Genomic DNA, 57,671 nt, shown 5'->3' with positions numbered 1-57,671 from the left:
CGATCCCGAACGCCGTCGGGGAGGCCCGACCGGCGTCGCGGTGCCCGGACGCGCGGGCGAACCAGCGGCCGACGACGAGGCTGCCGACCGCCCATGCCGTGGTGAACAGGGCCGCGAACGACGCGGGCGCGTCGGGGTGGGTCAGACTCGCGTACACAGGTAGCCCCACGTTGTGCGACGCGGAGCCGAAGGCGTCGGCGGCCCGGACCGCGATCATCGCCAGCACCACCGGGGCGAGCCCGGACAGCGCCCGCGAGAGGCGCGGGCCGGGCTGGTGGCCGGCCTGTCGCGCCCGCGCCGGCGCGGCCGCCGGGCGCCAGCTCCCCACCCTGGTCAGCAGGAGCGCGGACACAGCGAAGGAAGCCGCGTCGACAAGGAACGCGGCGTGGTAGCCGAGCAGGGTGACCAGAAGGCCCGAGGTCCCGAAACCGAGCAGCATGGCCGTCGAACGGCCCGTGACGAGGTGCGCGTTGGCGCGGGCCAGCCCTTCGGGCCCGACCAGGTCGGGCAGCCCGCTGCGCAGCGCGACACCCCACTGGGCCTGGCCGGCGCCGAGCACGACGGCGAGCCCGTAGAGCACCGCCAGTTTCGCTCCCACCGGGACCACGACCAGCAGCACGAGCATGGCGGCCGACACCACGTCCGCGGTGACCATCAGGCCGGTCCGGGTGTACCGGCCGACGAGAACTCCGGCGACCGGCGCCATGACGACCCCGGCAGCCAGACGCACGGCCATGAACAGCCCGGTCTGCACTGTGGATCCCGTGAGGTCCAGAGTGAACAGCCCCAGCGCCACCATGTTGAGGAAACTGCCGTAGGTGGACGAGGCCTGTGCGGCTATGACGAGGCGAAGGGGCCGCGCCGTGCGGACCCCCATCGTTGGCAGGCGCAACCTGATCCGCCCTCACGCCCGTCGCGGCGAACCCACCGCCGCCATTAACACGCGATTCTCGCATTCCGTCGAAATGACCGAAAGAGCGCGGATCCCGCGATGCACAATGGGCCTGGTCGGAGCAATTTCCGCCACGCCACGACGACAATAATAATAGATGGCGCTCATTAACTATCAGCTCCCCCCGCAGAACGAACGTAACGTTTTGCAAGGTGCACGTCAAGGTCCACGCCATCGACGACCGCCACGCTCGGCGTTCGTCATTCGTCGCATGACCGCTTCAGATCCCGCAGATGACGCAGGCCGTGCAGGACCGTCGAGTCGGGCAGACCGAAGTCGATGAGGCACGCGACCTCGTCCACACCTGCCGCACGTAGCTCCTCGATGCGCTGCCGCCCGTCCCTGACCGTCCCGAACAGGGCGCCGTGCGCGAAGTAGCGTTCGAAGGCCCGCTCGAGCACCTCGTCCATCAGCTCTTCGAGCAGGGCGGGATCGAGGTCCTCGTCCACCAGCGACGTACGCGACATGAGGTCCAACGAGCTGCGCAGGTACTCCTTCATCGGCGCCCGCACCAGCGAGCGCACCTCCGCGCGGGAGGTGCCCAGCAGGGTGTGCAGCATGACCACCACGTTCGGCTCGGTGGACGACTCCTTTGCCGCCCGACGGTAGAGGGCGATCTTCTCCGCCAGCTCGTCGATGTCCTGGTCGAACAGGTGGGTCAGGAGACCCGTACCGAGCCGTCCGGCGGACTCGAAGGTCTGTCGACTGCCACCGGACGTGAGCCAGATCGGCAGTTCCTTCTGCACCGGCCGCGGATGCAGCAGCACCTGACGGGTCTGCCCCTTGCCGTCCACCACCGCGGCGGGTTCGCCGGCCCAGAACGACCGCACCTGCTCGACTGTCTCCGCCACCACCCGGGCCCGGGTGTCGTACGCCTGGGGGCTGAAGGCGAAGTCGACAGGATTCCATCCGGGGGCGAAGGCGATCCCCACCCGCCCGCCGGACAGGTTGTCGACCATCGACCACTCCTCCGCTATCCGCAGCGGATGGTGCAGTGGCGCCACCACGCTGCCGGCGCGGATCCGCACCCGGGTGGTGACCGCGGCGATGGCGGCGCCGGTCACCGACGGGTTCGCGTAGGGCCCTCCGAAGGCGTGGAAGTGCCGCTCCGGCGTCCAGACCGCCTCGAACCCGTTCTCGTCGGCGAAACGCGCACCGTCGATGAGCAGCCGGTAGAGACCCTCGTCGCGCGCCTCGGCTCCATCGGCGAAATAAAAGATGCTGAATTTCATGCCCATGGTCACTCCCGACCCAAAGCAGTCAACTGCGTGAGTGCGCGCCGGTCGACTTTTCCATGCGCAGACAGGAAGATGCCGGAACCGGTTGGCGTCGGTCCATGATGGCGCGGGAATTGCGGGGGCGCTTGCTCATGGTTGCTGCCCACACCAGCGCCAGACCGAGAGGCACGACGACGCGGGAGCACGGAATTCGCCCCCTGCGGCAATTGGCGAGAAGCCACGCATTCCCGGGAGTCAGCACCATTCGAGGGCGGCGGAATGCCGACCGGACCTCACCCTGGCGACGACACCGCGCGTCCTCGTACCCGCTTTCAACGGACGGAGCACTACCGATGGCGGACCGCCCGCATGGATCGCCTGGCGGCGTGTCACTCGACGATCTCTGGTGGGAGGCGGCCGGGCCACCGGAGAGCGAGGAGGACGAGGCCGAGGGCTTCCTCACGCTGGGTGGGCAGTCCCTCGCCGCCCTCCGGTTCGTGGCGGCGGCCCGGGAACGGCTGGGCCTGGAGGTCCCGCTGGCGCTGCTGATGCGCGACAACGCCTCCCTCACCGACATTCGCGCACGGGCGCAGTCCGTGCCGGCGGCCCCGCCCGTACCGGCGCCGTCCACCGCGCCGCGGCAGGAAACCCCCTACCGCTCGCCGCTGGCCCCCAGCCAGCGCCGGCTGTGGGTGCTCAGCCGGCTGCATCCCGAGTCCGCCGCCTACAACGTGGTGACGGCGCTCCGCCTGGGCGGCAGCGTGCGGGTCGCCGCGCTGCGCGCCGCCCTGTGCGACGTGGTGCGGCGTCACGACGCGCTGCGCGCGTGGGTGACCGACGAGCCGGATCTGCGGTACGACGAGGACGCCCGGCCGGAGCTGACGGTCGAGGACGCCGACGGTCCGCTGACCCCCTCGACGATCGAGGAGTTCGTCAGGCGGGTGTCGGCTGTCACGATCCCGATGGACCGGGCGCCCATGCTGCGCGCGGGGCTGCTGCGCGCGGCCGACGCCGACGACGCGTGCCTGGTGCTCTCGATGCACCACATCATCTCCGACCAGGCCACAGTGGACATCGTCGTGGCCGATCTCGCCACCGCGTACGCCGCCCGTTCGGCGGGTGCGGCCCCCGACTTCGTCCCCGCCCCAAGCTTCGCCGAGTACGCCGAGGCCGAGACCCGACTGGTGGGCGGCACCGCCTGGCAGGCCGACCTGCGGTACTGGCGGGACCTGCTCGCCGAGGTGCGGGAGAGCCCGAAGCTGCCGGTCGCCCAGTCGATGGTCCCCTCACTGCGTGGCGCGCACCAGGAGGCGGCGCTGGGCGCCGAGCGTACGGGCCGGGTGGACCGGTTCCTGCGTACCCACGGATTCACCCCGGCGGTGCTCCTGCTGGGTTGCCTGGCCGTCGTCCTGACTCGCTGGAGCGGCACCGGACAGGTGGTGGTCGGCATGCCGGCCAGCCGCCGCCGCTCCGCGGGCGAGCACGAGCTGGTCGGCTTCCTGATCGAGACCGTCCCGGTGCTGCTGGACATCGGCCGCCGCGCCGACCTGCTCGATGTGCTGCACCATGTCCGGGACCGTCACGTCGGCGCCATCACCCATGCGACACCGACCTTCGACGCCGTGCTCGCCGAGCTGGACCTGCCCGCGCGTCCGCTCGGCAATCCGTTGTTCCAGGTCTGGTTCAACGACCTCACGCAGAGCGCCGCGCCGCCCCGCTTCCCGGAGCTGGAGGTGCGGGCGCAGCCGGTGGCGGGCGACGGCGCGCTGTTCGACCTCAACCTGTACCTGCACCGCGACGGCGTCGACGGGTTCCGCGTCGAGCTGATCCACGCCGCGGACCGGGTCCGGCCCGCTCTTGCCCGGGAGATTCTCGACCAGTGCCTGCTCGTCCTCGACCAGATGCTGACCGACGCCCACGTGTCTCCACGGGCGGTCTCCCTGGTCACCGCCGCGCGGCGGGAGCGGTCGCCGCTGGCGGACCCGCCGACTGTCGACGCCGGGTCCGACGCCTGGTCCCCCGCGCGTGCCCTGGGTGGCGGGGCTGATGACACCGCGCTGCACACGGTCGAGGGTCCCCTGGCGTACGGCGTGCTCGACGCCGCGGTCGAGGACCTTCGTGCCCGGTTGACCGCCGCCGGCGTGACGCCGGGGCAGGTGGTGGAGATCCGTGGCCGGCGAAGCGCCGCCCTGGTGACGGCGCTGCTCGCCGGCTGGCGCGCGGGAGCGGTGATCGCTCTGGTCGACGCGGCGCTGCCCGAGGCGCGCCTGGCCCAGCAGCACGGACAGCTCCAGCCGGCGGCCGTGATCGACGTACCCTCGCAAGCGCTCGCGCCGCCGACGCTGCGCGGCGGCGTCGCGCGACCCCGGACGCTGCCCGGCGCGAGTCATGTCCTGTTCACGTCGGGCAGCGGCGGAATCCCCGCCGGAGTGGTGGTCGGTCCGCGGCCGCTGAGCGCGGCCCTCGCCTGGTACGAGGCCACGGTCCGGCCGACCGCCGCCGACCGGTTCGCGCTGGTCGGCGGAATCGGTCACGACCCGGTGCTCCGCGATCTGCTCGTCGCGCTGCACGTCGGGGCGAGCGTGGCGGTGCCTCCCGAGGCGGTGCTCACCGACCCGGCCGCGCTGCTGCGCTTCCTCGCCGACCAGCGGGTAACCGTGCTGCACGCCACCCCCGGCCTGCTGGAGCTGCTCGTCGCCGCGCACCACTCGACGCCCGGGATCCGGTTGGACTCGCTGCGGTTCGTGCTCAGCGGCGGCGCCCCCCTCACCGCCGGACTGGTCCGTCGCCTGCGCAAGCTCACCCCCGCCGCCGTGGTCAACGGCTACGGCACCACCGAGACCCCGCAGCTCGCCGCCTGTCACCAGGTCCTCGGGCACGGCGTGTCCGCCGATGAGGCGCTGTCCGGGTGGGCCGACGACGAGGTGCTGCCGCACGGGCGGGGCGTCGCGGGCACCGAACTGCTCGTCCTGACCGACGACGACCGGGACGCCGGTGCGGGCGAGCCGGGCGAGATCGTGGTGACCGGTCCCCTGCTCGCCGAGGGCTACCTGGACGACAGTGGACCGGCGGAGCGCTTCGGCACCGGCCCCGACGGTCGGCCGACCTTCCGGACCGGTGACATCGGTCGTGTCGACCCGGACGGCGGGGTCCAGTTCGTCGGCCGGCGCGACCGTCAGATCGACGTCGACGGTCACCGCCTGGACCTGGCCGAGGTGGAGGCCGCCGCCCGCCGCGCCGGCCCGGTGGCGCAGGCCGTCGCCGGGACCGTCACCACCGCCGCCGGCCCCGTCCTGGCCCTCCAGGTCGTCCCCCGGCCCGACACCACTGTCGACCCACTCGCGCTGCGGTCGCACCTGCTGTCACAGCTGCCGGGGTACGCCGTGCCGGCCCGGATCGACGTCCGCAACCGCCTCGCCACCAGCGCCAACCACAAGGTGGTGTTCCACCCCGCCGACCTCGCACCCACGGACACCGACGAGTCGGCGGCCCGGCGCGACGCCCCGGCCACCGACACCCAGCGTTGGCTGGTCGACCTGATCGCCGGGGTCGTCGGCCGGCGGATCGGTCTCGACGAGCACTTCTTCGAAGCCGGGCTCACCTCGATGCGCCTGCTTCAGGTGCACGCGCTGCTGGCCGACGCCATGCCCGACCCACCTCCGGCGACGGCGTTCTTCGCCCATCCGACAGTTCGCCAGATCACCGCGCTGCTCGCCGGAGTGTCCGCGACCACCGGGCCGGCGGCGCCCCTGCGGCGCGAGACGGGACCGCAGGATGCCGGCGACCGACGCCGGGCCGTCCGGACCCAGTTGAACCAGGAGCGGAAGGGACAGTCGGGCCATGGACGATGAACTCGAGCCCATCGCGGTGATCGGCATGGCCGGGCGGTTCCCGGGCGCCGACGACGTGGAGCAGTTCTGGCGCAACATCAGCGCGGGTCGGGAGTCGGTCCGGTTCCTGTCCGAGGACGAACTGCTGGCCGCCGGAGTTCCCCGCTCCACCCTCGACGACCCCACGTACGTGCGGGCGGTCGCCGAAGCCGCGCACCTGGACATGTTCGACGCGGCGCTGTTCGGGATGTCCGCTCGGGAGGCGCGCACCAGCGACCCGCAGTTGCGGCTGTTCCTGGAGACGGCGCACGCCGCGGTGGAGAACGCGGGCTACGACCCGGACTCGGTGACCGACGTCGGGGTCTTCGGCGCCGCTGGCACCAACCGGTACGTCGACCTGTATCTGCGCCCGGACCCGACGGCGGCCACCGGCATCACCGGCCTCGCGGTCGGCACCTGGAACAACCTCGGCTCACTGGCCACCATGGTGTCGTACAAGTTGGACTTCACCGGGCCGGCCATGAGTGTCCAGACCGCCTGCTCCAGCTCACTTGTCGCCATCCACCAGGCGGTGTCCGCCATCCGCAACGGGGAGTGCGAACTCGCCCTGGCCGGCGGCGTCGAGGTCGAGCTGCCGCTGACCCACGGGCACCGGTGGGCGATGGACGGACCGTTCAGCCGGGACGGGCACTGCCGGCCCTTCGACGCGGCGGCCAGCGGCACGATCTTCGGCAGCGGCGTGGGTGTCGTGGTGCTCAAGAAGCTCTCCCGGGCACTCGCCGACGGTGACGCGGTGCGGGCAGTCGTCCGGGCCACAGCCGTCAACAACGACGGCGCCCGGAAGGTCGGCTTCACCGCCCCCGGTGTCACCGGCCAGACCAACGTGGTGCTGGAGGCCATGATGATGGCCGAGGCGGACGTACGCCACGTCGGGCTGGTCGAGGCGCACGCCACCGGGACGATGCTGGGCGACCCGATCGAGGTGGCCGCCCTGCTGGCCGCGTACCGCCGGTTGGGGCACCCGGGCGACGGCACGGTGGCCCTCAGCTCCGTCAAGGCCAACGTCGGTCACCTGGGCCACGCGGCAGGTGTCACCTCCTTCATCCGTGCCGTGCTCAGTCTGGAGCGGGAGAAGATCGCGCCCACCATCAACGTGAGCGCCGTCAACTCCAAGCTGGAGCTGGACGGCTCGCCCTTCCACCTGCCCGCCGAACCCACAGCCTGGCCACGCCGTCCCGACCAGCCCCGGCTGGCCGCGGTCAGCTCCCTCGGCATCGGCGGCACCAACGCCCACGCGGTGCTGCAGGAAGCGCCCCTGCGGGTGGCCGAGCCGGCCGTCACCCGACCCCGCCTGCTGGTCTGGTCGGCGGCGACGACCGCCGCCCGGGACACCTACCAGGAGCGGATCAGGACCCATCTGGCCGATCACGGCGAGCAGACGTTCGCGGGGACCGTCTCGACCCTGCAGCACGGCCGCCGTGCCTACCCGCACCGGGCGGCCCTGGTCGCCGAGAGCGCCGCCGAGGCGGTCACCGGGCTCAGCCCGGACGCCCCGAACGCGATCATCCGGGGCGCCGGAGAGCGGCGGGAACTGGCCTTCCTCTTCCCCGGCCAGGGCGCGCAGCACGCCGGTATGGTGCGGGACCTGTACCAGCAGGAGCCACGCTTCGCCGAGGCCCTCGACGAGACGCTGCACCTCTTCTCGGCCGCCGGCGCGGACGTCGCACAGGCCTGGCGTACGGGTGACGACACCCGCCTGGCGAGCACCTCCGTCGCGCAGCCACTGCTGTTCGCTGTGGAGTACGCGCTGGCGCGGCTGTGGCGCTCGTGGGGAGTCGTACCGCACCGCCTCCTGGGCCACAGTGTCGGCGAGCTCACCGCTGCCGCCGTCGCCGAGGTGGTCAGCCTCTCCGACGCCGTCACGCTGGTCGCGGCCCGCGCCCGGGCCATGGAGCGGATGCCGGCCGGTGGGATGCTCGCCGTCGCCGCGCCCGCGGACGAGCTGGCCGGCCTGCTGTCGGCGCGGGTCGGGATCGCGGCGGTGAACGGGCCCCGGCAGACCGTGCTTGCCGGCCCGCACGACGCGCTGGCCGAGCTGGCCGCCCCGCTGCGGGAACGCGGCCTGCGCAGTCGCCCGATCCGCACCGCGCACGCCTTCCACACCGAGGCCATGCGCGCGGCGGCCGACGAGTTCCGCGCCGCCTTCGCCGACATCACGCTGCGCCCGCCGCGAATCCCGATCGTCTCGGCCGCCACCGGCGCGACGATGACCGCGCGGCAGGCGACGGACCCGACGTTCTGGGCCGACCAGCTCGTCGAACCTGTGCTCTTCGGACCCGCGCTGGAACATCTGCTCGACCAGGGGCCGCAGTTGCTGATCGAGGTGGGGCCGGGCCAGACCCTCACCTCGTTGAGCCGGTCGCACCGCGCCCTGGCCGAGGGCGGGCACACGGCCGTGGCGTCGCTGCCGGCCCGGCGTCCGAACCCCGGCGAGGACCAGATCGCGCTCCTGCGCTCCCTCGCCGCCGTCTGGACCGACGGACACGACGTGGACTGGCACGCGGTCGGGCAGGGGCGGCAGGTCATCCGGACGCCGCTGCCGGCCTACCCGTACCAGCGGGAGCGGTTCTGGGCGGACCCGCCCGCCGCCACCGCCGCACCGATCTCGCCCACGCCCGAGGCGCCCCCTACCGAACGCGCCGAAGCGGCACCACCGACAGTCGACCCGACGGAGGAGCAGTTGACCGCCGACACCCCAGTGGACGAGTCCCCGTTCTCGGTGCCCTGCTGGGTGCAGGCGCCCCGCCGGGCGGACCGTGGCCACGACGCGGCGCCGCACGCGCTGCTGCTGGCCGAGGAGGACCGGGCCCGCGAGCTGACCGTCGCCCTGCAACGGGCCGGGATCAGGGTGGTGCCGGTTCCGGCCGATCGCGGATCCGGCTCCGCCGAGCGCTCCTTCCACCTGCCCGTACGACGTCGGGGCGAACTGGCGGACCTGCTGCGGGACGTCGCGGCGGCGGGCCGGCAGCCGCTCATGCTGGTGCACGCGTGGGGTCTGTCGGACGAGGTGGTCGACCGCGCCGACCCGGCCGCGCTGCAACGTCCCTTCCGGGAGCTACACGAGGTGGCGCGGCTGGTGTCCCGGGCGCCCGGGGTGGCGGACGGCGCCCGGATCGTCGTGCTGACCCGCGAGGCCGTCGACATCAGCGGCGCCGAGGGGGTACGCCCGGAGCACGCCCTGTTGCCGCCGCTGGTCAGGACGATCGCCGACGAGGACAGCAGGCTGACCGTACGCCTGATCGACCTCGGTGGGCGGGTGACCGACGACGACCTCGCCGGGGAGTTGGCGGACCAGGACGGCTCGCCTGTCGTCGCGCTGCGCGGCGACCTGCGGTGGGTGCCCGCCGAACGGCGGCTGGAGGTGGTCTCCGGGTCGTCGCCCACCATCCGCCGCAACGGGGTGTACCTGATCACCGGCGGCGGTGGAGGACTCGGCATCGAGGTGGCCCGCGGCCTCGCGAGAACCGGCCAGCAGCCGACGCTTGTCCTGGTGGGTCGGACCGGGTCGGTGCCGGACGACGTGGTCGACGAACTCGGCGCGCTCGGTGCGACGGTGCAGGTCCACGGCTGCGACATCGCCGACACCCAAGCACTGGGCCGCGTCGTCGACGAGGTGACCCGGCGGTGGGGTCCGGTCAACGGGGTCCTGCACCTGGCCGGCCGGATCGGCTCCGGCACGGTCCAGTTCACCGACGCGGCGGACAGCGAGGCGACCTTCGCACCCAAGATGGCAGGTGCGCTGAGCATCGAGAAGGTCTTCCACGGCCGCCCACGGCTGGACTTCCTCGTCTGCTTCTCCAGCCGCGCCGCGCTGGAGGGCCAGCCGGGCGGCGCGGACTACGCCGCGGCCAACGCCTACCTGGACACCTTCGTCCGCGACACGCCCCTCGCCGCCGACCGCCTGCTGAGCATCGACTGGCCTGCCTGGCACGGCGTGGGCATGGCGGCGGGCGGGATGCTCCGCTCCGCCGGCCGGGCGCCGGCCCGCAGCTGGCAGACGGTGCTGAGCGCGGAGAACGACCCGGTGACCGACGAGCATCGGCTGGGCACCGTGCCTGTGGTGCCGGGCACCCGACACCTCGACCTGGTGGTCGAGGCGTTCCGGGCCGAGATCCTGGACGGGGCCGAGGAGCCGGTCCAGCTGACCGACGTCGTGTTCCAGCGGATGCTGGAGCTGACCTCGCCGCGCCGGGTGGAGGTGGCCTTCAACCCCGAGGGTGAGAGCTGGGCGTTCTCGGTCTCCTCGGCGCCGCCGACCACCTCCTCCCCCACCGACGTGCAGACTCACGTACGGGGACGGATCGCCGCGTGGCGTCCCGACCCGGACGCCCCGGCGCCGCGCCGGGTGGACCTGGCCGCGCTGCGCGCCACCCTGACCGAGCACCGCCCACTCCCACCGTTCGGCAGCGACCGGCAGGCGTTCACGCTGGGCCCCCGCTGGCGCACCTACCACCAGGTCCAGACCGACCCGGCCGGTGACAACCAACTGCTCGTGCTGGCGTTGCCCGAGGACTACCAGGACGAGGCCCGCCAGCACGCCGTGCACCCGACGCTCATGGACGCCGCCACCACCTCGGTTCGTGACCTGGACCGGGACGACATCCACGTCCCCTTCATGTACCGCTCGGCGGTGGTGCACGGCCGGCTGCCGGGTCGCATCTTCAGTCACATCCGCCGCCGGCCGGACGCCCCGGCCAACAGCATCGTGGCGGACCTCGACGTCCTCGACGAGGACGGCACCGTCCTGGTCGAGGTGCGGGGCTTCACGATGCGCCGCGCCGCCGACCCGGCCGCCCTGGTGTCACCGCGCGGGTCGGACGAGGCCGCCGCCGGGAGCGTCGGCATCCCACCCGAGGTCGGTGTGGACCTGCTGACGGCCCTGCTGGCGGCGCGTACCCCCCGGCAGGTGGCGGTCCGCCGGTTCCGCGGCGGTCGTCCCGAGCCGTCGTCACCCGACGCGGACGCGACGCAGGTACGGCAGGTGGTGCCAGCGCCGCGGCCGGTGCCGGCGCCCCGGCCGCCGGTGTCGGCGAACGGCCGGCACGAACCGTCGACGCTGGCGGCGCCCGCCGTCCCGGCGCCCCCACAGATGCCCGCCGCCGAGCCGACGCCGGCACCGGCCACCACGGAGCCGACACCGCCGGCCGGCGAGCTGGCCGATGAGGTACGTGAACTGTGGACGGCGGCGACCGGCGTCGTCGACCTCAGCGACGACCAGGACTTCTTCGCCCTGGGTGGTGACTCGCTGATCGCCGTGGAGCTGATGTCGCAGGTCCGGGACCGCTTCGGCGTGGACCTGAGCATCGGCGCCATCTTCGACTACTCCACTCTCGGCAGCTTCACCGAGGAGCTGCGCCGGTTGGGGGCGGGACGATGACCGCCGAACACCTGCTCCGCCTCGGCGGCAGCGACTGGTCGATCTGGAGACAGTCGGTGCTCCGCAGCGCCGGCTTCCCCGCAGCCGAGGTCGGCCGCCTCAGCAGTGTCGAGCTGGCGGCGGCGGCCGACCGGTTCGCGTCGGGCGAGGGCAGCCGGGACGACTACCAGGCCGCGTACGACCTCGCGACGACCGACCTGTCGGAGCAGATCCGGCGGATCGCCCGTGACCCGGCGTTCCGCGAGGCGGTGGCCTGGCAGAACAGGGCACTCATCGCCGACTGTGTCGACAAGGCCGCCGCCGGGGAGCCGCGCAACGTCCGGGGCCGCAACCACGAGTCGGCGATCGCCAGTTACTGGCAGCGCTACTGCGTCAAGAACGACACCATCGGCTTCTTCGGTCCGGTGGGGTGGGCGCACTGGTCCACCGACGACGTCGTGACGCGAGTCCGGCCCGGCCGCGACCTGCTCGCCCGGCGTACGACGTACTTCGAGGTGTGGGCTGTGGACGCGGTGGCCCGGGCGTTGGAGCAGGACCCGAAGCTGCTGCCGTGGCTGCCGCCCCGCCGGGTCAACTCGTTCGACCTGGTCGGCCGGACCCTGCACCGCAGCAGCCGACCGCCGGTCCTGCTGACCGAGACGGAGGCCGAACTCGTCGGCCTCAGCGACGGCACCAGGACCGCCCGGGAGGTGGCCGAGGAGGTCCTCTGGTCGGGTCACCCGGACCTCGACACCGAGCAGGACGTCCTCGACCAGCTCGTGGCGCTGCGGGAGCGAGGGCTCCTGCACCTCGGCCTGGAGGTCGCGATCTCCGCCCGCCCCGAACGGGAGTTGATCGAACGACTCGAACGGGTGGGCGACCCGGTGGTCCGCGAGGAGGTGCTGTCCCGCGTGGGTCGTCTCCTGCACGCCCGGGACGCGGTCGCCGCCGCGGCCGGGGACGAGGCGAAGCTCGTGGTCGCGCTGGAGCAGGCCGCCGCGGTGTTCGAGGAGTCCGCAGGCGTGCAGGCGGCCCGACGGCCGGGGCAGACCTACGCCGGACGCACCATCCTCTACGAGGACACCATGCGCGACGTGGACGTCCACTTCGGCACCCAGGTGATGGACGCCCTGGCCCCGCCGCTGGCGCTGCTGTTGCAGAGCGCCCGCTGGTTCGTCGCCGAGGCGACACGCGAGTACCGGGCGGTGTTCGACCAGGCGTACGAGCTGGCACGCGCGCGCTCCGGCGACGCCCCACCGTCCCTGGCGGCGGTGGTGGCGGCGGCCACCCCGCAGCTGTTCTTCTCCCTGCGTGAGCTGCCGCCACCGGTGGCGAGGGCCGTCAGTGGACTGCAGCGGCGGTGGCAGGAGATCCTGGCGCCCTCCCCGCAGACGCGTTCGCACCAGGTGCGTGCCGAGGACATCGCGGAGCGGGTCGCCGAACTCTTCGCCGCGCCGGAGCCCGCCTGGGCGGCAGCCGTGCACCACGCCCCGGACCTGATGATCGCCGCCGACGGCCCCGAGGCGATCGCCCGCGGCGAGTTCCTGCTCGTCCTCGGCGAGCTGCACCTGGCGTCGAACACCGTCGAGAGCCGCCTCTTCGTCGAGCAGCACGAGGACCCGTCCTGGCTGTTCCGGGCGGACGAGGCGGACCACCGCGACCGCAGGGTGTACCTGTCCTCACCCAAGCACTGGCAGGCGGTGAACTCCCGCACGTACCCGCCGTCGGCGTTGCTGTCGCCCCGCTACACGTACTGGTCGCTGCACCCCGACGCCGGCGGCACCCCGGCGGAGCCGCTGCCGGCGGCGCGCCTCGTGGTGCGGCGGGCCACCGACGGCCGGCTCGAGGTGCGGACCCGTGACGGCGCCCGGCAATTCGACCTGCTCGAGGTGGTGGGCGAACTCCTCTCCGCCGCCATCGTGAACGGGTTCAAGCCGCTGCCACCTGCCACGCACCGACCCAGGATCGCGATCGACCGGCTGGTGCTCGCGCGTGAGTCGTGGACGGTGGACGCCACCGACCTGCGCTGGGCGTCCATCAAGAAGGAGCCGGACCGGTTCCTGGCGGCCCGCGCCTGGCGCGCCGAACTCGGCCTGCCGGAGCGGGCGTTCTACAAGGTGCCGGTCGAGGACAAGCCGGTCTTCGTCGACTTCACAAGCCTGGTGCTGGTGAACCTGTTCGCCAAGGCGGTACGGCGGACCGCGGAGGCGCGGCAGACCACGTTCACCGTCTCGGAGATGCTGCCGGACCTCGACCAGACCTGGTTGACCGACGCCGACGGCGCCGGCTACACGGCGGAGGTGCGCGTCGTGGCTGTCGACCCGGCCGCCGGCACCGCCGGCCCGGAACCCACCGATCCTCGCGCCGAAAGGGACATGTAGGTGCTGGAAGAAGAGCTGGTCGACTATCTCCGTCAACTGCTGCCCGACTACATGGTGCCGTCGGCTGTCGTCACGCTTGACGCCCTGCCGCAGACGCCCAACCACAAGGTGGACCTCAACGCCCTGCCGGCGGTCACTGTCGAGACGCGGGCCGACGGCTCGCCCCGCGACGACCTGGAGCGGGACCTGACCGGCCTGTGGGCGCAGCTGCTCAACCGGGACCAGGTGGGCGTGCACAACGACTTCTTCCGGATCGGGGGCAACTCTCTGCAGGTGATGCGGGTGATCGCGCACGTGCGCCGGACGTACGGGGTCGGTGTGCCGGCCAGCTACCTGTTCGAGCAGCCGACCGTGGCGGCGCTCGCCGCACGGGTGAGGGAGGCGTCGGCCGTGGGCCCGGCCGGCGCGGAAGGGCAGGACTCGTGACGTCGACCTCCGAGCCGTCGTTCGGCCAGGAGCGGATCTGGCTCCTGGAGCAGCTGCTGCCGGACACGTTGATGCACCACCTCACCCTCGCGTACGAGATCCGGGGGCCGCTCGATCCGGCGGTGCTCCGCCGCGCCGCCGATGCCGTGGTGCAGCGACACGCGGCGCTGCGTACCACCTTCCACGATCGGGACGGCCGTCCCTTCGTGACCGTGCACGACACCGCGCCACCCGTGCTGCGTGTGGTGCCTGTGGCGTCCTTCGACGAGTGGGCGGACCTGGCCGAGGCGGAGATCGGGGCGAGGTTCGACATCTCCGAACTGCCGCTGCTGCGGATGATCGTGTTCCGGATCGCGGAGGACCACCACGTCCTCCTGATCGTCCTGCACCACATCGTCGCGGACGGTGCGAGTCTGGGCGTGCTCCTCGACGAGCTCTCCGACGCCTACGTCGCCCTGCGCGACGGCGAACCGTGGCGGCCGGCGGAGATGCCGACCACCTACCAGCGGCACGTCGAGGAGCAGCGCGCCACCGCGGCCGACGGCTCCTGGGCCGAGGACCTCGCCTACTGGCGGGAGCGCCTGCACGACGCCCCCGCCATTTTCACCATGCCGGGGGCCGCCCCACGCCCGAGCCGCCCGACGCTGTCGTCGCACAAGGCACAGGCGTCGCTCACCGACGAGGACGCCGCCGCGTTGCGGGAGTTCGCCCGCCGGCAGCGGGTGTCGCCGGCGATGGTCCTGTCGGCCGCGTGGGTGGCCACCCTGAGCCGGCACAGCGGGGAGCGGGACATCCTGATCGGCACCTCGGTGTCCGGTCGTGACCGCGCCGAGCTGCGCGGCCTGATCGGTCTCTTCATGGACGTGGTGACACTGCGGGTGCAACTGCCCACCGGCACGAGCTTCGCCGACCTGGTCACCCGGGTACGCGACGAGACGCTGACCGCCATGATGCACCGTCGTCCACCGTTCACCGCGGTGGTGGCCGAACTCGGCGGCGAGCGGAGCCTGGCGTACAACCCGGTATACCAGGTCCTGTTCAACAACGCCTCGCGGCCGTCGGAGGCGTTCGACGACGTACCTGAGCTGGTTTGTCGACGGTTGCCGCTGGCCTCCGGGACGATCCAGACCGATCTCGAGATGGTCGTGGCCCCCGGGGCCGACCAGCGCACGCACCTCAACCTGGAGGTCAGCGCGGACCTGTACGCGGAGAACATGCCCGCCCTTCTGCTGGACCACGTGGTCAACCTGCTCCGCGACGGGATGGCCGCGCCGGACACCCCGGTGGAGCGGCTCAGCCTGATGAACGAGGAGCAGCGAGGGGACCTGCTGCGTCTCTGCGCGCCGCCGTCCACTCCCCTGCCCGACGTGCGCAGCGTCCTGGAGCTGGTGCGCGCCTCGATCGACAGGCGGCCCGACGCGCCGGCGATCCACAGCGGGAGTCGCCGGTTCACCTACGCCGAGCTGGGGCGGCACGTCGGCCGGCTCGCCGGCCGGTTGGCGCGGCAGGGCGTGACCCGTGGTGACGTGGTCGCCGTCCATCTCGACCGGTCCGTGGAGGCCCTGCTCGCGATGCTGGCGAGCTGGCAGCTCGGAGCGGCGTACCTGCCGGTGGACCCGACGTACCCCCGTCGCCGGATCGAGTTCATCCTGCGCGACGCGAAGGCCCACGTGATCGTCACCGGTCCGGCGACCGCGCCGGACACCTTCTCCGCCCTCGGCGCGCGTGTCGTCGTGGTGGACGAGGTCGACGGCGACGCCGCCGACGCTCCGCCGCTGGGCGTCCCGCAGGGGGGTGACGGCGAGGACCCGGCGTACGTCATCTACACCTCCGGTTCCACCGGGCAGCCCAAGGGCGTCAACGTGCCGCATCGCGCGGTGGTGAACTTCCTGACCTCGATGGCGCGCCGGCCGGGCCTGACCCAGGACGACGTGATGCTCGCCCTGACCAGCCCGTCCTTCGACATCTCCGTGTTGGAGCTGTTCCTGCCCCTGACGGTCGGCGCTCGGATCGCGCTCGCGTCGACCGACGACGCGCGCGACCCGCAACGCCTGCTCGACCTGCTCGCCGAGGAACGGGTGACAGTGGCACAGGCGACGCCGGTGACCTGGGACGCCGTCCTGGCGCTGGCCCCTGCGGACCTGCGCCTGCGCCTGGCGCTCTGCGGCGGCGAGGCGCTCACCCGCCCGCTGGCCAACCGGCTCTGCGCGGTCGCCGACGAGGTGTGGAACATGTACGGCCCGACGGAGACGACTGTGTGGTCGCTGATCGCCCGGGTACGTCCGGGGCCCGAGGACGAGGCCGTGCCGATCGGCCGCCCGATCCAGAACACCTCCGCGTGGGTGCTCAACGCCGACGGCGCGGTGCTGCCGGCAGGCGTGGTGGGTGAGCTGCATCTGGGCGGGAGTGGCGTGGCGCTCGGCTACCGGGGCCGTCCGGGGCTGACGGACCAGCGCTTCGTCGAGGGACCGCCGGAGACCGGCGCCGAGCGCCTCTACCGGACCGGCGACCTGGTGCGGCTGCGCCCCGACGGCGACTTCGAGTTCCTCGGTCGGGCCGACTCGCAGGTCAAGATCCGGGGTCACCGGATCGAGGTGGACGAGATCGCCAGCCTGCTGCGCCGGCACCCCCGCGTGAAGGACGCCGTGGTCGTGACCCGCGACGACGGGTCCGGTAACACCCAACTGCTGGCCTACGTGGTGCCCGCCGGGCCCCGCGTGCCCGCTGCCCGGACGAACGGATCGAGATGACGATGAACACCACGTGGCGGGTTCTCGCCCCGGGACCCAGCGATCGCGTGCTCCTCGCCGTGGACTTCGGCCCCGGACGACGCGAGGCCGGTTTCGGCGACCTGGTCGCCAACCTCGCACCGGAACCCGTGGTGTGGGAGACGGTGTTCGCCGCGCAGACCGGTGACCTGGTCGCCGGCACGGATCCCGACCGCTGCCTGAACCGCTGGCTCGACGACGTCGCGGACGCCGGGCTGGAGGTGAGCGGGGTGCTCGGCTACTGCGCCGGCGGCACGTTGGCCCGCCAGGCGGCCGGCCTGCTGCGTACGCGCGGTCTGCCCGAGCCTCCGGTCGTGCTGCTCGATCCCAACGACGTCGACGGCGCACTGGTCCAGGACCTCTTCGCCACGTCGGTGGAGGGTTACGCGGGTCTGCTGTCGGACGACGAGATCCGGGACGCCCTCGCCGCCGCCGAGGGTTTCACCGGCACCCTCGGGCCGGACATCGGCAGGCAGTCGCCCACGGCACTGGCCGAGGCGATGCGCGGCCTCCAGGCCGTGTACGACGAGGTCGTCCACACCGTGTGCAGGATGTTGGACGCCGACGACGAGGTGGGTCGTGAGTTCTCGGAGCGGTTCTCCGCGTTTCTCGGCTACCTGGTCACCGCCGCACGCGCGGGCGCGGCCCGGGGTGGCGCGGAGACGGTCATCGTGTCCGAACGCCACGACCTGCCCGCCGGGTTCGGCGTCGCGGACCACCGTCTTCCGGTGCCGCGCGCGACGCTGCTCGCCGATCCCACAGTCGCGCGCCTCGTGGCGGAGGCACTGCGCTGAGCGGCCCGCTGGCTCACCGCGCCGAGCGCCGTCGACGCCACCACCAGGTACGCGATGGGGTCAGTCGCCACCGCGTCCGGTGCCCGGCGCGTCCATTCCTCTACGGAACGCCACATGACGAACCCGCGCTGTGGCAAACGGTCGTCGTCTCTCGATGGCGGAAGTCGGCGCCCTGGGCATCGCATGGGTGACGGTCATCGTCGGAACAGATCAACTCTGCTGCACGGATCGGCAATCCCCGGGGGTCGTTCGCTCCTGATTGGGAGCCGACCCGCGACAGTGCAGGGCGTGAAATGCTCCCGTGGAAGTTCCTGTTCGAACATGATTGCCGGGCACCGGCGACAGGCGGCGATCCGCCGTTCGCAGTCCGGCCGCGCACGCTCTCCGCTGCCTCATTAGCGCTAGTCAAGTTCGGTCACGGCGTCGCACCGGTGTGTGTTTCGGACACGGCGACGAACGTCGTCGCTCTCGCGCGAGATCTCATCCGACTCGATGGCCCGAGACAGTAGCGAGATGGCCGGCTGGTACGGCGTCGCGGGCATCACCAGCACGCCGACCCGCGAGATGGTCACGGTGCCGCGAGATGCGACTGGCGGAGCTGCCGGCGAGCTTATCCGGCACCCATCCGCTGAAGACCGTCGCCAAAAGACCCTAACGATCCGTCAGCAACTTTCATGACGGCATCGCCGTGATTGAGGGAGGCATTCGGTTCGCCGCCGAGGTGCCCGGGTCGCACGTGACCACCATGCACCCGCACGGACCGAGGTGGCCACGCAGGCCAGGTCGCCACGCGGTTCACGGCCACCGCCCGCCGTGACCGGCGTGGTCGGCGACGTCGGTGCCGACCCGCGAAGCGAACAGGTCGTGCGCCCGGACGCCGGGCGGGGCCTCCCGACCGCCGGACACGACCCGGGTGGGCCGTCGCGCCGACCCGCCGCGGCAGCATCCGCCTGAGGTGCGCGAAGGTCACGATCCAGCGTCCACAGTGCTCAAGCGCCAGGCACGGCCACGATCCACGCCTGGCTGACGCCGCAGCCCTGGGGGGAGGGCTTCGGCAGCCGGACCCACCGGCCGCAACGACGGAGGTGCCGGCGGTCAGCGGACTGAGTAGACATTACCTGCAACTGACGTCGGCCATGTGCCCCGTTTCGCCATCACCTGCCTGCGCCACCGACTCGCATTACCCAGCGCTCATCGCGCGGCACAGGCAGCTATGCCGGTACACCGGCCACCACTTGGCGCTATCACAGGGTGGCGGGCCGCGATCGCGACAACGGCTCCCGACCGCCCCGCTAACGCGCGGATCAAACACGTGTCCGCCATCCGTATGGCCCCTCAACTGTCACCACAACCTGACCCGTCGTGAGCTTTCCCAACGCGTTGACGTCGACCCGCGGCGGGAGTCGTCCAGCGACGTCACACGCACGGAACCCACAGTCACCCGCTTCCTCGAAGAACACATCCATCCAGTGATCAAATACCGACTGATCGCACCGCGGCGGCGAGGCCTGACGACATCCCCGCCGTCCGGGGAGAGGCCGTTCGATCATCGTGGTCGGACCGGAGCACAAAGCTGCCCGACACAAACCGGGACGACGATCGGAACGGCCAGCCATTGCGGCCCCTTTCGGCCTCACCGCCGCCCTGCCGAATCTTTGCGAATACGTGGCGATCGGGGAACCTCGGCACCGGATGCACGCCTTCGCCGGGACGGCGGCGGGGATTGATCAGGCCCCGATTGATGGCATCGAGAGGACCAGGAATGCGTACGACAGTAGCGACAAATGTCTATTTGGAGCCACTGTTTTCCCGACACCGCCACACGGCGGCCAATGGGGTAAGTCAGCATACGTTCCAAGCCTGGGGGCGGGGCCCTGGCCTGCGACGGCGCCGAAACGTTTCCGCGTCGAACCGGTCGTCGATCGCCCCCCGAGCCGAACCCAAGAAAATCTTGTCGCCGCCCTGACCTGGCCTTTTCCCCAGGATCAGGAGGTGGAGGCCGGCCAGAAGGTGATCACGGGGACTCGACGCAAGAACGCCACTCGATCTAGGATGGATGTAGAGAGAGTTCGATACGACCCGGGGGGCCAGAAAGGGAGGCGATCAGTGTAAAACGGACCATCCGGTCGCAATGCGCGTCACCATACGTAGCCAACCAACCGAAGGAAAATTGTCAGGTTCAGCGCTGGTTCGCCAGCCAACCTTCGGTTTCCTGAACGACAGGAACTATTTGCGCAGAATAAATTGTTGGTGACCGGTCGCTTCCACGAGAGCCGCCGGTCGCACGCAACATATGGTCTGAGGGGGAGGGCAGTAGCCATAATAGATTTTGACGTGCGTCCAAGCCGTAATCCGATGTCCGAAGTAGACCGAAGGGCGATACTCGCCGCACCGGTCTTCGGCAAGGTGTTCACCGACCACATGATCACCCTGCGATGGGACGCTGAGCAGGGGTGGCACGATGGGCGACTCGAGGCTTTCCACGACATCGCCCTGCCGCCGTCGGCGTCCGTCTTCCACTACGGGCAGGAGATCTTCGAGGGCATGAAGGCGTACCGCCAGCAGGGCGGGTCGATCGCGCTCTTCCGTCCCGAGCGCAACGCCGCCCGGTTCAACGCCTCCGCCCGACGGCTGGCGATGCCCGAGCTCCCGGTGGAGACCTTCGTGCGCGCCGTCGAGCTGCTCGTCCAGCAGGAGCGACACTGGGTACCCGGCGGTGACGGCACCAGCCTGTACCTTCGCCCGTTCATGATCGCGACGGAGCCCACGCTGGGGTTCACGCTCCCGTCGCGCAGCTACCTGTTCGGTGTGATCGCCTGCCCGGCATCCGCCTACTTCAGCACCCGCACCGGCCCGCCGGCACTGACCGTGTGGCTGTCCGAGGAGTACGCCCGCGCCGCGCCCGGGGGGACCGGCGCCGCGAAGGCCGGCGGCAACTACGCCGCCGCCTTCCTCGCCCAGCGGGAGGCTGTGGAGCAGGGCTGCGACCAGGTGGTCTGGCTGGACGCGGTCGAGCACACCTGGGTCGAGGAGATGGGCGGGATGAACCTCTGCTTCGTCCAACAGTCGACCGACGGCGGATCCCCGACCCTCATGACGCCCGAGCTGACCGGCACGCTCCTGCCGGGGGTGACCCGGGACTCGCTGCTCCAGCTGGCCGGGCGGCTCGGCCTGGGCCGCAGCGAGGGGCGCATCAACGTCGAGCAGTGGCACAAGCAGTGCGAGGCCGGTGTGATCACCGAGGTCTTCGCCTGCGGTACGGCGGCGGTCATCGCGCCGGTCGGGCACGTTCGCGGGGCGAACGACGAGTGGACGATCGGCGACGGTCGACCCGGGCCGGTGACGCTGCGCCTCCGTGACGAGCTGCTCGGTATCCAGTACGGCCGCATCCCCGACGACCTGGGGTGGACGCGCATCGTCTGCTGACGGCGACGCACTCGACTGTCGGGCTCCGACGGAACGAGGCGCCTGCCCGCGCGCGTGACGGCCCTGCCGTCACGTCCGCCGTTCCGGCGTGGCCGAGGGGCACCCGGAGCGCGCCGCGGCGACGCGACCTCCTCCGGCACCCGGGGCGCCGGTCCGGTACGCCACCGGTCCGGGCACCTCGTCGTACGCCCGCAGCGCCTTCACCACGACGGATCGAGCTGTGCGGCCGGGTGGGTTGCCGGCCGGGCAGCGGGTCGTCAAGGAATTGCAGAAAGGGCCACTGACCTTCCACGAAGACCTGGTTTCGGGGGTTTCCGAATGACATCACAGATGCCATGAAGCCGATCAGTTCCATACCGTCGGCCGAGGAGGCTCAACGCGAAGACGTGGCGCCGGGAGTGGCGCGCCTACGCCTGGTGATCCTGGGCGTCCTTCTCGCGGTGCAGATCAGTGCGATTCTGGCAGTGCCCATGCCGCCGCAGCGGGTGGCCGTCAGCCTGGGCGCGGTCGCCGTCCTTGCCGTACTCCAGGCCCGTCACCTCGCGGTGACCGCGCCGAGCCCGCCGTGGCTGCGACTGGGCATGCTGGCCGTCGAGGGTCTCGCCACCTACCTGCCGATGCTCACCGTCGGTGCGGCCTGGCCCGGAGCGGGGGGATTTCTCGCAGCGTCGGTGCTGCTCGTGGTCCCCGGTCGCGCAGCATGGGCGTTGTTCACCGCGGTCATCGTGAGCGTGTTCGCGGTCGCGATGACCGCCGGGTCGGGATTCTGGCTCGCCGAGAACACCACGATCGCCAGCCTGGCCATCGGCCTGACCATGTTCGCCACCTGTCGCCTCACCCGCATGGTCCGGCACGTGCAGGGCATGCACACCGAGGCGATACAGCTCGCCGTGATCAGAGAAAGGATGCGTTTCGCCAGGGACCTGCACGACCTGCTCGGCTACAGCCTGGCCGCGATCACGCTGCGGGCCGAGTTGGCCGGACGGCTCATGAAGAGCGACCCGGCCACGGCGGGCGGCGAACTGCGGGACGTTGCCGCCATGGCACGGCAGGCCGTCGCCGAGGTACGGCAGGTGGCCGACGGCTACCGCAACATCTCGCTGGCCCGGGAGGTGGCGGCCGTCGCCTCGCTGTTCGCCAGCGCCAACGTGACGGCCCAGGTCGAGGTGAACTGCGCGGTCCTGCCGGACAAGGTCGACTCCGTGCTGGCCATGCTCCTGCGCGAACTGACCACGAACATCCTGCGGCACAGCAGCGCGCGGAACTGCTGGATCGCCGTCGACCAGACCGACCAGAACATCACGCTGTCCGTGGTCAACGACGGAGTGCCACGGACCGCGTCCACCTACCGCGACGGCGGCGGGCTGGAGAATCTCGCCTTCCGCCTCCAGGCGGTCGGCGGCACGTTGAGCGCATCGGTAGGGGACGACGGGCGGTTCCACGTGCTCGCGGAGATCGCCGTCAACGCTGACGCGGTCGTCGGCGCCCGGTCACCCCGGATCGATCGCACCTCGTCGTCCGTCAGGCGTACGCCGACGATGTCCATTGAGGGGAGTTGCGCATGCTGCGGATCCTGCTCGCCGAGGATGTCGCCATGGTCCGCGGGGCGCTGATCGCCCTCATCGAACTGGAGGAGGACCTGCGGGTGGTGGCGGCCGTCGACAACGGCACGGACATCGTCTCCACGGCGCTGAGCTGCCGACCCGACGTGGCGGTCCTCGACGTCGACCTTCCGGGCCTGGACGGCCTGTCGGCGGCGGCACAGCTCCGGACCACGCTGCCGTGTTGTCGTACCCTCATCCTCACGAACCTGGGGCGGTCCGGGACGGTCAGCCGGGCGCTCGCCGCCCGGGTGTCCGGCTTCCTGCTCAAGGACTCCCCACCGGAGGACCTGGCGAACGCGATCCGCGCCGTCGCCGGGGGCCGCCGGGTGATCGACCCGCAGCTGGCCCTGTCCGCGTGGGACTGCGGCCAGAACCCGCTGTCCACCCGGGAGCACGAGGTGCTGCGGCTGACCGCCGGGGGCGCCGATCCCGGCGAGATCGCCTCGGCGCTGCACCTGTCGGTCGGGACCGTCCGCAACTACCTCACGACCGTCGTGACCAAGCTGCACGCCCGCAACCGCGTCGAGGCGGTCAAGTTGGCCTACGACTCGGGCTGGCTGCCATAGGGACCGGCGGTACGCCGCGACTCCCAGTGATCGCAGATTGCTGTTTGCGTGAGCAAGATCCGAGATGGAGCGGCGTACCTCAGTCCCGCATCGTGATCACAGGTCAGTGGCAGGAAACCTGCGGCGAGCCGAGACCCGCAGGAACGACTCGGACGGAGGCGGCCAGTGAGGAAGCAGTACTACGAGTACCGGCACGTCGTCGGCTTCGAGGAGACGAACCTCGTCGGCAGTGTCTACGACGTCTACTACGAGCGTTGGCAGGGGCGGTGCCGGGAGATGTTCCTGCTCGAGCACGCTCCGGGCGTGCTCGACCAGCTCAGCGGCGATCTGGAGCTACGCCAGGTCGACTCCGAGTGCGAACACCTGGGCGAGGTTTCCGCCTTCGACGAGGTGTCGATCCGGATGCGGCTGGACGAGCTGACCCAGACCCACATCGGCTTCGCCTTCGACGTCGTGCGGGTGCGCGACGGGGTGGAGGACCTGATCGCCAGGTGCCGTCAGCGGGTGGCGTGCGTCCGTGACGTCAACGGCGCCTGCACCCCGGCGCAGGTGCCGGAACAGCTCGCATCGGCGCTGAGCGTCTACGCGGTCGCCCCCGCCACCCAGGCCAGGGGCACCGGCACCGGAGGCCGGGCGTGAGTTCGGCCGGGCAACACGCACCCGAACCCCGTCCGCCACGGACATCCGGGCTTCCCGCGCCCAGGTTCTCGCGATCCGACCACTTCGGGAGTTGACATGACGATCGCGAACGGCGCCGACCGGACGCCGAAGAATCCGGAGCGGCGGGCCGCTGGCGGCCGGCGGAGGTACCCCGGACCGCCGCCGTGGGCGACGCCGGGACTGCTGCGCAAGTTGTGGGGCGACCGGCTGGGCCTGCTGTCCGACGCGGCGCGCGAGTACGGCGACGTGGTCCGGTTCGCCATGGGTCCCAAGACCCTCTACTTCTTCAACCACCCGGATCACGCCCGGCACGTGCTCGCCGACAACGCCGCCAACTACCACAAGGGACTGGGCCTGGCCGAGGCCCGACGACGGATTCTCGGCGACGGCCTGCTCACCAGCGAGGGCGATACGTGGCGCGGTCAGCGCCGGGTCATCTCCCCCGCCTTCCGCCGGGAGCGGATCGCGGGATTCACCGGGGTGGTGGCCGACGCCGGCGCCCAGTTGACCCAGCGCCTCGAGTCACGGTCCGGGACCGTCGTGGACGTGGCCGAGGAGATGACGGCGCTCACGATGGACGTGCTCGGCAGGACTCTCCTCGACGTCGATCTGAGCCCGTTGAGCTTCCTGGGATCGGCCTTCGAGGCCGCCCAGGAGCAGGCGATGTTCGAGATGGTCACGCTGGGCGCGGTGCCGCTGTGGATGCCGCTGCCGCGCCACCGCCGCTTCCGGGCCGCGAAACGACAGATCGAGGACGCGGTACGGACGCTCGTCGCGTCCCGCGAGCGTGGCACGGGTACGGACGGGTCCGACCTCATGTCGGTGCTGCTCCGCGTCGCCGAGCGTGAACAGGACACCGACGCCCGCTGGCGCGGGCTGCGGGACCAGATCATCACGATGCTCCTGGCCGGGCACGAGACCACGGCCAGCACCCTGTCCTGGGCCTGGTACCTGCTCAGCCGTCATCCGGAGGCGGCCGAGCGGCTGCGCGCCGAGGCGGTCGCGGTGCTCGGCGACCGCACACCCGAGTACGCCGACCTGACCAGACTGCCGTACACGACGATGGTCATCCAGGAGACGATGCGGCTCTACCCGGCGGTCTGGGGGCTGCCGAGAGTGACCCTGGCCGCGGACGAGATCGGCGGATACCCGGTTCCCGCCGGCGCGGACGTCATGATCAGCCCCTACACGCTGCACCGGCACCGCGATTTCTGGTCCGAGCCGGACGAGTTCCGGCCGGAGCGGTTCGCCTCCGACGCTCCCGCCGTCGCACACCGGTACGCCTACATCCCCTTCGGGGCGGGCCCACGGGTCTGCGTGGGAAGTCATCTCGGCATGCTCGAGGCGACAATCATCGCGGCCATGGTCGCGCGTCGCTTCCGGTTCGAGTTCGCCGGCCCGACCGATCCGGTGCCCGAGGCCATGCTGTCGCTGCGGATCCGCGGCGGCCTACCGGTGCGGGTACGACAGGCCTGAGCGCCGCGGCGCCCGCGTCCCGCCGTGCCCTGGTGGTCTCGGCGTAGCGGCGGGGGCGCTCGGCGGTCGGTCTACGAGGCGAGCCAGACCGGCTCGGAGTCGAGTGTGCCGGCGAGGATCGCCTGGTGCAGTCGTTGCAGTCGGGGGCCCGGCTCCACTCCCAGCTCGCCGCGCAGCACGGTACGGATCTGCCGGAACGCCTCCAGCGCGTTCCCGGCCCGCCCGCTGCGGTAGTACGCGGTCATCAGCAGCGCGTAGAAGTTCTCGTGCATCGGGTGCCGAGCCACAAGCATCGTCAACTCGCCCAGCAGGTCCGCGTGGCGGCCGAGGGCGATGTCGGCTTCGATCCGGCGTTCCACCACGCCGAGCCTGTTCTCCTCAAGCGACGCCACCTCCGCACGGAGGATCCGCCCGGCCGGGACGTCCACCAGGGCCGGCCCGCGCCACAGGCCCAGCGCGCGTCCCAGCAGTTCGGAGCTGGCGGTACTGTCGCCGACGTCCACCGCGCGGCGGCCGGCGCGTGCCAGGTTGTCGAACTCCGCCACGTCGGTCTCGCACAGCTGCCCGTCGAGCTGGTAGCCGGAGTGCCGGGTCTCCAGCAGCCGCCTCGCCCACTGGCGGTTGCGCGCGGCTCCGGTCAGCTTGGCTCTGAGCTGGAATATGTAGGTTTGCAGTGTGGTGGCGAAGCTGCGCGGCGGCTGGTCTCCCCAGAGCTCCTCGACGAGTGTCTGCGTGGTGACCACCCGCCCGGCGTTGAGCGCGAGCAGCACGAGGATCTGCCGCTGCTTGGGCGCGCTCGGCATCACCGGCTGGTGGTTCAGGTACGCGGATGCCGGGCCCAGCAGTCGGACGACGAGCTTTTCGTCTACATTGATCACTTCTCTGCTCCAAGGGCTCGTACCGGGTGACTTTCCGTTGCTCGATCTTGCCTCGAGCGGAACCCAAGCTTCCAGAGACATGGTCATGACCCGATGGGTGAAGAACTCACCCCACAAACATGACATCGCAATGTGCGAGCATCAATGACCGACACTGTGACGAAGTCGGACGACCGGCAGCAACCGAGAGTAAGCGGGCCCGCATTTACCGCGCCACGATGGAGGGTGACCCGTCGCTGTCACCCGGAAGGTGGATAGGTGCCAACTGTCTTCGGATCGATGCGCAGGCTCATGCTGACCCCTCAGCTCGCCGACGTGACCTTCGCCAAACGGGGCTTCCCGGCGGAGCCCTCCCCGGGCAGCCGTCACCTGGAGGCCGTGCCCCAGGCCGTGATCTGCGGATTCGAGTGGGGGATCGACGCCCGCGACCAGTGGGAGGTGGAACGCCGGCTGGACCTCGTGAACGAGGAGCTGCGCGGTTTCGCCTACGAGGGGGTGACGATGGCCTTCACCGTTCTCGACGCCATGGGGCGTGGCCACCGGACCCGCGATCTGCTCCTCGGGCCGGGGCGTCCGCACATTTTTCTCGCGTACATCGGTATGGGTTTCGCGATGGCCAGACTGCCCAGGAAATTGTGGAGCAAGGCCGTTCCCGATCTGGCCGGTGACCCCTACCACCCGACCATGAGCTGGCTCGCGGTCGACGGTTACGGATTTGACCGGGCCTATTTCGACAAACCGCGCTGGATCGATGCGCAACAGGTGCCGAAGCCCTACCCGTGGGAGGGTTCACCTGACTATTTCCTGCGCGCCGTCGACCAGGGTGTGGGGCGGGCGCTGTGGTTCATCTGCGGCGGGCGCGCCCCCGATGTCGCCGCCGCGGTGCGGCGTTTCGCCGAGCACCGCCAGCCCGATCTGTGGAGCGGTGTGGGGCTGGCGGCGACGTTCGCCGGGGGAAGCGACACCGACGGCCTGGACGCGCTGCGGCGGGCCGCCGGTGACAAGTGGCCGCAGGTGGCGCTGGGCGTGGTGTTCGCGGTGAAGGCGCGTTCCTACTCCGGTCTGGTTCCTGACTACACCACCGCCGCCTGCCAGATCCTGGCCGGCCTCACCGTGGACAAGGCTGTCGCCCTCGCCGACGCCACAGCGGTGCACTCCCCCGGCGCCGAGCCCGCCTACGAGTTGTGGCGGCAGCGGATCCGGGCGCACTTCGACAACGCCTGACCGGCGCCAGGACGACAATGACCGGTACCGGCTCGCGGGGGCGAGCTGGTACCGGTCACCGGTGCGACGGCCCGCTACCCGGACGGGACGCGACAGGTCATCCGGCCGCGGTCGATAACCACGGTCCCGTCCCCCGTGGCGGTCCGGAACAAGGCCGTGCCGTCGTGATCGCGCCAGATCGACACGACGAGTGAGTCACCGGGAACGACGGGAGCGGTGAACCGACCCGACATCGCGACGAAGTTCGCCGGGTCGGAGCCGCACAGCTCGTGCAGCAGCACGCGTCCGGTGAACCCGAAGGTGCACGGGCCGTGCAGGATCGGTCGGCTGAATCCCCCTCGCGCGGCGAACCGGGGGTCGGCGTGCAGCGGGTTCCGGTCACCGGAGAGCCGGTAGATCAACGCCTGCTCCGGCCTGGTGCGCTCCACCACCGTGTGGTCCGGGGGCCGGTCCGGCGGCGACCACGGCAGGGAGCTGCCGCGGTCGCCGCCGAACCCGCCCTCGCCCCGGATGAACATGCCGGACCGGGTGGTGATGACGGGCTCACCGGTGGCGGGGTCGACCGCGACGCTCTCGAACCGGACCAGCGCGTCGGCACCCTTGTCGTACATCCCGGTGACTGTCGACGAGGTGAGCACCGTGCCGGCGACCGGCAGCGGCCGATGAAGCTCGACGTACTGCTCGGCGAGGACGAGGTGGGCGCGGTCGAAGTCACCGATGCTGCGTGCCGGTGGGATCTGCGCTATCACCAGGCCGTAGGTGGGCAGCACCTTCTGCTCGACGCCCTCGCTGTTCTCGGTGGTGAACTCCAGCTCGCGCAACGGATCGTCGAGGCCGGCGCCGACGCCGAGGGCGTACAGCAGCGCGTCCTTCGAGGTCCAGGACCGCTCGCACGGTTCCCCGGGTACGCCGACGAGACTGTGCTCGAGCGACATCGTGACCTCCAGGTGCTGACTGCGGTACGGCGGCTACAGGCTGACGGCCAGGTCCTCCGGGGTGCGGCGGGGAGGGCCGTCGCAGTACGCGTTGTAGGCGTCGAGGTGCTTCTGCGCCCGGCGGGTCGCCTCGACGAACCTGGCGTGGGGGTCGGCGTCGCCGGTCAGGACGTCGTGCATGGCACTGGTGATCTCGCCCATGATGCCGGCCTGCCCGCCGAGCAGAGGGCCGAGCGCCGCTGGCGTCCCGTCCGCGGCCTCCAGCTGCTCGCCCGCGACGCGCAGGCGGGGATTGTCGCGGTACGGACCCTTGCGGAGGATGTCGACCGCTTTCCGGGTGATCGGGATGCGGTAGTGGCGCTTGGCCCACTCGGCGGCGTTGCTCGGCCGGTTCAGGTACTGCATGAACGCCAGCGCGCCGTCCCGCTTGGCCGGGCTGAGACCGGCGGCGAGCCAGAGCGCGAACCCGCCCATCATGTTGCCGGCCAACGGAACCTCGTCGTTGTACGGCAGCGGACCCACCGCCACGGTGAACCCGTGCCGGTCGCCCCTGTCCAGCAGGTGCGACGCGTCCACGGAGGAGCTGAGGAAGAGCGCGATCCGCTGCTCCTCGAACGCCTCGTAACCGCCCGGGAAGTCGAGCAGCTTGCCCGTGTACAGGTAGTGGCCGTCCCGGTGCAGGCCCTGCCACCACCGGACGTAGTTCATCATCTCGGTCGAGGCGAGGTCGACCTTCTCGGCCCGGCCGGAACGGCCGTTGTCGTGGTCCGCGATCAGCCCACCCTGCTGGGCCACCGCCTGGAGGAAGACCCAGTAGAAGTTGGGCCAGGCGATGCCGTGCGTGGGCCCGTTCGGCAGTTTGGCGAGCGCCTCGCAGGCGGCCGTGACCTCGCGCCAGGTGCGCGGCGGCTCGGTCACGCCGGCCTTGGCCAGCAGGTCCATGTTGGCGTACAGGACGATCCCGGAGGCCGTACGCGGGATGGCCGCCAGCTCGCCGGCGTAGCGGAAGTAGTCGCGGGCCGCCGGCACCATGTCGTCGAGCACGACCGCCTCACCGAGGATCTCGGACCGGCCCGCGATGGCGCGCTCGACGGGTGTGAACAGGGGGTTCCCGTCCTTCCCGAGGGTGTCCATGGCGCCCCGGGTGGCGGTGAAGTGGTACTCGGCGATGTCCGGCGCCTCGCCGCGCTCCGCAGCGCGGGCCACCTCGGCGGGCATCGTCCGGAAGTCGTACCTGTTGATCTCGACCTGGTACTCCGGGTGTGCCGCGTTGAACTCGTCCGCGGCGGTGACCGCGATGTCCGCCTCGTTGGTGGCCCAGCTGGCCGGGTCCGTCAGCCAGACATTGATCTTGATCGGTCGTTCCTCTGCGACGTCACTCGAACTGCGTGCTGCTGTCATGTCAGCCTCCATCTTGCCGGCACGGCGGGTCACGGGCGGGCGCGCACGTCCACCGTGTCAGCGATGCGCGGCGGGCCGCGCCTTCGCGTTTGCTCACCAGCAGTGGAGGTCGGGCAATCGGGAAGCTGGCCGCTGCGCGGCACCGTGCTCTGATGGCTGCGGTTGCGGCGACGCACCGCGTGAGGAGGCAGGATGCAGCGCACGGTACGGACTCCGGATGGTCGGCTGCTGGTTGTCGAGGAGCGGGGTGACCCCGCCGGCTGGCCGATCCTGGTCCACCACGGCACCCCGAGTTCCCGCGGAGCGGCCTTCTACGGGCCGTGGGTACGCGACGCCACCGCGCGCCGGCTCCGGCTGATCAGCTACGACAGGCCCGGCTACGGCGGGTCCTCGCCCCGGCCGGGCCGCACCGCCGCCGACACCGCCGCCGATGTCCGCGCGATCTGCGCCGAGCTGGACATCGACCGCCTCGGCACGTGGGGCTTCTCCGGTGGCGGTCCGCACGCGCTGGCGTGCGCCGCCCTGCTACCCGACCTGGTGACCGCCGCGGCCGTCCTGGCCGGGATGGCGCCGTTCGAGGCCGAGGGCCTCGACTGGTTCGACGGCATGTACCGGGACGACGTCGAGGACACCCAGCTGTACCTCACCGATCCGGTCGCGGCGTGGAAGAAGATGAGCCAGGACCGGGACGAGTTCCTGCTCGCGTCGACAGGCGGGATGTCCGGCGCGGACGGATCACCGTTCATGGCGGAGGACGCGGTGGACACGCTTGGCGTGTTCCACGAGTTCCACTCCTCCTGCCGGACCGCCGGGCTGACGTCGGGCATCCGGGGCTGGTGGGACGACAACGGCACCCAGCTGCGGCCGTGGGGGTTCGACGTCGCCGACGCCGCCGTCCCCGTCCTGCTGATGTACGGCCGGCGGGACGTGTTCGTGCCGTCCGGTCACGGCGGATGGCTGGCCCGGCACATCCCGGGCGTCGAGGCCCGGTGGTTCGACGAGGACGGGCACGGGACGCTGGCGCGAAAGCGCGTACCCGCGGCGCAGGAGTGGTTGTCCGATCGGCGGTAGCGGTCGCCGATCGGCGGCTGCGGCACCGCCGCAGCCGCCCGGCGCCGGGCTCAGGCCGCTGGAACGGATGTGCCGGCCAGGGCGTGGGCCACCGCGTCGAGGCTGGCCGAGATTGTGAACACGGCGCCGGGCCGCGCGGCCTCGACGGGCACCGCCGGCAGATCCGCGCCTGTCACCCAGGCGACCACCGTCTCCTCCGGACCGACCAGACCCGCTGCGCTCGCCCGACCCAGGCCGGCGACCGCGGCGGCCCCGGCCGGCTCGGTCGGGAGCCGCGCCGCGTCGGACAGCAGCGCCACCGCGTCCAGGATCTCCGCGTCGCTGACCGTGACGAAGTCGCCCCCGGCGTGGCGGACCTCGTCGATGGCCCAGTCGCCGAGCATCGGCTCGGGGACCTCGATGCCGTCGGCCACCGTGCCCGGCCACCGGGCGGGCTCCTGGGCGCCGTGCCACCGCGCGGCCAGCGGCGCGCAGTCCCGCGCCTGCACCGCGATGATCCGGGGAACCGTCGCCAGGACGCCGCACGCGACGAGTTCGCGGAAGCCCTTGGCCGCGCCGATCAGCGTCACCCCGTCACCGACGGGCAGGACCACCGCGTCCGGCGCGCGTCTCCCGAGCTGCTCCCAGACCTCGAAGGAGGCCGTCTTCTTCGCCTCGATGGTGAGCGGGTTCAGCCCCGTGCACCGGTCCAGCCAGCCGAAGTGGGCTGCGGCACGCCGGGACAGCTCGAACGCGGCGCGGTAGCCCTCGCGGACCCGGAAGACGTACGCCCCCATCGCCGTCATCAGCTCGACCTTCGCCGGCGCGCAGTCCTCGGGTACGAAGATGACGACTGCGACGCCGGCGGCCGCGCCGCCGATGGCGGTGGACAGGGCGGCGTTACCTGTCGACGCCGTGGAGACCACCCCGACGCCGAGCCGCAGCCCCTCGTCGATCACGAGAGCCGTCGCCCGGTCCTTGTTGGAGGCGCTGGGACCGGCGGTCTCGTCCTTGAGCCACAGCCCCGGCAGGCCGAGCCGCCGTCGTAGTCCCCGCGCGGGGCGCAACGGCGTGCCGCCCACCGGCAGCGGATACCGGGTGGGCACGTCGGGTCGGGGCAGCAGGCCCCGGTACCGCCACATGCCGGTCCCCGAGTCGGGCCCGGGCAGCAGCGACTGGTCGTAGTCATAGGTGTACGTCTCGTGCCCGTGCGCGACGGACTTTAGCCGTGCCTCACCCACAGGTGCCTCCCAGCACGTCAGTTCCCGAAGAAGTCCGTCACCGAGACGGTGCGCGCGTCGCTCTTCGCGCGGTCCAGGACCAGGGCGCCGATCGCGATGTCGAGAACGCCGAGTCCGAACGGCGAGAACACGACTGCCTCGTGCGGCTTCAGCTCACACCTGCCCCGCAGGACGTCGGCGAGGGTGCCGGTCACGAACCCACGTCCGCCGGACAGCTGCTCGGCCAGGTGCGGTGAGGTCTGGGCGCGCAGGCAGTGGTCCACGTCGTCGACGATGTTCTGCGTGGCGAGCAGCGTCCGCGGGTGGATGTCGCGCAGGGAGACGTTGAGAACTGTCTGTCCCGGCGCGAAGCGCAGGCTCTCCGGCAGGTACGGCGTTCCCGCGGTCGTGGCGAAGACGACCACGTCGCAGCCGAGCGCGGCGTCCAGGTCCACCGCCTCGCCCGATCCCGGCCAGTGCTTCTCCACGTCGCTGACGAACCGCTGCGCGCGCTCGGGCACGAGATCGTGGCACACGAACCGGGTCACCGGAAGCTCCGTGTGCCTGAGGTACTCGGCGATGGTGCGGGCGATCACGCCCGTACCGACGAAGCCGAGAGTGACCGGCCCACCCGACGGTCGCAGGGCCCGCGCCGCCAGGGCCGCCGAGGCGGCGGTACGCACGGCGCTGATGTGGGCCGACTCGAGGCAGGCCACGGGCCGGCCGGTCCGGTCGTCGTTGAGCAGGAGCACCGCCGACGCCCGGGGCAGACCGAGGTCGTGGTTGCCGGGGAAACTGCTGATCCACTTGAGCCCCGGCATCCCGACCTCGCCGCCCAGGTACGCGGGCAGGGCGATGATGCGGTTCGCCGGCCGGTCCGGGAAGCGCAGGAAGTGGCTGGACGGGTTGACTGTCTCGCCCCGGTCGTGGGCGAGATACGCCTTCTCGACGGCCGTCAGGACGGCGTCACGGGCGCCGTCGAGCGCGTCGACGGCGACCGCGTGCGGCACGATCTGAAACATTCGGACTCCTCACCACCGCGCCAGGACCGAGTCGATGCCCGGGAAGTGCTCAGCCACCCACTTCTCGGAGTAGATGGTGTCGACGTACCGCTCGCCGGTGTCCGGCGAGATGGCCACCACCGGTTCACCGTTGTGGAACGTCGGCGCCAGGCGGCGCACAGCGGCGAGCACCGTACCTGTGGACCCGCCGACCAGCAGGCCGTACCGCCGCGCCACGATGTGGCACGCCGAGACCGTCTCCACCTCGGGTACGACCACCCGCTCGTAGTCGCCCCGGTCGACGAGCAGCTCGGGACGGAGGCTCGCGCCCAGGCCGGGGATGAGGCGGGGGGCGCCGTGATCCGCGAAGAGGATCGATCCCTCCGAGTCGACGGCGATGATCCGGGTGGCCGGGCGGTTCTCGCGGAAGAACTCCAGACAGCCCATCAGCGTGCCGGAGGTGCTCACCCCGACGAGCACCGCGCCGACATCGGGCAGCTCTTCGAGAATGCTCCGGGCGGTCTGCCGGTAGTGGGCGGAACTGTTGGCCCGGTTGGCGTACTGGTTGGGCCAGAACAGTTTGCGGTCCTGCTTGAGCTGGGACCGGATGTAGTCGATCCGGGTCTGCAGAAAGCCGCCGTTGGCATCCCGGTCGGTGACGATCACCACAGTGGTGCCCTGCGCCCGCATCGTGCGGACGGCGGCCGCGTTGGTGTTGGGATCGGCGACGATCGTGAGACTGATCCCCCGGTTGACGCACACGGTTCCGAGCGCGATACCGAGGTTCCCGGAGGACGATTCGATGAGCCGGTCGCCAGGTCCGATTCCGGATCTGTCGATCAGATCCTCGATCAGCGCGACGGCGGTCTTCAGTTTGATGGACCCGGCGGGGTTGAGACCCTCCAACTTCAGGCTCAGGTCGACCCCGGGCACGAATCCGGCCAGGTCGAGGAAGATGTCGTCGGTGACAATCTCGTACGCGGCGTCAAAGATCATCGGGCCTCGCTACGCCAGTGGTGCGCGGTCGGCATCGGCCGGTGGGCCGGCTCGGTATCCGCTGGGCACTCAGCCATCCTGGGAGTGGACAAGGCTTGCCGGACGCATGTCCGTCCAGTGCTTCTCGATGTACTCGAGGCAGGCGGAGCGGGAGTCGTCGTCGTGGACGACCACCCAGCCGTCGGGACTTGCGACAGCGGCCGGCCACAGCGAGTACTGGGCTTCGTCGTTCACCAGCACGTGATATCGAGCGTCGGCGTCTTCGAACGGGTTGGACACGAGCACTCCTCGTTTCGTCGTTGATCACTTTCGCTCGACTGGCGCACCGGCCGTCTGCATCGATCGTCCGCGTCGCAGGCGGACCGGGCATCTTGCCCGTTGCCGACGCCCTCATCGACGGGATCCGCTGGTCGAGGCGTCGACAAGCACGTCGATCCGATCGGCGAGGTCCTTGAGCACCGGGGTGTCGACGAGCACCCGGACGTTGAACTCCACGTTCCAGGTGCGGCGGGCCGACAGCACCAGCCTGGTCGCGAGCATCGAGTCGCCACCGAGGTCGAAGAAGTTGTCGCCACGACCCACCGCGTGGACGCCCAGGACCTCAGCCCACATGCGGGCCAGGGCGAGTTCGGTGTCGGTGATCGGGTCGGCCTGCGCGTCGCGCTCCCGCACTCCCCCGTCGGCGGGTACGGGCTGCGCGACGCCGTGCAGGAACTCGAGCACTGCGGCACGCGCCTGGTCGTTGGCCGCCAGCTCCGGCCTGTCGCAGGGGACGCGTACGGTCCGCAGGTCGGTCGCGCCCAGCCAGCCGGCGTCGGCCGGATGGCCCTGCGAGATCACCTGGAGGACAGGGCCACGCGGCGGCGGCTGCTCGTCGTGGTGGGCCGACACGAGGAAGGTGAGCCACTCGACGTACACGCCCACCACGTTCTCCACCGGGCCGCTGACGTCGGCGTCGCCGAACCCGAAGGCGGCCAGCGCGAGCCTCGCCCGCAGGCGCAGGTCCTCCCCGATCCGCCGCACCAGGGTCTCGGGGGTGGCGAGCAGCCCCTCGATGTCGAGCAGCGGAGGTCGTTCGACATTCGGCGCGCGACCCTCGACCTGCCGCACGACCTCGTGGTATTCGTGCAGAATCTCCGACGGCGGGGTCCGCTGCGGGTCGAGCAGCACGATGGGTACCGGACCGGCGGGACCGGCCAGGAGCGCGGCCATCGCGACGGCCAGGGGCGCGGTCGCGCAGTAGGCGATCAGGGCGACCGGGCGGTCCGGCCCCAGCCGCGCGAAGAGGTCGCGGGCGTACGCCGGAGTCGTGAGCGCGGTCGGCATCGGCGAGGTCAGGACCTCCTGGCACTCGAATCCGGACCGGTCGAGGTGCATCTCGCTGATGTGCGCCTCGGGCCGTCGACCCGGGTAGTCGAGGATGAGAAGCAGTGGTTTGTCGGTCACGGTCTCATCGCTCCCCTGCGTCGGCGGCTACCGCTGTGGTGCGGTTCGCCGGAGCCAGCAGCCGCGCGATGGCGGCACGATCGGCCTTTCCGCTCGACGTCCGTGGCAGGGACGGCAGCACCGAGATGGACGGTGGGACCGAGTACCAGGGAAGTTCCTCGCGGAGCGCGGCGAGCGCTGCGGTCGCGTCGAACTCCGCGCCGGCGGTGACGGTGACGGCGGCGCGCAGTTGGCGGGAGCCGGCGCCCAGGCTCACCGGGACGCAGATGGCCTCCACCACCCCGGGCTGCCTGCCCAGACATGCCTCGACCTCGAGCGGGTTGACCCGGTACCCACGGATCTTCACCTCGTCGTCGGTACGGCCGAGGAAGTGCAGCACCCCGTTCTCCACGCTCGCCAGGTCGCCGGTGCGAAAGGCCCTGGTGTGCCCGTGCGCGGTCGGCGGGATCCGCACGTACCGCTGCGCGTTCAACGTCGGCTGGTTGAGGTAGCCCAGTGCCAGGGGCGAGCCGGCGACGAGGAGTTCACCGACGTTCGAGTCACCGGAGTCGACGATGTCCAGCAGGACCTCGCAGCCCGGCAGTGGCAGGCCGATCGGTGCCAGCGCGGGCCACGAACTGCTCGGTCCGGTCAGCGTGTGCACGGACACGGTGTGCGACTCGCTCTGCCCGTAGTGGTTGTTCAGCACGCATCCGGGCAGCCTGTCGAAGAAGTCCCTGATCGCCGGCGTGCAGACCAACTGCTCGCCAGCGGTGTTGATCTCACGGAGGGCGAGGTTCGCCAACGAGTCGAACGCCGTCGCCGCCGTCGCCAGCATGTGCAGCGCGACGCAGGGCAGGAACAGCCTTTCGATCCGCTCGCGGGCGAGCCAGTCCAGCAGCTCGATCGGGTCCTGCCGCAGCTCCTCGGGCATGATGACGAGCGATCCGCCGCCGCCGAGCGTGCTGAGCGTCTCCTGGAACCAGATGTCGAAGTTCAGCGGTGCGAACTGCGCCGTCCGCAGGTCCTCGCGGACCGAGTGCTGCCGCTGCCAGGACGCCATGTTGTCGATGCAGCTGTGCGGCAGGGCCACCCCCTTGGGGTTCCCGGTCGACCCGGAGGTGTAGATGACGTAGACCGGCGTCTCCGGAACGCAGCGGACGAACCGCAGGTCGGTCCCGGCCAGCGGGTCCACCTCGCTCCACGCCGGGATCGTGATCCGGCGCGGCGCCGGCAGCTCCGGGTCGGGTCCCGTGTGCAGCAGAACCTTGGCTCCGCTCTCGGCGAGCATGTAGGCCAGGCGTCGGCGCGGAAAGGTGCCGTCCAGCGGCAGGTAGGTGGCGCCCGCGCCGATGACGGCCCAGGCCGCGGCGACGATCGCCGCGGACCGGCGTCCGGTGACGGCGACCGTGTCGCCCGGGCCGACACCTGCGTCCCGAAGCAGCTCGCCGATGCGGGCGATCCAGGCGGCCAGCTCGCGGTAGGTCAACTGGTGTTCCGGGTCGGCGACGGCGAGCGTCGCCGGCCGGAGGTCGAGCGATCGCTCGAACGAGTCGAGTACGCAGGACGGATCGGCCGTCCCACCCCAGAGTCCGGTTTCGGTGATCATCGCGAGGTGCCTCCCTCGAACGCGCTCACGATCTGTCCCGCACGCCGTACGTCCTCGACGAGTTCGTGCGCCGCGCGGTCCACGTCGGACTGTGCGCGCTCGAAGCGTTCGGGTGAGGTGAGGTAGCCGTTGTAGAACGTCGCGCCCTCGCAGAGCAGGCCGAACGTCCAGATCCGGGCGACGGAGGTGCCGTCCTGCGCGACGGGATGGCCCAGCGCGTCCACGTCGATCGACGCCACGACCTGGCTGTCGGGCCGGAACCGCCGGAGCACACCCTGTCTGGCCATCGCGCCGACCACTGTCGTGTCGTCGTGCAGGGAGCTGAGGCGGTCGGTGTAGCCCCGGTAGAGCCAGTCCGCGTGGACCGTGTGGCGGTCCGGGAACGCCGTCGAGGACAGGGCCCAGGAGCGGCTGTCATCGTCCCAGCTCACCAGGGGGTTCGGTCCCAGGGACATCGACACCACACCTGACCGCAGCAGCGTCAGGATGTTGGCGGACCGCTCCTCCTCCGGGCCGATCACCAGGCGGTTGATCGTCTCGGCGTGGTAGCGGTAGAACCGGTCCAGCGACGCGTCAGTCAGTCCCCCGAACTCGACCGCGTACCGGATGGTGTCGCGGACCTCGCGGCACATCTCGGTCGCCGCCTTGAACGGGCTCCCCTCGAATCCCCGGGCCGCCTGGGCGATGTCGGCGGCCATCCACGACTCCAGCGACCGCTGGTACGCCTCGCCGTCCGCCGGCGGCGGGAGGTCCTTGGCGCTCGGCGTCACGGTCCCGTGGTACGCCAGCTCGGGGTCGAACTCGTCAGGCCCGGGCAGGTCGTCGAGCGCGGGCAGGCGCCCGTCGGCGACCGCGGCACGCGCACGCAGGAGGAACGCCTCGGCGTCCTCGGTGCCGGTCTGCTGGAGGATCGTCGCCCGGCGGTACGCCACCCGCAGTTCGAGCATGAGCAGCGGCAGGACATCCCTGTCGAAGTCCAGTTGCGGCGTGGCGGCCCGCAGCCTGTCGATCGCCGAACGGGTGAACGCGACGGGCTCGTACGCCACGACCGACGACGGCGCGGGCCGCGCGCGGTACGGCAGGCCGGACCGGGAGAACACGACGATCCGCGGCTCACGGCCGCTGGGCACGTACCGCTCCGGTGTGACAGTGCGGTCGAACCTGCCGCCCCGCCCGACGGTCAACGCGAGGATCGCGTCCGTCGCCGTCAGACCGAGGCCCGCGATGGCGACGGTCTCCGACGGCTGGACGGACGCGAGCTGCCCGGGCAGCGGGTAAGGCCTGCCGATCAGTCGCCCCGCCGAACCGTCCCGGTCGTCTGGCGGCCGGGAGGGGCGCTGGCCGACCGTCACGAAGACGTAGTCGGCCTCGATGTGGTCGCCGTTGTCGAGCGACAGGATCGACGTGTCACCCTTTCGCCGCAGATCCGCGGCGGCGGACACGTGCGGGATCAGTCGCACGTTCTCCGGGGCGTTGTCCCGCAGACGCCTGTAGAACGACAGCAGATACTCCCCGAAGACCCGCCGGGGCAGATTGTCGTTCGGGCGTACCAGACGCCCCTGCGTGCCCACCGTGAAGCCGTCCCGCGCCACCCGCAGCCCTCGTTCACGCGCCCAGTCGAAGAGGGTGGGCCCGCTCAGCGGAGGCGCCTGGGAGACGGACCTGGGGGACGGGTACATCGAGACGTACGCGCAGGCGTGATTGAGCAGCAGGTAGTCCGGCTGGTGGACGTCGTACTGCTGGGGCTGGGCGGGGTTGGGGTCGACCAGGTGCAGGTCGAACGTCAACTCCTCGTCGACGAGGGCCGCGTGGCTGATGAGACGCTCCAGAACACTGAGCCCCCGGACACCGACGCCCACGATCGCAACAGTGACCGATTTTCTCCGTTGGTCCGGCGCGTACTGCTCATCCATCGCAGACCCTCCAAATAAGCGGCAATGGGCCGACGACCGCACACCGCATCGGCGGCCGTCACTGACAATTCCAGTCCCGTACGATCCGTCACACCTTCGCGATTGCCGCCGTCAGCGCTGCTGGCCCGCCATCGCGCGGCGATCACACCCGCAGGTCGGCGGCTATCCGCTCGAGCACCGCAGGGGACTTCTCGAAGATCGCGAAATGGTCACCGTCGAGCACGAGTTGCGCGTACCTGTCGCTGGTCTCCCGCTCCCAGCCGGCGACCTGTTCCGGAGCCGCGAAATGGTCACGCGTGCTGGCGAACGCCGTGATGGGGACCGGCAGACGCGGTTCGGGGTGGTAGCTGTAGATCTCGTTGACGTGGAAGTCGGCGACGAGCAACGGCTGGATCAGCTCCAGCATCACCGGCTCCGCCAGGATCTCCTCGGGCGTTCCACCCAGCCGGCGCAGCACCACCGCCAGCTCGTCCGCAGGCAGCCCGGCCAGCTCGGTCCTGATCATCGGGATGCTCGGTGCACGCCGGCCGGCCACGAAGAGGTGGACCGGCAGGGGACCGCCCAGACGGCGGATCTCACGGACGACCTCGAAGGCGCAGAGCGCCCCGGTGCTGTGGCCGAAGATGGCGTACGGCTGTCGTACCGTCCTGAGCACCTCCGGCGCGAGCTGCCGGGCGATCTCCACGGCCGAGGTCAGGGGCTGTTCGGAGCGTCGTGTCTCCCGGCCTGGCGGTTGGACGGGGCAGGCCGCGATCGTCGCCGGCAGGTCGCGGCCCCACGCCCGGTAGACCGCCGCACCGGCGCCGGCATGTGGCAGGCACAGCAGGCGGACCGCGGCGTCCTCACCGGTCCCGAACGGGAACCACTGGTTTCTGGGCCGCACCCGTCCTGCGCTGCTCCCCGCGCCGCTACGCACGGTCGCTCCCGGCGGCGGCGGAGATCCGGCCGAGCGGCTCGTCGGGCGCGGCGACGCCGTACGCCAGCAGTGACAGGAACCGGCCGGCCGCCTCCGCCACGGTGGCCGGGTCGAAGGTCTCGGCCTCGTAGTTCCACTCGCCCGAGTACCCGCCGTCCCGGCCGGCCACCAGGTTGAGCTGTAGCGCGAACTTGGCGTACCGCTCCGGAAGGCGGATCACCTCCGCGGTGACGTCGGGAAGCGAGAACGGCTCCCACTCCATGTCGTCGACGACGATCGCCACGTCGCACGGCGGCGGCGCGTCGGGAGCGGTGCCCTCGCGCGCCAGCTGGACGATCACCGGGTACGGGACGCCGCGATGCTGCATGGCGCCCAGGATCTCCGCCTTGGCGCCCCTGGCGAGTGCCCGGAACGACATGTCGGCCGTGACGGCCAGCCGCATCGGCAGCAGGCCGATGAGGACGCCGATCACGTCGTCGACCTCGGCTGACCCGCGCAGCGACATCGGCGTCCCGAAGATCACCTCATCGGACTCGCCGTACTGCCACAGCATCGCGGCCATCGCCGCCGCGAAGACGCCGAACGGTGTGGTCCGCAGTGCCCGGCTCGCGTCGCGTACCGCCTGGCCGAGTTCGGGGCTGATCTCGAAGGCGTGATGTCCGGCCATCGCGTTCCGCCGTCGGGCGTACTCCGGCCACCAGGCCGGCAACGTGCCCGGGAGTGGCTCGTCGTCGCCCGTCGCCGCCACGGATACCGGCCGGGCCGGCGGGATGGTGCACGACCGGGGAGCGTCCCGCACCCGCTCGCGCCAGTAGTCGAGGTTCCTCGGGTCCAGCCCCGCGGCCCGCTGGGCGATGGCGAGTTCGCCCGCCTGCACCGGCAGCGGCTCCAGGCCGGGCTCCAGGCCGCGTACCCGGGCGGTGTAGAAGTGCCTGAGTTCCCGCTGGAAGATGTTCAGCGACCAGTCGTCGATGACGGCGTGGTGGAGCTGCACCACCAGGACGACCTCGTCCGGGGACACGCGGACCAGCCACGAGCGCATGGGCGACTCGCCCAGGTCGAGCGGTTTGCCGACGATCCGGCCCAGTTCGTCGTCGAGCGCCGCCGGCGGGCAGGAGAGCTTCTCCAGGCGTACCGGATCCGGGCCGGTGACCAGCTGCACCGGTTCCTCGTTCCACTCGGTCAGCCGGGTACGGAGCACCTCGTGACGAGCGACGATCTGGCTGAGTGCCCATTCGAGCGCGTCGACGTCGAGTCGCCCGGTGATCCGGCACACCCAGGCTTCCACGTGTCGGGACGATCCGTCCCACAGGGCGTCGTCGATCCACAGCCCCTGCTGCTCGTGGCTCATCGGGAAGATCCGCGAGCGCGTACCCGCGCCGGGGTTGGCGTCCAGTTCACCGCTCATCGTTGCGCCCCGCCCGGACTCGGGTGGCGGGCCGCGAGATCCGGGCGATCTCGTGCAGCGCCGCGCGGTCGACCTTGCCGTTCGCGGTCACCGGATACCGCGTCAGGCCGCGGATGGTCTGCGGCACCAGGTACGCGGGCAACAGCCGACGCAGTTGGTCGTGCACCCGCAGGGGATCGTCCGATGGGGCGGACGGATCGGCGTCCGATGTCGGGACCTGGTACACCAGCGCCAGCCGGACCGGGACACCGTCGCTGTTGGTCACCGCGAAGGCGACGCAGTTGCGCACGCCCGGCAGCGAGCCGGCCACCGACTCGATCTCGGCGAGTTCGATCCGCTGCCCGTTGATCTTGACCTGGCGATCGCGTCGGCCGCGGTAGTGCAGGACGCCGTCGTCGTCCCACACCCCCATGTCGCCGGTCCGGTAGATCCGATCCGGGACCCCGTCGATGTCCACCGTTGGGAACTTCTCCCGGGTCAACTCCGGCTGCGCCAGGTAGCCGTTCGCCAGGCCCTGACCAGCGATGCAGATCTCGCCCTCCCGACCGGGGCCGCAGCGCGCGCCCCGCTCGTCGAGCAGCACCACGCCGGTACCCCGGACCGGCGTGCCGACCGGCACTCCCCCGGGCACGTCGCAGTCCGCGGGCACCAGCCGCCGCAGCGTCGTGATCATGCAGCTCTCGGCGGGCCCGTAGGCGTTCCAGAGCGGCAGGTCGGGATGGTGGGTCAGGAAGCCGCGCACGTGCTCCGGCGACGCCTTCTCACCACCCGTGTAGACGTGGGCAAGCCCCTCGAAGCAGTCCGGCGCCACGTCGACGAACAGGTTGAACACCGAGGTGGTGATCCACAGTGTGTCGACGCCGTGCCTCGACACGACGTACCGCAGCGTGTTCGGCAACAGGTGGCTCTCCGCGACCAGCACCACGGTGCCGCCCGTCGTGAGCTGCCCCCACAGCTCGAACGCGTACATGTCCCAGGGCAGCGCCGCGAACTGCGGCGTCGCGTGGCCGGGGCTGAAGCCGTCGAGGCCCTCGGGGCCGAAGAGCCGCGTCACCGCCTGGTGCGGCGACAGCACACCCTTGGGGACGCCCGTCGTGCCGGAGGTGAAGAAGACAGTCGCGGGCGAGTCCGGTGGCACCGACACCGGGTCGTACGCACGGGCGCGCCACGCCGCGTCGTCGATGCCGCCGTCCGAGGGCTGGTACCTGTCGAACCGGCCGTCCCACCTGTCGTCCGTGGTGACCGTCACCGCCGGCGAGATGAGATCGAGGATGAGTCTCTGGCGCTCCGCCGGCCAGCTCGGGTCGAGATTCGTGTAGGCCGCGCCGGTCTTGAGGACTGCCAGTTGCAGCGCCACCATCTCCGGCGAGCGGTCCAGCAGGATCGGTACGACCTGCCCCGGCCCGACACCACTGTCGGCCAGGTCGGCGGCGTAGGTGTTCGCGGCCGTGTCCAGCGTGCGGTAACTGATCGCCCGGTCCTGCCAGATCAGTGCGGGCGCGTCGGGGTCGCGCGTCGCGTGCGCGGCGACTGCCTCGTGGATCAGCGGCTGGGAACTGCTCGGTGCGCTCATGCCTCGGCCGCCAGCACGGACTCGGACCACACCCGCAGGGCGAAATCCGCGACGACGTCGTTCATGAACAGCCAGGCCGGCTCCGCCCGCCAACCACGCTCCTGTTCGAGGCGAGCGCAGATCTTGATGGCCGCGAGCGAGGTGCCACCGAAATCATAGAAACTGTCGGTACGACCGACCCGGTCGACAGCAAGCACGTCAGCGATGATGTGCGCGACCGACTGCTCCACCTCACCATCCGGCGCTACATAGGCACTGTCAACGAACTGTTCCCTGGATTCACTCATCGAGATCCTCTGGTCGATCCACGATTGTCGGTTGACTGTGGTACCGGTACTACTCACCCGTGGCGGACGACCCGACCCGCGCGCCGCTGGGGACATCGCCCAGGTGCGCGCTCACCGCGCCGACCGACGGGTTGGCGAAGAAGGTCTTGAGGGGCAGCTCCACACCGAAACGATCCGTGATCCGCGCGACGAGGACTGCCGCCAGCAGGGAGTGCCCGCCCAGGTCGAAGAAGCTGTCGCCGACCCCCACCCGGTCCACGCCGAGCACCTGCGCGAACAGCTCGGACAGGATCTCCTCCTGCGGCGACGCCGGCGTCCCGTCACCAGCATCCGCCTCGGCGGCTGGTGAGGTCTGCTCCTCGACAGGCGCCGCGAACTCCAGGGTTCCGTCCGGACGCCACCGGACCACATCGCCGGTCCGGAACATCCGCTCACCCACGCCGAACGGGCAGGCGACGAACCGCTCCGCCGTCGCCCCCGGCCGACCCAGGTACCCCCGGGCCAGCGGCGCACCGGCCACGTACAGCTCACCGTCGACTCCCGGCGGCACCGGCCGCAACCGGTCGTCGAGCACGAACACCCGCGTGTTCCAGATCGGTCGCCCCATCGGTACGACGAGACCGCTGTCGTCGCCGGCGCGGTGCGCGACACAGCCGACTGTGCACTCCTCCGGTCCGTACTCGCGGTGGATCTCCGCACCGCCGCGCGACCAGTCGTGTGCCAGCGACGACGGAAGGGTCTCACCTGCGACGACGAGCACCGTCTGCCGCTCGGCGACCCGGTCCTCCTGCCCGGCCATCGCCCGCAGGTCCGAGGGCTTGAGCCGGACCGGCGCCACGGGACCCGCCGCGCCATTGAGGACTGCGGTCGGCGGCCCTCCGTCCGGCGGGAGCAGCGCGACGGTGGCCCCGGCGAGCAGCGGCACCAGGATCGAGCTGATGTCGGGGCCGGACGACACAGGGGCGGCCACCGGCGCCGTGCCTCCCGCCTCGACGCGATAGGTGTCGGCGGCCCAGGCGCAGTAGTTGACGACGCCGCGGTGGGTGACAGTGACGCCCCTGGGGGCGTCCGTCGGGTCGGCCGGGTGGACCACGTACGCCGGGTGGTCGGGGCGCAACGCGGCGGCCCGCTCGTCGTCGGCGAGGGCGGTCCCCGGCGCGCTCGCCAGCGCGGCGCGGGTGGCGGGGTCGTCCAGGATCATCACCGGGGGGCCACCCGCCGTGGGTACGCCGGCGGCAGTGGCCTCGTCGGTGAGCAGGACCGCCGGCCGGGCGTCGGCGAGGACGAGGTCGACCTCCCCGGCGGGCCGGCCCAGATCGACCGGCAGGTACGCGGCACCGGCCTTGAGCACGCCCAGCAACGCGACGGCCAGCAGCTCGCCGCGCGGCAGAGCGACAGCCACCGACTGCTCCGGGCCGACCCCGCCGGCGGTCAGGTGCCTGGCGAGCTGGTTGGCGCGGTGGTCGAGCGCGGCGTAGGAGAGGCTGCTCCCGCCGGAGAGCACCGCCGTGGCGTCCGGCGTCCGGGCCGCCTGCTGCTCGAACAGCCGCGGCAGGGTGTGCTCGGGCACCGACCGGGAGGTGTCGTTCCACTCGTGCAGGATCCGCTGCCGCTCGGCGTCGTCCAGCAACTCGTGCTCGCTGACCGGCCGGGCCGGGTCGTCGGCGACCTGGCGCAGCAGTCGGGTGAGTCGTTCGGCGAGGGCCTCGACAGTCGATTCGTCGAAGAGGTCGGTGGCGTACTCGAAGGTGGCACGGATGCCCGCAGGTGAGCCGTCGGCGTTGTGCAGCGGGCGGACGAAGAGCGACAGGTCGAACTTCGTCGTCTCGTGGCCGACCGCCTCGGGCTCGATCCGCAGGCCGGGCAGCTGCCACCGGCGGGTCGCCGCGTTGTCGGAGATGAGCATCACCTGGAACAGCGAATGCCGGGACACCGAACGGGCCGGGTTGAGGATCTCCACCAGGCGCTCGAAGGGCACGTCCTGGTTGCTGTACGCGGCGAGGTCGGTCTCGCGGATGCGGGCCAGCAGCTCGGTGAAGCTCGGGTCGCCGCTCAGGTCGGCGCGCAGCACGAGGGTGTTGACGAAGAAGCCGACCAGGTCGTGGACCGCTTCGTCGGACCGGCCGGCCACCGGCGTACCGATCGGGATGTCGGTGCCCGCGCCGCACCGCGACAGCAGGGCCGCCAGCCCGGCATGCAGCACCATGAACAGCGTCGTCTTGTGCGCGGCCGCCAGCCCCTCCAGTCCACGGTGCAGTCCGGCGTCCAATGTGATCCCGACGGCGCCGCCACGATCGGTCGGTTCGATCGGGCGCGGCCGGTCGTACGGCAGCCTCAGCTCGTCGGGCAGGCCCCGCAGCGTGGAGGTCCAGTAGTCGACCTGGTCGGACAGGAGGTTGCTCGCCTGGACGCCGTCACCGAGCAGGTCACGCTCCCACATGGTGTAGTCCGCGTACTGCGCGGGCAGCTCCGCCCACCGTGGCGCCTGGCCCTCCGCGCGGGCCCGGTACGCCTCGGCCAGGTCGCGCATCAGGATGCCCATCGACCATCCGTCGCAGGCGATGTGGTGGGTCATCAGCAGCAGCACATGCTCCTCGGGCGCCAGCCGGAACAACCAGGCCCGGACCGGCAGCGCCGTCGCCAGGTCGAAGACGTGTCGTGTGGCCTGCTCGAGAAGGCGGGGCAGGGTCGCCGGATCCGCCTCCACCACCGTCACGTCCGGCGTCGCCTCGGCGGCCTCGAGGATCTGCTGGTACGGCTGGCCGTCCACCTCGGGGAAGACCGTACGCAGCGACTCGTGCCGCCCGACCACATCGTGCAGCGCCGCCCTCAACGCGTCCGCGTCCAGCCGGCCCTGCAACCGCCAGGCGAACGGCATGTTGTAGACCGAGCTCGGTCCGTTGAGCCGGGCCAGGAACCACAGCCGCCGCTGGGCGAACGACAGTGGCAGCCGCTCGGGCCGCGACGTGGCCACCAGCGCAGGCCGGGAACTGCCGGCCTCCCCCATGGCCTTGGCCAGCTGCGCCACCGTCGGATTCCAGAACAGCGCACGGACCGGGACCTCCACGCCGAACACCGCGCGGATGCGGCTGATCAGCCGGATGGCCCGCAGGGACTGGCCGCCCAGATTGAAGAAGCTGTCCTCGACTCCCACCCGGTCGACGCCCAGCACCTGTGCGAACAGCTCGCACAGGATCTCTTCGCGTGGCGACGCCGGCTCCCGGCCGCGAACCGGGCCGTCGGGCGCCGGAATCGGCGGTACCTGCGCGTCAAGCTTCCCACCATCGGCGTCGAAGCGATTAGCCATGGTCATCCCCATCCTGGCTGGAACGAATCGATCCGCGCTGGCTAACCGACAGGCGGAAGCAGGTGCTGGTTCGCTGCGTGCAGCGCTCTGGGAGCGTCGCAGCCGCGCCACCCGCCTCCACCTCCGATCTTGCTCGGGCGGATCGACGGGATCAGGCGACCGGTGTCGGCCGCTGGGCGCCATGAACACTCGTGCCACTGCCGAACGGTGTTCGAATCTGGGCCGCCGCGCCGTCCCCCGGCATCTCCGGTGCTGCTCCACACTGAGGTGAGTCAGCCACGCCGGCCGAGCAGCAACCGGGAAGGCGCGGCGGACCGTCCGGCCTGGAAACGTCTGGAAGGCCGCTGGTTCCGATCTCGGGCCCTGACGCAGCGCGGCAGCGGGACACCTGCGAAGGAGAAACTCGATGGAGATTACCCAGGCGCCGCCCAAGGATGAGCTCGTTCGCCGCGCCTCCGCGCTTGTCCCGCTCCTGCGGGAAAAAGCTCTCTGGATGGAGGAGAACCGGCGGATCCACGACGAGGTCATCGAGGCGATCACCGACGCGGGCATCCTGAAGATGCGGGTGCCGGTCCGCTACGGCGGATACGAGTCCGACATGGGCACTGTCGTGGACGTTCTGGCGGAGCTGGGGCGCGGCGACGGCTCGACCGCGTGGACGGTCGCGGTGTGGTCGATCAGCACCTGGATGACGGGGCTGTTCCCCGACGAGGTGCAGGACGAGATTTTCGCGACTCCCGACGTGCGGATCAGCGGGATCCTCAGTCCCGGCGCCGTGGCCGTCCCGGCCGACGGCGGTTTCGTCATCAACGGGAAGTGGTCGTTCAACACGGGCGCTCAACAGAGCACCTGGAACACGAACGCCGCCGTCACGCCGACCGGGGACGGTGGCTTCGCACCGATCATGGTGGCGGTCCCGATCGCCGACCTGGAGATCATCGACGACTGGCACACCTCGGGTCTGCGCGGTTCCGGCAGCATCACCACGATCGCCAAGGACGTCTTCATCCCGGCGGAGCGGGTGCTGCAGATGGGCCCGGTGCTGCAGGGTCAGCACCGGTCCGAGCGGAACGCGAACGCGACGATCTACCAGGCCCCCTTCATGCCTACCGCGTGCGCCACCATCAGCGCGCCGGCCCTCGGTCTGGCCATGGCGGCGAAGGACGCCTTCCTGGAGCGACTGCCCGGCCGGAAGATCACCTACACCAACTACGAAAACCAGGCCGAGGCGCCCATCACCCACCTGGAGATCGCCGAGGCGATCACCAACATCGACGAGGTCGGCTTCCACGCCCGCCGCGCGGCGAACATGATCGACACCAAGGGTCGGGCGGGCGAGGCCTGGACCCTCGAGGAGCGGGCTCGCGTACGACTCGACCTGGGCGCAGCCTGCCAGCGGGCCAAGGAGGCGGTCGACATCCTGCAGGGTGCGAGCGGCGGCTCCTCCATCCACCAGGACGTGCCGATCCAGCGCATCCAGCGGGACGTGCAGGCGCTCAACCTGCACGCCATCCTGCACCCCAAGACGAACCTGGAGCTGTACGGCCGGATCGTCTGCGGGCTGGACAGCAACACGCTGTTCGTCTGATCGGCGCGTCCGTCAACGTGCCGCGACCGTGGACACCGCCACCGGTGGTGGCTGGACGGTAGGCGACACCTGATCTCACCGCCCCGGAAGGCCGTCCGCCGTTCGCCGTACGGCACCTGTGGTGCCGGCTGTGGACAGCGGGCGGCCTCCGGGGCGACCACCAGGCGCGGCCGGCTCAGAGCGCCAGCCGCGCCGCTGCGCCCTGCTGCGGCCCCTCATTGTCAGGAACGGCCGGCTCTACTGGCCGGTCATACTCGAAAGGCGTCGTCGTGATGCTGGCATCAGTGTGTCCCGCAGTCGGTCAGGCCTGGGAGTTGCGCGAGGTTCCCACGCCCGTGCCGGGTCCAGGCGAGGTGCTCATCCGCGTGCACGCGAGCGGCCTGTGCCGCAACGACGTGTGGCTCACCGACGGTACGTATCCGTATCCGCCGATCGAGCCGACAATCGTCGGGCACGAGCCCGCCGGTGAGGTCGTCGAGGTAGGCGCCGGTGTGACCTCGCGCAGGGTCGGCGACCGGGTCGGCGCCACCTGGATCCAGGGTGGCTGCGGCTCCTGCGACCACTGCCGGCTCAACCTCCCGGTCACCGGCATCACGGGCATGAACTGTGTCTCCCCCGCGATGACCGGGCTGACCAGGCCCGGTGGTCATGCCGAGTATCTGGCGGTGCCGGCGTCCTCCACAGTGCTGCTACCGGACGACCTGCCCTACGAGATGGCCGCGCCGCTGCTGTGTGCCGGGTACACGTCCTGGTCGGCCCTGCGGGCCGGGAACCCGCAGCCGCACGAGCGGGTCGCCGTGCTCGGCATCGGCGGCCTCGGCCACCTGGCCGTGCAGTTCAGCAGGGCCTGCGGCTTCGAGACCGTGGCGGTGACCAGCAGTCCGGACAAGACCGAACTCGCCCGCGGGCTCGGCGCCGACCACGTGGTGTCCGACGGGGAGGGCCTCGCGAAGATCGGCGGCGCGGACGTCGTCGTCGTCACCGGCACCTCCTACGAGGCCGCCGCCGAATGCCTTTCCGGCCTTCGGGTCAATGGCCGCATGGTGCTCGCGACAATTGACCCGGCGGGCTCTTTCACCATTGATCCGTCACGACAGTTCTTCGCCAAGGGTCAGACAATTCTCGGTGCCACCCACAATGGCCTGCCCTATCTCGTCGAGGCCCTCGACCTGGCGGCCAGCGGTGCCGTCACGGCTCACATCGAGGTCTTTCCCAAGGAAGAGATCGCCGAGGCCGTCGACCGCGTAGCCGCTGGCGATGTCCGCTTCCGGGCCGTCGTCACCTACTGATCGGATCACCGTCCAGGACCCGTCGGCCACTCGGGCGGTCCGGCAGGGCCGTGGGCGGGATGCCGGGAACGGCAAGCGGGCGCCAGCGGCAGCATTCCGCAAGATGTGTCCGTGGGAATGCCATGTCATCGTCATCGAAGAATGTCCGCCAATTCGGGCGCAAGGGCTGGTCTAACTGAGCAGCGAGGACGGCGTTATGCAGAAAGAAACCCTTCCGGTCGTCATCGACACCTCAGGTGTCGATATCCATGCGGAGAACGCGAGGATTCGCGAGCACGGGCCAGTCGCCCAGGTCGAGCTCCCGAACGGTGTACGGGCGTGGTCGATCACCGGTTACGACGCGGGTAGGCAGGCGCTGAGCGACCATCGCCTGTCCAAGGACGGGCATCAGCACTGGACCGCGTACGTCCACGGCGAGGTCGACCCGAGCTTCCCACTCATCGACTGGGCGCTCATGGACAACATGAACACGACATACGGAAGCGCGCACAGTCGCATGCGCGCGCTGGTGGCGAAGAGATTCACGCCGCGACGGATCGAGGCGATGCGGCCGACGATCGACAAGATCGTTGCGAGCCTGCTGGCGGACCTCGCGGGCAGCTCGGCCGGCGCGGTGGTGGATCTCAAGGCGAGATACGCCTACCCCCTCGCCGCCCGCGTGATCTTCGATGTCGTCGGTATTCCCGAGGCGGCCCGCGGAACCATCCTCGGCGACGGCGAGGCGCAGATCGACACGACCAAGACCAGCGAGGAGATCGCGGCGAGTGTCGAACGGGGACTGATGGAGCTGGCCGCGGTGGTCGACGCAAGGCGCCAACACCCCGCGGACGACCTCATGAGTGATCTGATCGCCGCCCAGCAAGAGGACGGCTCGGAGCTGCGCGACGGCGAGATCATCGGCAATCTGTCGTTCCTGCTGGGTACCGGCACCGAAACCGTCACGAACCTGGTGGTCAATTCGGTACTCGCCCTGCTCTCCCATCCTGACCAGTTGCAGCTGGTCAGGTCCGGGAAGGCCTCGTGGCAGGACGCGATCGAGGAAACCCTTCGCGTCGAGGCGCCGGTGGCACATCTGCCATTCCGGTTTCCCACCGAAGATGTTCAGCTCGGCGGCGTGACGATGAGCGCGGGCGATCCGGTCCTCATGAATTTCGCCGCCATCGGACGCGATCCCGCCATCCACGGCACGAGCGCCGGTTCCTTCGACATCGCCCGGCCGTCAAAGGACCATCTGTCCTTCGGCCACGGCGCGTACAGCTGCATCGGCAAGGCCCTCGGCCGCGTGGAGGCCGAGATCGCGGTCTCCGCGCTGTTCACCCGCTTCCCCGACCTTGCGCTCGCGGTTCCGGCGTCAGACATCAAGCCGCAGAGCACGTTCATCATGAACGGCCGTGACGAGTTGCCAGTCCTGCTGGCCGCGCCCCCTGCCGAGTCGGCGTGACACCACCAGCCACCTCCCAGGTGCGGGACCGCTTACGGGCCGAGGTGACGGATGCCGCCGCGCGCGTGGCCGATCTGGTGTCGACGTTGCCCGCTCCCGCTGACCGCAGCCCCGACCAGCAGGCCCGAGCCACCTCGGCACAGGTACGCGCCCGGACCGCGAGGCGTCGGCTTCTGCGCGACCAGTCCGAGCTGCTCTACCGCGAGGCCGTCGGAGCGAGCTCGCGACGGCTGTCCTTGACCGATCTGTCGTACCTGCTGGCCGACATCGTTCCCGGCCTGACGCCGAACCGGGCGGAGATGGAGGTGGAACGCGGCCGCCGCCAGTCCGCCAAGGAAGGCCTTGAGATCGACCAGGGCATCGCGTCCTCCGCGCTGCTCAGATCCGGTGCCGGCGGCGACCTGCTGCGCTCGCAGCGGTTGCCGACCGACGAGGCCCGTTCGCGGCTGGCGGAGTTCCAACGGACCGGCGCGGTCGAGATGCCGGTGGTGTCGGTACGGCGCACGGACGGCGTGGCCGAGATAACTGTCGCCAACCAGCGGTACCTCAACGCGGAGGACGAGCCCCTGGGTCAGCAGCTGGAGATCGCGATCGACCTGGCCCTGCTGGATCCGGGGGTACGCGTGGGCATCCTGCGGGGCGCCGTCATGGAGCACCCGAGATACGCCGGCCGTCGGGTCTTCAGCTCGGGAATCAACCTGAGCCTGCTGTGCGCCGGGCAGATCCCCTTTCTGGGCTTCGTCATGCAACGTGAGATGGGCTACCTGAGCAAGATCCAGCGTGGCCTGTGGGATCCCCGGCAGCAGGCGGATCCGACGGCTCGGGGCGGCAAGCCGTGGATCGCGGTCGTCGACGGGTTCGCCATCGGCGGTGGCATGCAGCTGATGCTGACCTTCGACTACGTGATCAGCTCGGACACGGCCTACTTCACGCTGCCGGCGGCGCGTGAAGGCATCGTGCCCGGTGCGGCGAACCTCCGGCTCGGCCGCGTCCTCGGCCCCAGGCTGGCCCGACAGGTACTCCTGGGTGGTCGGCGGATCGGGGCCCGCGAGCCGGCTGCGGCCCTGCTGTGCGACGCCGTCGTGGCGGAGGAGGAAATCGACGGCGCGATTGACGAGGCCGTGCACGCCATGGACAACCCGGCCGTGCTCGCCAATCGACACATGATCACCGCCTTCGAGGAGCCCGAGGATCACCTCCGCGGCTACCTCGCCGAGTTCGCCGAGGTCCAGGTTCAGCGGTTGTACAGCCAGGACGTCCTGCACCGGTTGGAGCAACAGTGGATGCAACGGCAACGGTGAGCACCGGCGCGCATCTCCACGCTGATGACCTGCATCGCAGCGTGTCGAGCCGGCAGGTCGCCGCGATGACCATGCTCAACGAGATCGTGGCCGCGTTCCCGGACGCGATCTCGTTCGCGCCGGGCGCCCCCTACGAGCCGTTCTTCGCGGACATCGCCGTCGGTCCGCTGCTGGACACCTACGTCGAGGCCCGGCGGGCCGCCGGCCTCGGCGAGGAGGCGGTACGCCGACAGCTGTTCCAGTACGGCCCGAGCAAGGGGATCATCAACGATCTGGTCGCCGCCGCCCTGCGGGTGGACGAGGCCATCGACGTCTCGCCTGACGCGATCGTGATGACTGTCGGTTGCCAGGAGGCGCTCTTTCTCACCCTGCGTGTCCTTCATCCGCCCGGTTCCAGCCTGGCCGTCCCCGATCCGTCCTATGTCGGCGCTGTCGCAGCTGCCGACTCGCTGGACATAGTGGTCCACCCGGTGCCAGACGACGGCACCGGCCCGGACCTGGCGGCCCTCCGTACGGCGTCGGAGCGGGAGCGGGCGGCCGGCCGGCGCCTGCGGGCGCTGTACGTCTCCCCCGACTTCGCGAACCCGTCGGGATGCCGGCTCTCGCTCGCCGCCCGACAGCGTCTGCTGGCCGCGGCGTCGGACCTCGACCTCATCCTGATCGAGGACAATCCGTATGCCTTCACGGCCGCCTCGGACGACCGGCTGCCCAGTCTGAAGGCGCTCGACCGCGAGGGTCGGGTGGTGCACACCGGCACCTTCGCGAAGGTCGCGGTACCGGGAGCCCGGGTGGGTTACGCGGTGGCTGACCAGTGGGTCACGTCGCCGTCCGGCCCACCGGTCCGACTGGCCAGCATGATCGCCGCCGCCAAGAACGCGGTCACCCTGAACACCTCCCCGCTGGCTCAGGCCCTGATCGGCGGGCTCCTCATTCAACACGGGGGCTCCATCGCCGCGCTCGGCCAGCGTAAGGCGGCGCATCTGCGCGGCAACCGGGCCGTCCTCCTCGAGCGGCTTGCCCACCACTTCGGCGAGCCCGGCCAGCGGGGTGCCCGGGTTCGCTGGTGGGCACCCGAAGGCGGTTACTTCGTCCAGGTCGAACTCCCGGTCGAAGCCGACGACGCGCTGTTGCGGCAGTCCGCGGAGACGTTCGGCGTCCTCTGGACCCCGATGCGCGGCTTCCACCTCGCCGGGGGTGGCGAACGACGCATCCGGCTGTCGTGTTCCGCGCTCGAGCACGACGAGATCGTCGAGGGCACCGCCCGGTTGGCTGACTTTGTCAACGCGTTGTAGGGCACATGCCGGTCGCGCTCGGCGCGGACACGCCGCTGGCGCGGCCGCGCCGGTCGCCCGGCTGCGGGACCGGTCGTGACACGGATGCCCGGTCCGGCGACGACACCCGGTGTCGGCGACGACCGGCGCGCAGGCGAAGGAGGAGCAATGAGCAACGACATCCCGTCGTCCGCGCGGCGACCGACAGCCAACCAACTCTGCCTGTATCTGGGCGAACAGACGGCTTTCTGGGCCGGCGGTCTGCACCACAGCCGGGCGGTTCTGGTGGCGGGTGACGTGGTCCTCGCGGCGCTGGCTGCCGCGTGCGCGGATCTCCAGCGTCGCCACGCCGCGCTGCGCAGGCACTTCCGCGACGTCGACGGAGAACCGCTGCTGGTGCCGAGTGAAGGATGGCCCGTCGAGTTCGTCGCCGGCGTTCCGGGACCGTTGGCGACCGCGCTCACGGTGGCCGCCGCCGACGCGAGCCGTCCTTTCGACCTGGACGACGGGCCCGCCATCAGGGTGGGCGGGTATCCGGTGCAGGGCGGTGGCACCCTGGTGGCGCTGACCATCCACGCGGCGGTGGGCGGCCGGTCGGCAGCGTCGCGGCTGCTCGACGAGCTGGGTGAACGGTATCCCGCGGCACTCACCGGGCCGCCCTGGCCGTCGACCGGCACGCCGTTGACCGAGCAGGACGGCCCTGACCGCGTCGCCGACGCTGCCGCCACGCTCGACAGCGTCGGTGCCCTGACCGCGGCACCGCAGGCGATCGCCTGGCCCGCCAGCCGTGGCCGTGGGCGCAGTCACGGTCGGTCGATCACGACGCCCTGGTCGCTGGAACCGAACCAGACCGCACAGGTACGACGGTTCGCCGACCAGGTCGGCGTCTCCCCGGCCACCGTCCTGCGGTGTGCCCTGCGCGTCCTTCTCCTGCGCGAGACCGGCGAGTCGGACGTCCCGATCGGCTCACCGACGCCCACCCGAACCGGCGACACCGAGGTCACGCCCGAGGACATCCAGATTCTTCGCCACGCCCTCGACGCGCACACGTCGGTCGTCGACGCCGTCCGGGCCGAGCACACCACGGCGACGCGGCCGGTGGACCATCCGGGCGTGCTTAATGCGCTGCTGACGCGGGCGCTGCGATCCGAACGGGACGCCGGGGTCGACGTCCAGGTCGGGTTCCGGTGTGACACGGCGACTGACCGGCCCACCACCTGGGCCGCCATGGGGGCCAGGGACATCGATCTACAGGTCACGCACTCGCCGTACGAGCTCGAATTCGACGTGACGTTCGATGACGATCATGTCGTCGGGGCGTGGCGAGGTGCGGTCGGGCTGTTCGACCAGGACACCCTCGATCGGATGGGGCGCAGCTACTCCACCCTGCTGCACGAGCTGGTCCAGTCCCCCGCCGGAGCGATCGGCGCGCTCGACGTGATCCACCCGACCGACCGGGCCCGGCTCGCGACGTGGGAGGCGCCAACCCCTGGCGCGAGCGGTGACGACACACTCGTCGAGTTGGTCGGTCGGTGGATCAGGCGTACGCCCCAGCGAACGGCAGTGGTGATGGCCGACGTCGCACAGACCTACTCGGACCTGGACGCGGTGGCTGACCGGATCGCCGCCGGGCTGACGGCGCTCCAGCTCCCCCCGGAAACACCGATCGGCATTCTCGTGGCCCGTCGTGTGGAGCTACCGGCCATCCTGCTCGGAGTCGCCCGCGCCGGTCTGGCCGCCGCGCCCATGGATCCGGACCATCCCATCGAGCGCCTGTCGTACATCGTCAGCGACAGCGGATGCGGAGGGGTGATCACCGACGGCACCCTGCCGGCCGACCGGGTGACGGCGCTCGGCGTACCTGTGGTGCCGCTGGGCGACCTGCTGACGGCCACCCCGGCACCGATCCGCCGGCCGCCGCACCCGGACTCGCTGGCCTACGTGCTGTACACCTCCGGGTCCACCGGCCGTCCCAAGGGCGTCGCGGTGACCCACCGCGGCCTGGCGAACTGCCTGGTCGCCACCCGGAAGCTCCTCGACTTCCAGCCGGAACAGTCGCTGCTCGCGGTGACCACGATCTCCTTCGACATCGCGATGCTGGAGACCTTCCTCGCCCTGACCAGCGGCGGACGGACGATCCTGGCGACCAGCGCCCAGGCGCGCAACGGAGCCGAGTTGCAGGCCGTGTTGGAACGGCATCGACCCGATGTCATGCAGGCGACGCCCATGACATGGCGGATATTGTTCGCGACGGGTTGGCCGGGCGATCCGCGGTTGACCGTGTCGTGTGGCGGCGACGTCGTCTCGCCCGAACTGGCCAGCCGCCTGGTTGCCTGCACGAAGGAGTTCTGGCACACCTACGGGCCCACAGAGGCCTCGATGTACGCGGTGTGCGAACGACTGCCGCGGGAGCCGCAGCCGTCGATCGTGCCGGTCGGCCGTCCGTTGCCCGGCGTCTGGCTGCGGATCCTCGACGCCGCGGGTCTGCCGGTGCCACCCGGTGTGGTCGGCGAGCTCTACATCGGCGGCGTCGGGGTGGCCCGGGGTTATGTCGGTGCGCCCGGGCAGACCGCCGAGCGGTTCGTGCCCGACCCGACCGGCGAGGGCGGCCGCCTCTACCGCACGGGTGACCTGGCCCGGTGGCGCGCCGACGGCCGACTGGAACTGCGGGGACGCAACGATCGTCAGGTCAAGATTCGCGGGCATCGCATCGAACCGGACGAGATCGAGCGCGTCCTGAGCGGCCATCCGGACATCGCGGTCGCCGCGACTGTGGTGGCCGGCCGGGACCGCGACAGCAGAAGCATCGTGGCGTTCCTGCAGCCACGACAGCCGGGGGCCGGCCAGGAGCTGGTGAGCCGGGTCGCGGCGCACGCCCGCCAGGTGTTGCCCGCGTACATGGTGCCGTCCTCGTACGCGCTGATGAGCACGATGCCACTGACCGCGACCGGCAAGATCGATCGGACTGCACTCTCCCGCATCAGGCCACCGCGACGCGACGACGCCGAGAGCGACCAGGAGACACGTTGGGTCCAGAAGGCGTGGGAGTCGGTGGCCGGGAAACGCGTCGACCACGATGAGGACTACGGCCAGCTCGCCGGGAACCTGCCGAACGCCTGGAAGCTGCGCGCCCACGTACGACGGGAGTTGGGCGTCCAGCTCCGTCTGGACGACATCGTGGCCGCGGCCACCGCCGCCGACCAGGCACAGCGGATCCGGCAGGAGCAGCTCGCCGCCGGCGCGCCGCCGCTGCGGTGGTCTGGTCCTACGGACCGGGCCGCACTGGTGCTGCTGCAGGGGGACGCGCCCTGGCCGGCGCAGGCTGTGGCGGAATTCGAGCGCTGGTTCAAGGTGGCGGTCCTCGAGGTGCCCGACGGGCGCCCGCAGGACGTGCCGGCGTGGCTGGCGACGATCGACGCTCCGGGCGGCACCGTTCTGGCCGCGTACGGCGAACTGGTGACACAGGCGGCCGAGTTCGCCCAGACGGTGCGCGGGCGGATCGGCGTGGGGCCGAAGGTGCTGGCCGTCGAACCGGCCGCGCCGAGCGGACCGCACCCGCCGGAGCACGCTCCACAGTGGGTGGCGAGCCGCGACCGGGACCTGCTCCGTTCGTGGCGGGCGACGGCGGCGGAGGCCGACGTCGTGCTGGTGGCCCTGGACCACGACGCACCGATGGACTGGTCGCTGCTGGCGTCCGTCGTCGCCGGGATGAGATGACCCGGCCCTCCCACGACTCCCGTCCGGCCAGCGGTGGGGCGACCGCCACCGTTCCGGACGGTGGCCCGGCAACCGCGAAGTGGTCGACAACGGCGGTCAGGGACGACGGTGGACCTGTGGAGGCGACCAGTCGTCCCCGTGCCAGCGGCGATCGTCAGTACACCAGAGATGGATGGTCAATGACCGCGAACATGAACACCGCCGAACTCGACCTCCCCTCGCTGCCCGAGCCGGGCCTCACCCCGGCCCAGGTGATAGCGAGAGCCGAGGCGATGGTCCCCGAGCTGATCGAACGCCAGGCCGAGGTGGAAGAGCGCGGTTTCTACGCCGAGGACATCCACGAACGCTTCGCCCGCAACGGCTTCTACCGGATCCTGGTGCCCCGTCGCTACGGTGGGTACGAAT

At 71.1% G+C, this 57,671-nt stretch carries 37 protein-coding genes (2 of these 37 cut by a window edge); 20 read left to right on the top strand and 17 right to left on the bottom strand.

What is annotated here, in order from left to right:
* A protein-coding gene (locus tag ACZ6N8_RS19665; RefSeq protein ID WP_466011710.1) for an MFS transporter crosses the window boundary here: on the bottom strand, positions 1-877 show its 5' portion. 365 nt of this gene lie to the left of the window's left edge; the window shows 877 of its 1,242 coding nt (coding positions 1-877); it begins with the start codon at positions 875-877; its stop codon lies off the left edge, out of view.
* 275 nt (positions 878-1,152) lie between these two features.
* Entirely contained in the window at positions 1,153-2,190 is a 1,038-nt protein-coding gene (locus ACZ6N8_RS19660; RefSeq protein WP_466011709.1) for a MupA/Atu3671 family FMN-dependent luciferase-like monooxygenase, read from the bottom strand.
* Positions 2,191-2,555: 365 nt separating this feature from the next.
* Here ACZ6N8_RS19660 and ACZ6N8_RS19655 point away from each other — a divergent pair, with 365 nt between their 5' ends.
* The 11 genes from ACZ6N8_RS19655 to ACZ6N8_RS19605 all read left to right on the top strand — a co-directional run bounded on the left by ACZ6N8_RS19655 (position 2,556) and on the right by ACZ6N8_RS19605 (position 25,516).
* Entirely contained in the window at positions 2,556-6,020 is a 3,465-nt protein-coding gene (locus ACZ6N8_RS19655) for a condensation domain-containing protein (protein WP_466011707.1), read from the top strand.
* On the top strand, positions 6,010-11,436 hold the full coding sequence (locus ACZ6N8_RS19650; protein ID WP_466011705.1) for an SDR family NAD(P)-dependent oxidoreductase: 5,427 nt from the start codon (positions 6,010-6,012) through the stop codon (positions 11,434-11,436). Before ACZ6N8_RS19655 ends, ACZ6N8_RS19650 begins: the two co-directional genes overlap by 11 nt.
* Positions 11,433-13,796 carry a lantibiotic dehydratase gene (locus ACZ6N8_RS19645; RefSeq protein WP_466011703.1) on the top strand — a complete coding sequence of 788 codons (2,364 nt, stop codon included), beginning with the start codon at positions 11,433-11,435 and terminating at the stop codon, positions 13,794-13,796. Before ACZ6N8_RS19650 ends, ACZ6N8_RS19645 begins: the two co-directional genes overlap by 4 nt.
* Entirely contained in the window at positions 13,797-14,222 is a 426-nt protein-coding gene (locus ACZ6N8_RS19640) for a phosphopantetheine-binding protein (RefSeq protein ID WP_387123293.1), read from the top strand.
* The gene (locus ACZ6N8_RS19635) at positions 14,219-16,972 is read left to right on the top strand and encodes a non-ribosomal peptide synthetase (protein WP_466011701.1); all 2,754 of its coding nucleotides are present in this window, start codon (positions 14,219-14,221) and stop codon (positions 16,970-16,972) included. Before ACZ6N8_RS19640 ends, ACZ6N8_RS19635 begins: the two co-directional genes overlap by 4 nt.
* Positions 16,969-17,784 (top strand): hypothetical protein, encoded by an 816-nt coding sequence (locus ACZ6N8_RS19630; RefSeq protein ID WP_466011700.1) that lies wholly within the window; start codon positions 16,969-16,971, stop codon positions 17,782-17,784. Before ACZ6N8_RS19635 ends, ACZ6N8_RS19630 begins: the two co-directional genes overlap by 4 nt.
* 2,319 nt (positions 17,785-20,103) lie before the next feature.
* Positions 20,104-21,210, top strand: a complete 1,107-nt coding sequence (locus tag ACZ6N8_RS19625) for a branched-chain amino acid aminotransferase (protein WP_466011785.1) — start codon at positions 20,104-20,106, stop codon at positions 21,208-21,210.
* Between the two features lie 335 nt (positions 21,211-21,545).
* Positions 21,546-22,823: a sensor histidine kinase gene (locus tag ACZ6N8_RS19620; RefSeq protein ID WP_466011698.1), complete on the top strand. Its 1,278-nt coding sequence runs from the start codon at positions 21,546-21,548 to the stop codon at positions 22,821-22,823.
* Complete coding sequence (locus ACZ6N8_RS19615; RefSeq protein ID WP_139585220.1) at positions 22,772-23,380, top strand: response regulator transcription factor; 609 nt, start codon at positions 22,772-22,774, stop codon at positions 23,378-23,380. Before ACZ6N8_RS19620 ends, ACZ6N8_RS19615 begins: the two co-directional genes overlap by 52 nt.
* Positions 23,381-23,545: 165 nt before the next feature.
* Positions 23,546-24,019: an acyl-CoA thioesterase gene (locus tag ACZ6N8_RS19610; protein ID WP_466011697.1), complete on the top strand. Its 474-nt coding sequence runs from the start codon at positions 23,546-23,548 to the stop codon at positions 24,017-24,019.
* A 96-nt stretch (positions 24,020-24,115) separates the two neighbouring features.
* Positions 24,116-25,516: a cytochrome P450 gene (locus ACZ6N8_RS19605; RefSeq protein ID WP_466011695.1), complete on the top strand. Its 1,401-nt coding sequence runs from the start codon at positions 24,116-24,118 to the stop codon at positions 25,514-25,516.
* A 71-nt stretch (positions 25,517-25,587) separates the two neighbouring features.
* Here ACZ6N8_RS19605 and ACZ6N8_RS19600 read toward each other — a convergent pair whose 3' ends face one another.
* Positions 25,588-26,394, bottom strand: coding sequence for an AfsR/SARP family transcriptional regulator (locus ACZ6N8_RS19600; protein WP_466011693.1), 807 nt, complete (start codon positions 26,392-26,394; stop codon positions 25,588-25,590).
* Positions 26,395-26,652: 258 nt separating this feature from the next.
* Between ACZ6N8_RS19600 and ACZ6N8_RS19595 the strand changes: the two genes are divergently transcribed.
* On the top strand, positions 26,653-27,618 hold the full coding sequence (locus tag ACZ6N8_RS19595; protein ID WP_466011691.1) for a DUF1702 family protein: 966 nt from the start codon (positions 26,653-26,655) through the stop codon (positions 27,616-27,618).
* A gap of 74 nt (positions 27,619-27,692) precedes the next feature.
* Here the strand turns inward: ACZ6N8_RS19595 and ACZ6N8_RS19590 are convergent, their stop codons facing one another.
* On the bottom strand, positions 27,693-28,553 hold the full coding sequence (locus tag ACZ6N8_RS19590; protein ID WP_466011690.1) for a MaoC/PaaZ C-terminal domain-containing protein: 861 nt from the start codon (positions 28,551-28,553) through the stop codon (positions 27,693-27,695).
* A gap of 33 nt (positions 28,554-28,586) precedes the next feature.
* On the bottom strand, positions 28,587-29,954 hold the full coding sequence (locus ACZ6N8_RS19585) for an extracellular solute-binding protein (RefSeq protein ID WP_466011689.1): 1,368 nt from the start codon (positions 29,952-29,954) through the stop codon (positions 28,587-28,589).
* Between the two features lie 192 nt (positions 29,955-30,146).
* Between ACZ6N8_RS19585 and ACZ6N8_RS19580 the strand changes: the two genes are divergently transcribed.
* Positions 30,147-31,025 (top strand): alpha/beta fold hydrolase, encoded by an 879-nt coding sequence (locus ACZ6N8_RS19580; protein ID WP_466011688.1) that lies wholly within the window; start codon positions 30,147-30,149, stop codon positions 31,023-31,025.
* Between the two features lie 50 nt (positions 31,026-31,075).
* Here the strand turns inward: ACZ6N8_RS19580 and ACZ6N8_RS19575 are convergent, their stop codons facing one another.
* The 12 genes from ACZ6N8_RS19575 to ACZ6N8_RS19520 form a co-directional block, all read right to left on the bottom strand.
* Positions 31,076-32,245, bottom strand: coding sequence for a threonine synthase (locus ACZ6N8_RS19575; protein WP_466011687.1), 1,170 nt, complete (start codon positions 32,243-32,245; stop codon positions 31,076-31,078).
* Between the two features lie 17 nt (positions 32,246-32,262).
* The gene (gene sbnB, locus ACZ6N8_RS19570; RefSeq protein WP_466011685.1) at positions 32,263-33,246 is read right to left on the bottom strand and encodes a 2,3-diaminopropionate biosynthesis protein SbnB; all 984 of its coding nucleotides are present in this window, start codon (positions 33,244-33,246) and stop codon (positions 32,263-32,265) included.
* A gap of 9 nt (positions 33,247-33,255) precedes the next feature.
* Positions 33,256-34,221: a 2,3-diaminopropionate biosynthesis protein SbnA gene (gene sbnA / locus ACZ6N8_RS19565; protein ID WP_466011683.1), complete on the bottom strand. Its 966-nt coding sequence runs from the start codon at positions 34,219-34,221 to the stop codon at positions 33,256-33,258.
* Between the two features lie 69 nt (positions 34,222-34,290).
* A complete protein-coding gene (locus ACZ6N8_RS19560) occupies positions 34,291-34,500 on the bottom strand; it encodes an MbtH family protein (protein ID WP_364363198.1) in 210 nt (69 codons plus the stop codon).
* A 111-nt stretch (positions 34,501-34,611) separates the two neighbouring features.
* Complete coding sequence (locus ACZ6N8_RS19555; protein ID WP_466011681.1) at positions 34,612-35,667, bottom strand: phosphopantetheine-binding protein; 1,056 nt, start codon at positions 35,665-35,667, stop codon at positions 34,612-34,614.
* A gap of 4 nt (positions 35,668-35,671) precedes the next feature.
* Positions 35,672-37,255, bottom strand: coding sequence for an AMP-binding protein (locus ACZ6N8_RS19550; RefSeq protein WP_466011679.1), 1,584 nt, complete (start codon positions 37,253-37,255; stop codon positions 35,672-35,674).
* Positions 37,252-39,114, bottom strand: coding sequence for an FAD/NAD(P)-binding protein (locus tag ACZ6N8_RS19545; RefSeq protein ID WP_466011677.1), 1,863 nt, complete (start codon positions 39,112-39,114; stop codon positions 37,252-37,254). The genes ACZ6N8_RS19550 and ACZ6N8_RS19545 overlap by 4 nt, the downstream gene beginning before the upstream one ends.
* A 196-nt stretch (positions 39,115-39,310) precedes the next feature.
* Positions 39,311-40,051 (bottom strand): thioesterase II family protein, encoded by a 741-nt coding sequence (locus ACZ6N8_RS19540; protein WP_466011675.1) that lies wholly within the window; start codon positions 40,049-40,051, stop codon positions 39,311-39,313.
* A 25-nt stretch (positions 40,052-40,076) separates the two neighbouring features.
* Positions 40,077-41,492 (bottom strand): condensation domain-containing protein, encoded by a 1,416-nt coding sequence (locus tag ACZ6N8_RS19535; RefSeq protein ID WP_466011673.1) that lies wholly within the window; start codon positions 41,490-41,492, stop codon positions 40,077-40,079.
* On the bottom strand, positions 41,482-43,065 hold the full coding sequence (locus tag ACZ6N8_RS19530; RefSeq protein WP_466011671.1) for an amino acid adenylation domain-containing protein: 1,584 nt from the start codon (positions 43,063-43,065) through the stop codon (positions 41,482-41,484). Before ACZ6N8_RS19530 ends, ACZ6N8_RS19535 begins: the two co-directional genes overlap by 11 nt.
* Entirely contained in the window at positions 43,062-43,352 is a 291-nt protein-coding gene (locus ACZ6N8_RS19525; protein WP_387123253.1) for a phosphopantetheine-binding protein, read from the bottom strand. Before ACZ6N8_RS19525 ends, ACZ6N8_RS19530 begins: the two co-directional genes overlap by 4 nt.
* Positions 43,353-43,401: 49 nt before the next feature.
* Positions 43,402-46,659, bottom strand: a complete 3,258-nt coding sequence (locus ACZ6N8_RS19520) for a condensation domain-containing protein (protein WP_466011669.1) — start codon at positions 46,657-46,659, stop codon at positions 43,402-43,404.
* Positions 46,660-47,065: 406 nt separating this feature from the next.
* Between ACZ6N8_RS19520 and ACZ6N8_RS19515 the strand changes: the two genes are divergently transcribed.
* The 7 genes from ACZ6N8_RS19515 to ACZ6N8_RS19485 all read left to right on the top strand — a co-directional run.
* Positions 47,066-48,247 carry an acyl-CoA dehydrogenase family protein gene (locus ACZ6N8_RS19515; RefSeq protein WP_466011667.1) on the top strand — a complete coding sequence of 394 codons (1,182 nt, stop codon included), beginning with the start codon at positions 47,066-47,068 and terminating at the stop codon, positions 48,245-48,247.
* Positions 48,248-48,519: 272 nt separating this feature from the next.
* Positions 48,520-49,536 carry an alcohol dehydrogenase catalytic domain-containing protein gene (locus ACZ6N8_RS19510; RefSeq protein WP_466011784.1) on the top strand — a complete coding sequence of 339 codons (1,017 nt, stop codon included), beginning with the start codon at positions 48,520-48,522 and terminating at the stop codon, positions 49,534-49,536.
* A gap of 196 nt (positions 49,537-49,732) precedes the next feature.
* Complete coding sequence (locus tag ACZ6N8_RS19505; protein ID WP_466011665.1) at positions 49,733-50,977, top strand: cytochrome P450 family protein; 1,245 nt, start codon at positions 49,733-49,735, stop codon at positions 50,975-50,977.
* A complete protein-coding gene (locus tag ACZ6N8_RS19500) occupies positions 50,974-52,278 on the top strand; it encodes an enoyl-CoA hydratase/isomerase family protein (protein WP_466011663.1) in 1,305 nt (434 codons plus the stop codon). Before ACZ6N8_RS19505 ends, ACZ6N8_RS19500 begins: the two co-directional genes overlap by 4 nt.
* A gap of 41 nt (positions 52,279-52,319) precedes the next feature.
* Positions 52,320-53,570: an aminotransferase-like domain-containing protein gene (locus tag ACZ6N8_RS19495; protein ID WP_466011661.1), complete on the top strand. Its 1,251-nt coding sequence runs from the start codon at positions 52,320-52,322 to the stop codon at positions 53,568-53,570.
* 147 nt (positions 53,571-53,717) lie between these two features.
* Complete coding sequence (locus ACZ6N8_RS19490) at positions 53,718-57,266, top strand: non-ribosomal peptide synthetase (RefSeq protein WP_466011659.1); 3,549 nt, start codon at positions 53,718-53,720, stop codon at positions 57,264-57,266.
* Between the two features lie 179 nt (positions 57,267-57,445).
* A protein-coding gene (locus ACZ6N8_RS19485; RefSeq protein WP_466011658.1) for an acyl-CoA dehydrogenase family protein crosses the window boundary here: on the top strand, positions 57,446-57,671 show its start. 1,010 nt of this gene lie beyond the right edge of the window; the window shows 226 of its 1,236 coding nt (coding positions 1-226); the start codon lies at positions 57,446-57,448; the stop codon falls past the right edge of the window.

Source organism: Micromonospora sp. NPDC047521 (assembly GCF_055587305.1).
The sequence above is the reverse complement of the archived record's forward strand: the minus strand, read 5'-3'. Positions and strand labels throughout refer to the sequence as shown.

Excerpts from the sequence above, each read along its gene's own strand:
- ACZ6N8_RS19615 (WP_139585220.1), top strand. The coding sequence starts at position 22,772 with ATGCTGCGGATCCTGCTCGCCGAGGATGTCGCCATGGTCCGCGGGGCG.
- ACZ6N8_RS19650 (WP_466011705.1), top strand. The coding sequence starts at position 6,010 with ATGGACGATGAACTCGAGCCCATCGCGGTGATCGGCATGGCCGGGCGG.
- ACZ6N8_RS19510 (WP_466011784.1), top strand. The coding sequence starts at position 48,520 with ATGCTGGCATCAGTGTGTCCCGCAGTCGGTCAGGCCTGGGAGTTGCGC.
- ACZ6N8_RS19520 (WP_466011669.1), bottom strand. The coding sequence starts at position 46,659 with ATGGCTAATCGCTTCGACGCCGATGGTGGGAAGCTTGACGCGCAGGTA.
- ACZ6N8_RS19605 (WP_466011695.1), top strand. The coding sequence starts at position 24,116 with ATGACGATCGCGAACGGCGCCGACCGGACGCCGAAGAATCCGGAGCGG.
- ACZ6N8_RS19550 (WP_466011679.1), bottom strand. The coding sequence starts at position 37,255 with ATGATCACCGAAACCGGACTCTGGGGTGGGACGGCCGATCCGTCCTGC.
- ACZ6N8_RS19630 (WP_466011700.1), top strand. The coding sequence starts at position 16,969 with ATGACGATGAACACCACGTGGCGGGTTCTCGCCCCGGGACCCAGCGAT.
- ACZ6N8_RS19490 (WP_466011659.1), top strand. The coding sequence starts at position 53,718 with ATGAGCAACGACATCCCGTCGTCCGCGCGGCGACCGACAGCCAACCAA.
- ACZ6N8_RS19620 (WP_466011698.1), top strand. The coding sequence starts at position 21,546 with ATGAAGCCGATCAGTTCCATACCGTCGGCCGAGGAGGCTCAACGCGAA.
- sbnA (WP_466011683.1), bottom strand. The coding sequence starts at position 34,221 with ATGATCTTTGACGCCGCGTACGAGATTGTCACCGACGACATCTTCCTC.
- ACZ6N8_RS19515 (WP_466011667.1), top strand. The coding sequence starts at position 47,066 with ATGGAGATTACCCAGGCGCCGCCCAAGGATGAGCTCGTTCGCCGCGCC.
- ACZ6N8_RS19585 (WP_466011689.1), bottom strand. The coding sequence starts at position 29,954 with ATGACAGCAGCACGCAGTTCGAGTGACGTCGCAGAGGAACGACCGATC.
- ACZ6N8_RS19525 (WP_387123253.1), bottom strand. The coding sequence starts at position 43,352 with ATGAGTGAATCCAGGGAACAGTTCGTTGACAGTGCCTATGTAGCGCCG.
- ACZ6N8_RS19590 (WP_466011690.1), bottom strand. The coding sequence starts at position 28,553 with ATGTCGCTCGAGCACAGTCTCGTCGGCGTACCCGGGGAACCGTGCGAG.
- ACZ6N8_RS19580 (WP_466011688.1), top strand. The coding sequence starts at position 30,147 with ATGCAGCGCACGGTACGGACTCCGGATGGTCGGCTGCTGGTTGTCGAG.
- ACZ6N8_RS19530 (WP_466011671.1), bottom strand. The coding sequence starts at position 43,065 with ATGAGCGCACCGAGCAGTTCCCAGCCGCTGATCCACGAGGCAGTCGCC.
- ACZ6N8_RS19505 (WP_466011665.1), top strand. The coding sequence starts at position 49,733 with ATGCAGAAAGAAACCCTTCCGGTCGTCATCGACACCTCAGGTGTCGAT.
- ACZ6N8_RS19535 (WP_466011673.1), bottom strand. The coding sequence starts at position 41,492 with ATGAGCGGTGAACTGGACGCCAACCCCGGCGCGGGTACGCGCTCGCGG.
- ACZ6N8_RS19660 (WP_466011709.1), bottom strand. The coding sequence starts at position 2,190 with ATGGGCATGAAATTCAGCATCTTTTATTTCGCCGATGGAGCCGAGGCG.
- ACZ6N8_RS19645 (WP_466011703.1), top strand. The coding sequence starts at position 11,433 with ATGACCGCCGAACACCTGCTCCGCCTCGGCGGCAGCGACTGGTCGATC.
- sbnB (WP_466011685.1), bottom strand. The coding sequence starts at position 33,246 with ATGTTTCAGATCGTGCCGCACGCGGTCGCCGTCGACGCGCTCGACGGC.